General features: G+C 66.7%; 34 protein-coding genes and 3 pseudogenes (2 of these 37 only partly in view). 7 read left to right on the top strand and 30 right to left on the bottom strand.

The features are described 5' to 3' along the window. The 3 genes from AWC07_RS04700 to AWC07_RS04690 all read right to left on the bottom strand — a co-directional run. Positions 1-584, bottom strand: the beginning of a protein-coding gene (locus AWC07_RS04700; RefSeq protein WP_244187488.1) for an acyl-CoA synthetase. Its footprint begins 2,380 nt before the window's first position; 584 of the gene's 2,964 nt are visible here — the first part of the coding sequence; the start codon lies at positions 582-584; its stop codon lies beyond the left edge, outside the window. Positions 585-779: 195 nt separating this feature from the next. Further along, positions 780-1,091: an ESX-1 secretion-associated protein gene (locus AWC07_RS04695; RefSeq protein ID WP_036410247.1), complete on the bottom strand. Its 312-nt coding sequence runs from the start codon at positions 1,089-1,091 to the stop codon at positions 780-782. A 71-nt stretch (positions 1,092-1,162) separates the two neighbouring features. Then, the gene (locus tag AWC07_RS04690; RefSeq protein WP_036410244.1) at positions 1,163-2,293 is read right to left on the bottom strand and encodes an EspA/EspE family type VII secretion system effector; all 1,131 of its coding nucleotides are present in this window, start codon (positions 2,291-2,293) and stop codon (positions 1,163-1,165) included. 730 nt (positions 2,294-3,023) lie between these two features. Here AWC07_RS04690 and AWC07_RS27415 point away from each other — a divergent pair. Further along, positions 3,024-3,794, top strand: coding sequence for a hypothetical protein (locus tag AWC07_RS27415; RefSeq protein ID WP_167380008.1), 771 nt, complete (start codon positions 3,024-3,026; stop codon positions 3,792-3,794). A 292-nt stretch (positions 3,795-4,086) separates the two neighbouring features. Here AWC07_RS27415 and AWC07_RS04680 read toward each other — a convergent pair whose 3' ends face one another. Beyond that, the gene (locus AWC07_RS04680; RefSeq protein WP_084293641.1) at positions 4,087-5,640 is read right to left on the bottom strand and encodes an MFS transporter; all 1,554 of its coding nucleotides are present in this window, start codon (positions 5,638-5,640) and stop codon (positions 4,087-4,089) included. Positions 5,641-5,996: 356 nt separating this feature from the next. Between AWC07_RS04680 and AWC07_RS04675 the strand changes: the two genes are divergently transcribed. Together AWC07_RS04675 and AWC07_RS04670 are read left to right on the top strand one after the other, a co-directional pair. Next, positions 5,997-7,766: an ABC-F family ATP-binding cassette domain-containing protein gene (locus tag AWC07_RS04675; RefSeq protein ID WP_036416408.1), complete on the top strand. Its 1,770-nt coding sequence runs from the start codon at positions 5,997-5,999 to the stop codon at positions 7,764-7,766. Between the two features lie 14 nt (positions 7,767-7,780). Beyond that, the gene (locus tag AWC07_RS04670; protein ID WP_139829539.1) at positions 7,781-9,043 is read left to right on the top strand and encodes a cytochrome P450; all 1,263 of its coding nucleotides are present in this window, start codon (positions 7,781-7,783) and stop codon (positions 9,041-9,043) included. Here AWC07_RS04670 and AWC07_RS04665 read toward each other — a convergent pair. The 16 genes and pseudogenes from AWC07_RS04665 to AWC07_RS27960 form a co-directional block, all read right to left on the bottom strand. Continuing rightward, positions 9,026-10,087: a type III polyketide synthase gene (locus AWC07_RS04665; RefSeq protein ID WP_036416391.1), complete on the bottom strand. Its 1,062-nt coding sequence runs from the start codon at positions 10,085-10,087 to the stop codon at positions 9,026-9,028. The genes AWC07_RS04670 and AWC07_RS04665 overlap by 18 nt on opposite strands. A gap of 160 nt (positions 10,088-10,247) precedes the next feature. Next, positions 10,248-13,292, bottom strand: coding sequence for a type I polyketide synthase (locus AWC07_RS04660; protein ID WP_036416392.1), 3,045 nt, complete (start codon positions 13,290-13,292; stop codon positions 10,248-10,250). Then, positions 13,289-19,597, bottom strand: a complete 6,309-nt coding sequence (locus tag AWC07_RS04655) for a type I polyketide synthase (RefSeq protein ID WP_085104973.1) — start codon at positions 19,595-19,597, stop codon at positions 13,289-13,291. Before AWC07_RS04655 ends, AWC07_RS04660 begins: the two co-directional genes overlap by 4 nt. Positions 19,598-19,618: 21 nt before the next feature. Continuing rightward, positions 19,619-25,992 (bottom strand): annotated as a pseudogene (locus AWC07_RS04650) (SDR family NAD(P)-dependent oxidoreductase). 89 nt (positions 25,993-26,081) lie between these two features. Next, a complete protein-coding gene (locus AWC07_RS04645; protein ID WP_036416395.1) occupies positions 26,082-27,143 on the bottom strand; it encodes a type III polyketide synthase in 1,062 nt (353 codons plus the stop codon). A 67-nt stretch (positions 27,144-27,210) separates the two neighbouring features. After that, positions 27,211-28,659 (bottom strand): argininosuccinate lyase, encoded by a 1,449-nt coding sequence (gene argH / locus AWC07_RS04640; RefSeq protein WP_051508133.1) that lies wholly within the window; start codon positions 28,657-28,659, stop codon positions 27,211-27,213. A gap of 82 nt (positions 28,660-28,741) precedes the next feature. Continuing rightward, positions 28,742-29,938 carry an argininosuccinate synthase gene (locus AWC07_RS04635; RefSeq protein ID WP_036416397.1) on the bottom strand — a complete coding sequence of 399 codons (1,197 nt, stop codon included), beginning with the start codon at positions 29,936-29,938 and terminating at the stop codon, positions 28,742-28,744. Positions 29,939-29,964: 26 nt separating this feature from the next. Beyond that, the gene (locus AWC07_RS04630; protein ID WP_036416411.1) at positions 29,965-30,465 is read right to left on the bottom strand and encodes an arginine repressor; all 501 of its coding nucleotides are present in this window, start codon (positions 30,463-30,465) and stop codon (positions 29,965-29,967) included. Then, complete coding sequence (argF, locus tag AWC07_RS04625; protein WP_036416399.1) at positions 30,462-31,388, bottom strand: ornithine carbamoyltransferase; 927 nt, start codon at positions 31,386-31,388, stop codon at positions 30,462-30,464. Before argF ends, AWC07_RS04630 begins: the two co-directional genes overlap by 4 nt. Then, positions 31,385-32,575, bottom strand: a complete 1,191-nt coding sequence (locus AWC07_RS04620) for an acetylornithine transaminase (protein ID WP_036416400.1) — start codon at positions 32,573-32,575, stop codon at positions 31,385-31,387. The genes argF and AWC07_RS04620 overlap by 4 nt, the downstream gene beginning before the upstream one ends. After that, the gene (gene argB, locus AWC07_RS04615) at positions 32,572-33,453 is read right to left on the bottom strand and encodes an acetylglutamate kinase (RefSeq protein WP_036416402.1); all 882 of its coding nucleotides are present in this window, start codon (positions 33,451-33,453) and stop codon (positions 32,572-32,574) included. The genes AWC07_RS04620 and argB overlap by 4 nt, the downstream gene beginning before the upstream one ends. Further along, positions 33,450-34,661 carry a bifunctional glutamate N-acetyltransferase/amino-acid acetyltransferase ArgJ gene (argJ, locus tag AWC07_RS04610; protein WP_036416403.1) on the bottom strand — a complete coding sequence of 404 codons (1,212 nt, stop codon included), beginning with the start codon at positions 34,659-34,661 and terminating at the stop codon, positions 33,450-33,452. Before argJ ends, argB begins: the two co-directional genes overlap by 4 nt. Continuing rightward, positions 34,658-35,717 (bottom strand): annotated as a pseudogene (argC, locus tag AWC07_RS04605) (N-acetyl-gamma-glutamyl-phosphate reductase). The gene argJ and the pseudogene argC overlap by 4 nt, the downstream one beginning before the upstream one ends. Before the next feature lie 93 nt (positions 35,718-35,810). Continuing rightward, positions 35,811-39,113, bottom strand: coding sequence for a PE family protein (locus AWC07_RS29275; RefSeq protein ID WP_279628854.1), 3,303 nt, complete (start codon positions 39,111-39,113; stop codon positions 35,811-35,813). Between the two features lie 1,721 nt (positions 39,114-40,834). Continuing rightward, on the bottom strand, positions 40,835-41,119 hold the full coding sequence (locus AWC07_RS27965) for a hypothetical protein (protein WP_208622357.1): 285 nt from the start codon (positions 41,117-41,119) through the stop codon (positions 40,835-40,837). Continuing rightward, on the bottom strand, positions 41,116-41,937 hold the full coding sequence (locus tag AWC07_RS27960; protein WP_208622356.1) for a hypothetical protein: 822 nt from the start codon (positions 41,935-41,937) through the stop codon (positions 41,116-41,118). The genes AWC07_RS27965 and AWC07_RS27960 overlap by 4 nt, the downstream gene beginning before the upstream one ends. On the opposite strand from AWC07_RS27960, the gene AWC07_RS27955 reads away from it, so the two are divergent. Continuing rightward, the gene (locus AWC07_RS27955) at positions 41,936-42,202 is read left to right on the top strand and encodes a hypothetical protein (RefSeq protein WP_208622355.1); all 267 of its coding nucleotides are present in this window, start codon (positions 41,936-41,938) and stop codon (positions 42,200-42,202) included. The genes AWC07_RS27960 and AWC07_RS27955 overlap by 2 nt on opposite strands. Here the strand turns inward: AWC07_RS27955 and AWC07_RS29485 are convergent. From AWC07_RS29485 to AWC07_RS29260, 6 genes and pseudogenes are all read right to left on the bottom strand, one after another. Continuing rightward, positions 42,174-42,478: pseudogene (locus tag AWC07_RS29485) on the bottom strand (PE family protein). The gene AWC07_RS27955 and the pseudogene AWC07_RS29485 sit on opposite strands and share 29 nt — an antisense overlap. Positions 42,479-42,704: 226 nt before the next feature. After that, positions 42,705-45,191 carry a phenylalanine--tRNA ligase subunit beta gene (gene pheT / locus AWC07_RS04580; RefSeq protein ID WP_036412572.1) on the bottom strand — a complete coding sequence of 829 codons (2,487 nt, stop codon included), beginning with the start codon at positions 45,189-45,191 and terminating at the stop codon, positions 42,705-42,707. Next, on the bottom strand, positions 45,191-46,234 hold the full coding sequence (pheS, locus tag AWC07_RS04575; protein WP_036412574.1) for a phenylalanine--tRNA ligase subunit alpha: 1,044 nt from the start codon (positions 46,232-46,234) through the stop codon (positions 45,191-45,193). Before pheS ends, pheT begins: the two co-directional genes overlap by 1 nt. Before the next feature lie 241 nt (positions 46,235-46,475). Next, the gene (locus tag AWC07_RS04570) at positions 46,476-47,255 is read right to left on the bottom strand and encodes a rhomboid-like protein (protein WP_036412575.1); all 780 of its coding nucleotides are present in this window, start codon (positions 47,253-47,255) and stop codon (positions 46,476-46,478) included. 9 nt (positions 47,256-47,264) lie between these two features. Then, entirely contained in the window at positions 47,265-48,176 is a 912-nt protein-coding gene (locus AWC07_RS04565) for an adenylate/guanylate cyclase domain-containing protein (RefSeq protein WP_208622354.1), read from the bottom strand. A 73-nt stretch (positions 48,177-48,249) separates the two neighbouring features. After that, a complete protein-coding gene (locus AWC07_RS29260) occupies positions 48,250-49,365 on the bottom strand; it encodes a PE family protein (RefSeq protein WP_036412578.1) in 1,116 nt (371 codons plus the stop codon). 355 nt (positions 49,366-49,720) lie between these two features. Here AWC07_RS29260 and AWC07_RS04555 point away from each other — a divergent pair, with 355 nt between their 5' ends. Further along, positions 49,721-50,779: an oxygenase MpaB family protein gene (locus AWC07_RS04555; protein WP_036412585.1), complete on the top strand. Its 1,059-nt coding sequence runs from the start codon at positions 49,721-49,723 to the stop codon at positions 50,777-50,779. 13 nt (positions 50,780-50,792) lie between these two features. Here the strand turns inward: AWC07_RS04555 and AWC07_RS04550 are convergent, their stop codons facing one another. The 4 genes from AWC07_RS04550 to infC form a co-directional block, all read right to left on the bottom strand. Next, positions 50,793-51,578 carry a TrmH family RNA methyltransferase gene (locus AWC07_RS04550; RefSeq protein WP_036412580.1) on the bottom strand — a complete coding sequence of 262 codons (786 nt, stop codon included), beginning with the start codon at positions 51,576-51,578 and terminating at the stop codon, positions 50,793-50,795. A 15-nt stretch (positions 51,579-51,593) separates the two neighbouring features. After that, positions 51,594-51,983 (bottom strand): 50S ribosomal protein L20, encoded by a 390-nt coding sequence (gene rplT, locus AWC07_RS04545; protein ID WP_036412581.1) that lies wholly within the window; start codon positions 51,981-51,983, stop codon positions 51,594-51,596. 77 nt (positions 51,984-52,060) lie between these two features. Next, the gene (rpmI, locus tag AWC07_RS04540) at positions 52,061-52,255 is read right to left on the bottom strand and encodes a 50S ribosomal protein L35 (RefSeq protein WP_023373729.1); all 195 of its coding nucleotides are present in this window, start codon (positions 52,253-52,255) and stop codon (positions 52,061-52,063) included. A gap of 39 nt (positions 52,256-52,294) precedes the next feature. After that, entirely contained in the window at positions 52,295-52,876 is a 582-nt protein-coding gene (gene infC, locus AWC07_RS04535; protein ID WP_080674289.1) for a translation initiation factor IF-3, read from the bottom strand. Between the two features lie 447 nt (positions 52,877-53,323). On the opposite strand from infC, the gene lysX reads away from it, so the two are divergent. Together lysX and AWC07_RS04525 are read left to right on the top strand one after the other, a co-directional pair. Then, the gene (gene lysX, locus AWC07_RS04530) at positions 53,324-56,611 is read left to right on the top strand and encodes a bifunctional lysylphosphatidylglycerol synthetase/lysine--tRNA ligase LysX (protein WP_208622359.1); all 3,288 of its coding nucleotides are present in this window, start codon (positions 53,324-53,326) and stop codon (positions 56,609-56,611) included. A 144-nt stretch (positions 56,612-56,755) separates the two neighbouring features. Beyond that, positions 56,756-57,671, top strand: the 5' portion of a protein-coding gene (locus AWC07_RS04525) for an alpha/beta hydrolase (protein WP_084293597.1). Its footprint extends 461 nt past the window's final position; the window shows 916 of its 1,377 coding nt (coding positions 1-916); its start codon is at positions 56,756-56,758; the stop codon falls past the right edge of the window.

Below are 57,671 nucleotides of genomic sequence, written 5' to 3'. Positions count from 1 at the left end.
TCTGCCATGAAACCGGCGGCGGCCGCACCGAAGTTGGCCGGAATACCCATCGGCAAGGCGGCCAGGGTGTCCACCGGTGAGCCGAACGCCACGATGCTGGCGATGTTCTTGGAACGCCGGTATGCCGCGGCCTGATAACAGAACATGCCGCCTTGCGAATAGCCGACGATGTGCACGTCCTGGCCGGTGGTGTCATGCACCGTGTCGATGGCCTGACTGAGTGCGACGATGTGGTCGGCCAGGTTGCGGCGCATACCGCCCTCGACCTTGTCGGGCGAGCCGAAGTCGATGACCCACGGATCCAGGCCGCCGGCGTGCAGGATACCCACCGCGCCGTCCTCGCGGGTGACGTCCCACATGTCGGCCGACATCATCATCGGGTGCACCATCAACACCGGCGGGCCTACCGGCGCGTGTCCGGGCCGGGTGTCCGGCGGGAAGTACCGTCGCAGCTTGTACATTGGCACGCTCTCGACGATCTGGGACGGCGACGGCACGCTACCGGTCTCCAGGCCGCCCAGCCGCAGGACTTCCAGCCCGTTCTGGGCGGTGGCCACCAGACGCTCGACCGGGCGTGTGACCATCGACAAATTGAGATCCACGACTGCTCCTGGGTGCTCCTGAGTGCTCCTGAGTTGGCCTTGACCAGCGTGGACATCATTCCACATCGGAGCGGGGCAAAGGTCACGCCGTCGCGAACGGCGCCGCCGGCGGTGGTGGGGGGCTGCGGCCCGGATGACGCTACCCGGGCCGCAGCCGGCCCCTATTCCGGGCGGCGATCAGCGAAAGAACTTGCTCAGCACGCTGGCCGCCCCTTCGTCGGTGTCGAGATAAGCACCGGCGGCCTTATGAAGACTGTCTGCCAGCTGTCCGTCGACTTGTTGCACGCACGCGCCCGTGGCACTGCGGATGGTCTCGAACCCTGCCAGGGTCTGATTGAACAGCGAGCAGAACGAACCGTGGGTGGTCGAGACCGACTGACTGATTCCGCTAACCATGTCGACCGCGGATTTCACATCGGCCGACACGTTGCCTTGAATCCGCTCCAGCACGCTCAGGAACTCTGGCACGACATACAGAAAATGACCCATGACTACTCCTCTCTGGTCCTCTCTGGTCCTCTCTGGTGGACGGTTTGGCTATCACCTTGGCTCTTGGCTCGCTACGGTTGTGCCACCCGGGCATTGACGAATATCGGCACTTTCCCGGGCTTCTCGGCGCTCGCTGGCGGGCCGTCGACGGGAGCCCGCTCGGCATCCGATCCGCCCGAGGCCCCGCCGCTTCCGCCGTCGCCCTGCGGTCGGCGCGTCGGAGCATGTGGCACGGATCCCGGCAAGCCCGGGGCACCCGACGAGGATTGCGCGCCGGCCGTCGGCGCCGGGCTACCGGCCTGGCCAATGCTGCCGGCAGGGCCCACTTCCATTGGGAATGACCGCATCTGAGTCATCGCTCCGCCGAGCTGGCCCATCGCCGGTAAGCCGGCACCGCCGAGCCCGCGCACCGGATCGGACACCTGAGCCAGGTTCGACAAGTGGGTGAGGTCGGGCATGGCGGCCGCGCCCCCGGTTGAGGCTGACTTTCCCGACATCCCAGCGATGCCCGACAACGACGACAAGCTGGACAACATGGTTCCCAAGCCCATGTCGGAAAATATGCTGGCGATCTCCGACCACGCCGCGTACAGGGCGGACTCCAATTTCGAGATGAATTGCCGTATATCGAACTCGATGTCCGACACGACGGCGATCACTTCCTCCTCGATCAGGGCTTCCAGCAGCTCGACCAATTTCCACAGCGCGGCAATCAATTTGGCGGTGTCTTCGGCCGTCTTGTACGCCAAATATGCGAGCGCACCGGCAACCATGCTCATCATCAGCGAAGTGATCGGAAGCTGAAACCCATCCGAAAGCCATTGTCCAACAAGGGGTATGTAGGAAATGACGATGGCGACCGGGCGTGCGATCTCGAGAACACGTCTTGCGAATGCCAGGACATCACGGGTCTTCTTTACCGCGTCCGCTTGATCCGTTACCAGCGTCCCGGTGATGTAATCCAGGTCCGCCAAGATTTCTTCCCGGGTTTTTTGCAGCTGGTTCTTGGCGGAGTAGGCCTCTGCGGCGGCGCCCATCCAGCGGTCGCCCGGAGCGGCCGACGCCTGATCCTGAGCGCTCCGGGTGAACCATGACGAACTGGTGTTGAAGACCTCTCCGGAAACGGGCAGTCCGATTCCAAGCAACGCCTCGAATCCGTCGATCGTGTCGATGGCCGAATCGATGATCCATGCTCTGTCCATTGTGATATGTCCTCTCGCAGGATAATTCGTTAGAAGAGTTGTCTTCCGGCGCACCTCAGGCACTAGCCAGTCATGCATTATCACTGGCTGATTGCCGGGGTTTGAATACGGCGCAAGCCCTCGTCGCGCCGCTTGGAAATCAGTCCGCCACCAAGCGCGCTGGGCGCCATTCATAATGCAGCGCAAGCCAAGTGAAAAGATGAAGCCGGTCAGTGTCTTCGTCTGGCTGCCATGGACTGCTCCTCGGGTAAGGAACCAACAACGACGAACTGCCGCAACATGTCGCACGAGGCAACAGCGCTTTCGGTGGCGGACGTCAACCGACAAACTGTGACCCAGTCCGATGGCCGGGTTTACTCACCGTCAACCTTTGCGGCATTGCCACACAAGAGAGTTGCTGCGTACAACAGTTGTATTACGCAAGTCACAGTAGGGCGCGACGGCCGTAAGCGCAAGGGCCAATTGAGATTTGCCTGTGACCAGTCTGTGATCAATCGCGTGCGAAGACCGCCCACGCGTCGTCGGTGGGGCTTCGGCGCGCCGGACACTACCGCAACAACTGCGCATGCGGTCCCGCGCTGAACTGAATCCTCTTGGCGCTAAGGCTTTTAGCCCGCCGTGAGCATCAGATGGCTCTCAGCTCCGAGAACACGCCCCTCATGGACTGAAGCATGTTGGTTTCGGCGCATCGGGCCGACTCCAGGATCGCGGGGACGTCCTCGAGTTTGCCGTGTATTCGCGCCAGCTGCTCGAGCACACCGAGCCTTCGTTGATTGACGTCGTCCAACATACGCCGCGCCTCGGCCATGCGCTGCTCGACCTGCTCGTCGGCAAGGCGGACACGCCGTTCGGCTTCGGTCTTGGCATCATTGAGCCGTTTGTCGCACTCCTGCTGCGTAGTTCGCAACTGATCATCGATCTGGAATTGGGCGTCGGAGCGAAGCCTGATCAGTTCGGCATCGAGTTGCTGTTCCGCCTTCTCGCGGCGCCTGGTATCGGCAATGCGCATCTGATCGATCTCTCGGACAGCTTGTGCCCTAAGCTCGTCGGCTTCTTCTCGAGCGCGGCGCACCACCTCGGCATGCTCGAGATCGAGCGCTCTTTGCCGCGCCTCCATCTGGGCCAGCATGTCCCTCTTGGTCACGCGAGCCGCTTCGGCGTCATTCTTGGCCGCGGCGATCAGCGCCGACGCCTCGGCTCGCGCCTCGGACTGCATCTGAAATACCTCGTCGACAGCGAACCGGAGCATTTTCGCCAACCGGTCGGTGACCGCCGGCGCCGACGGCGAGGTATCCCGCAGCACCGCGTTCTCGTCCCGCAGTGCGGCAATTTCCACCCTGAGTCTCTCGGTCTCGTAGTGTTGCGCCTGCCGCTGAACCATCAGTTCGGCGACGTACTGGTTGACGGCAGCCGGATCGTATCCATTGCGCGTCCGTTCGAATTTCGGAGCGGAATCGTTGACAAAGGTTGTCACGTGGTACCCCTCAGACACGCCTCGTGATGGGCTGACAATGGTTGGCCATGGCCCGCTTTCCGGTCGCTGACGGACTTGCGGATCGCCCCCGGGATGACCGGACGACGATGACAAGGCAGCCGCCGATGCAAGGACAGACGCGACCGCGTGACTCACCGAAACTCCTTTACATCAGCGTGCGACTCGCCAGTTTGGTAAGCGAGGCAGACTATAGTGCACATTGGCAATAATTGTTATCGGCGGTTTTTTTAGGGCTGGAAGCCGATCGTCACCGACCCGCGCCCCACGCTGCGCAGCCATCGGGCCATCGCGATGACTGTCAGCCAGCCCGCTCAAGAGGTAGCCGGCGAGGCAGCAGTAGCCACACGGCCACCGCGGCGGTTAACGGCACCAATGCCATCAACAGGCTGGTGGTACGCAACGCGGAAACCACGACCTCTTGAGTGGTCGCCATGAGACTACGGGCTGACTCCGGATCAAGGACGGCGACGCCGCCCAAGTTGCCCCCGCCGTACGAACGAGTGGCCTCCAATGCTTTGGCGGCCTGAGTGGGAGAGACGCCGGTGCCAGCGAACCGTTCCTGGGCTCGTGCCGTGTAGAAAGTCATGGCCACCAGGGTGACCATGGTGGGCCCGAGTGAGTAAGCGGACTGGCCGACGCCGGGTTTGACCGCGGCCACCGAGCCCTCCAAACCCGGTGGGGCAAAACTCATCATGACACTGGCCTGCGGGGGCTCGATGAGACCCAGGCCTGCAGTCAGGACCACTATTCCCACTCCGATCACGACGACAGATGTGCCCATGCCGAAGGTGGCGAATACGCCGGCGGCCACGGTGAGCAGTCCCAGACCAAACAGGATGGTGGCCCGCTCCGAGGTCCGGGCCATCATCCGGCCGGCCGCAACGGCCGCGGGCGCCTGCACGGCGGCGCCCAGCACCAACAACACGCCCAGCACGGTGAGCGAATATCCGCGGACCACGGTGGCGTAGTAGCTCAGGATGAGGATGAGCCCGGCGGACAGGAAATTGAACGCCAGCCCGGCGATGACGGCGGCGTTGAACGGGCCGGCCCGGAAGATCCGCAGATCCAGGGCCGGATGGTCGGTCCGCAACTCCCACCACACGAAAAAGGCTCCGGCAGCCAGCCCGATCAGCAATGGCGGTGCGGCAGCGACCGGGCCGTGAGCCAGCCGGGACAGGCCGTAGACAACACTGACCAGCATGACGCCGGCGGCGGCAATACCGGGATAGTCGATTCGGCGGTCGCTGATCCGGAACGTCTCGGGGACGAACCGAACGGTGATAGGGATAGTGAGCAACGCTACGGCGGGGGCCACGACCAACGCCCAGCGCCACCCGAGCGACTCGACCAGGATGTTGCCGATCAGCGGTAATGGGGCGCCCACCAAGAATGCGGTCCCGAGGAAGAGGCTGATCGCCTTGGACCGTTGCTCAGCCGGGAACACGGCGTTGATGATCGCCAGCGAGAGACCCAGCAGGAAGGCGAAGAAGACACCGGTCAGAGCGCGGGCGACCATCAGCATCACCGCGTTGGGCGATGCTGCGGCCAGCAAGCCGAAGATGATGGCGCCGATCAGGCCCAGCAGATACATCCGGCGTTTGCCGTAGACGTCGCCGAGGGTGCCTGCGCCGAGTATGGCCGCGGCCAGGGTGAGAGTAGCCAGACTGGCGGCGAACCCAGCGGCAGCGGTGGACATATGCAGCCCCTCCCGCACCAGCACGAGATTGCTGGAGAAGATGGTTGGGTCGGCACCGGTGACAGCAAACCCCAGCCCCATGGCGAGCACGGTCATCCACTGGGCGAGCGTCAGCTTGTTCTCGCCGGGTTGCGTTTCCATGCTTGACGCGTCCATGCCGGTGTGCCTCTCGTCGTGATGTGCGGTCGAGTCTAGGGATGACCCGGGTCGATGTTGCCCTGGAATGGCGCGAACGGCCGGAAGTTTGCGGAAACGATGCTCATCTGCCCGCGGCCGCCGAGTCGCACTACCGGGCGGCTGGCGGCTGATCGGGGTCCGGCCCCGCCCGAACCTCTAACAATTCCCTTGAGTGACACGGTTTCCCGGGCTTTCGACAGCGCCCACAGTGCGGGGTACCAACGGCCCTGGTCCACCCCGGGCAGCACCGGCGGCGCCGTCGACGACGAGACCACGGTCCGCCATTGATCTGTCCGCCAACGGAGTCGAGGATGTGTGCCGGTAGCGTCGGCCCGGTGGCGCACCTGCTCGGAGCCGAGGACGTGCACCTGGCGTACCCGGCCCAGGTGGTATTCGAATCGGTCACGCTCGGCGTTAACGACGGCGCACGCATCGGCATCGTCGGGCGAAACGGGGACGGCAAATCCAGCCTGCTGGGCCTGCTCACCGGCCAGATACCGCCGGACTCCGGACGGGTCACCCGGCGCAGCGGTTTGCGCGTCGGCGCGCTGAGCCAGGCCGACACCCTGGACCCCGCTCATACCGTCGGCTGGACGCTGGTCGGCGACCAACCCGAACACCACTGGGCCGGCGACCCGCGTGTGCGCGACGTGGTCGCCGGACTGGTATCCGACATCGACTGGCGGGCAAAGGTTTCCACCCTCAGCGGCGGACAGCGGCGCCGCGTGCAGCTGGCCCGGCTGCTGATCGGCGACTGGGAGGTGATCGCCCTCGACGAGCCCACCAACCACCTCGACATCGAAGGCATCACCTGGCTGGCCGGCCACCTCCAACAACGCTGGGCCCGCAACAGCGGCGGGCTGCTGCTGGTCACCCACGACCGGTGGTTTCTCGACGAGGTCGCCACCACCACCTGGGAAGTCCACGACGGCGTCGTCGAACCTTTCGACGGCGGATACGCGGCCTACGTGCTGCAACGCGTCGAACGTGACCGGATCGCCGCCACGGCCGAGGCCAAGCGACAGAACCTGATGCGCAAGGAGCTGGCCTGGCTGCGGCGCGGTCCCCCGGCGCGAACCTCCAAACCCAAGTTCCGCATCGAGGCCGCCAATCAGCTGATCGCCGACGTGCCGCCGCTGCGCAACACCGTCGAGCTGGCCAAGCTGGCCACCGCCCGGCTGGGCAAGGACGTTATCGACCTACTCGACGTGTCGGTCTGCTTTGACGGCCGCCCGGTGCTGCGCGACATCGAATGGCGGATCGGCCCGGGCGAACGCACCGGAATCGTCGGAGCCAACGGCGCCGGGAAATCCACTCTGCTGGGATTGATCGCCGGCACCGTCGAGCCCGACTCCGGCCGGGTCAAGCGCGGCAAGACCGTTCGGCTGGCGGTGCTCGACCAGCAAGGTGATGCGCTGACCCCGTTCGCCGCGGACCGGATTGCCGATGTGCTGACCGGGCTGCGCGGCGGCTACGAGGTCGACGGGCGCGAGGTGACCCCGGCCCAGCTGCTGGAACGTCTCGGCTTCGGCCGGGGCCAGCTGTCGGCGCGGGTCGGCGAGCTTTCCGGCGGTCAGCGGCGCCGGTTGCAGCTCATGCTGACGCTGTTATCCGAACCCAATGTGCTGCTGCTCGACGAGCCCACCAACGACGTGGATACCGACATGCTGACGGCCACCGAGGATCTGCTGGACTCGTGGGCGGGCACCTTGATCGTCGTCTCCCACGATCGCTATCTGCTGGAACGGGTCACCGACCAGCAGTACGCGATTCTAGACGGCCGGCTGCGTCATCTGCCCGGCGGCATCGAGGAATACCTGCGGCTGGCTACCAAACCGTCGTCACCCATGCCGGCCGCCAAACCGTCTGAGCTCCAGGAGATCTCGGGTGCACAGCGCCGTGCCGCGGAGAAGGAGCTGGCCGCCGCCGAGCGCCAGCTTGCCCGCCTGGCCGACCGGATTGCGGCCAAGCACACCGAACTCGCCGAACACGACCAGGCCGACCACGTCGGCCTGGTCCGGTTGACCCGGGAATTGCGCAATCTCGAAGACGAGGTTGGTGTGACGGAGGAGCGCTGGCTAGAGATCTCCGAGGTGCTGGAGTGAACGCCTACCGGACGGTGCCGTACCTGCCCGGGGAAGCACTGCTGGCGCTCTATCGGCACCGCGGCGCGGTGGTCGACGCCGGCGTCGGGCGCCATGGCTTCGTGTATCTGTTGGGCGCCGAGGCCAACAAGTTCGTGTTCGCCAACGCCGACGCGTTCAGCTGGCGTGAGACGTTCGAGAGCCTGATTCCCGTCGACGGGCCTACCGCGCTGATCGTCAGCGACGGCGAAGATCACCGGCGCCGCCGCAGCGTGGTGGCGCCCGGGCTGCGCCACCGGCAGGTTCAGGACTATGTGCACACCATGGTCTCGACCATCGACGCCGTCATCGACACCTGGCGCCCGGGACAGCGGCTCGACCTCTACCAGGAGTTCCGTTCGGCAGTAAGGCGCAGCACCGCGGAAAGTCTGTTCGGCCCGCGGCTGGCCGCCCATTCCGACTTCCTCGGCGAGCAGTTGCAGCCGCTGCTCGACCTGACTCACCGGCCGCCGCAGCTGATGCGGTTGCAGCGAGGGCTGAACTCGGCGGGTTGGCGACGCGCCATGGCGGCCCGGCACCGTATCGACGATTTGGTCGACACGGTGATCGCCGACGCGCGCGCCCAGCCCGGGCCCGACGACCACATGTTGACCATGCTGATCGACACGTTGAGCGACAACGAGATTCGCGATGAGATCGTCTCACTCATCACGGCCGGCTACGAGACCACCAGCGGGGCGCTGGCCTGGGCGGCCCATGCGTTGCTCACGTTGCCGGGTGCCTGGGAGACCGCGGCCCGCGAGGTTGATCGCGTGCTCGGCGGCAATCCGCCCACCGCCTCGGACATCGGGTCGCTGACTTATCTCAATGGCATTGTGCAGGAAACACTTCGGCTGTACTCCCCGGGAGTGATCTCGGCCCGCCGAGTGATGCGTGACCTGGTGTTCGACGGTCACCGGATCCGGTCGGGTCGGTTGCTGATCTTCAGTGCCTACGTCACCCATCGGCTGCCCGAAATATGGCTCGCACCAAAGGAGTTCCGCCCGCGGCGGTGGGACCCCGCCGCGCCGGACTACCGCAAGCCCGCGCCACACGAGTTCATCCCGTTCAGCGGCGGGCTACACCGATGCGTCGGGGCGGTCATGGCTACCACCGAGATGACAGTGATGCTGGCTCGACTGGTCGCCCGGACGACGCTGCGCCTGCCTGCCCAACGGATCCGCGCGGCCAACTTCGCCGCGCTGTCCCCGAAACCGGGACTGACCGTCGAAATCGCGGGCTCAGTGCCAGCGCAGTAGTACCAGCTCCGCGCAGAATCCCGGTCCCATGGCCAGCATCAATCCCGGACTTCCGCTCGGCGGCCGTTTGGCGATGGTGTCGCGCAGGATGTGCAGCACCGAGGCCGACGAGAGGTTGCCGATTTCGCCGAGTGAACGCCAGGTCAGCTCGAGTGCGTCGGGAGCCAGTTCGAGGCTGTTGGTGATTGCGTCGATCACCTTGGGACCGCCCGGATGGCTCACCCACGCGCCGACGTCGTCCTTGGACAGTCCATGTGTGGCCAGGAATCCGGTGACGTCGCCCGGTAGGCAGTGCTCGATCAGGTTGGGGAGTTCGGGAGAAAGGCGCAGCTGCAGACCTTGAGAACCGACGTCCCAGCCCATGATGTGCAGCGATTCGGGGTACAGCCGGCTGCGGGAGTCGACGATGGTGGGCCCGCTGGTGCGCAGCTGCTCGGCGCGGCGGTCGCCGACGGCGACCACGGCGGCGGCGCCGTCCCCGAACAGCGCGGTCCCGATAAGTCCCGACACGGTCGGTTTGACCGCGGGGTAGGTGAGCGAACAGAGCTCGACCGCGATCAGCACGGCGACGTCGTCGGGTGCGCCGCGCAGGTAGTCGTGTAGCCGGGCCACTCCAGCCGCGCCGGCCACGCACCCCAGACCGAACAGCGGCACCCTGCGTACGTCGGGGCGCAGGCCGAGCCGGCCGGCGACCCGGGCGTCCAGCGCCGGCACCGCGACACCGGTCACCGTCGTGGTGACGATCATGTCGATGTCCTGCGGTTCCAGCCCGGCCTCATGCAGCGCACCCATGAGCGCCTCGACCGCCAAGTCGACGGCTTTGTCGATAAAGATCTCGTTCGCATCGCCGAAGTCGGTCAGCCCCGGGTACTGCTCCAGCGGAAGCACGAATTGGCGGCTGTTCACCCGGGCGGCGGTGTGCAAGCGCCGGACGATATCTTCGTGTTCCTTCAGACCGGGAAATTCGACGAACGAATCGGTGATCTGACTCTGGCTATAGCGGTGCGGCGGCAATGCACCGCACACGCCTGCAACAACGCTCATGGCCCCCTGCCCTTACTTGCTCACCTGCCGGCCAGCCCACCCGAAGGGAATTCAAATTTTAGGCCGCTTCGGGCGGTCTCGCAAAGGCACGCGTATTCAACACATGTCGTATTCGAGCCCACCGGCGTTGCCGTAATCTGGCGCGCCCGGCCGGATTTCATCATTGGGCGTTGTTGTCCTCGGATGGCTCGAGTGCCATCGCGACCAGGGCCTCGGGGCTCAGCGAGTCGATGACGTCCTCGGTGACGACCGATTCAGGCAGTGCATTTTCGCTCTGGCCGGCCAACACCAAGAGTTTGCCCAGTAATCCGGTTCGCCGAAGCTCGCGCAGTGAAATATTTCTCAACAGCGGCCAGACCTGCTCGTCGCCGGGTTCGTCCGGATGGCCCGACGACAGGTGTTGACCCAGGTGACGGGCAACCGCTGTGGGAGTGGGATAGTCGAATATCAGCGTGCGCGCCAACGTCAAACCGGTGGCTCCTGCCAAGCGGTTACGCAGCTCGATCCCCGTCATCGACTCGAACCCGAGGTCCTCAAAAGCGCGCTCGGCGTCGATGTCGCGGCTGTTCGGGTGACCCAACACCGCGGCCGCGTGTCGGCACACCAAATCGAGCAGCTGACGGTGCTGTTCCGCCGGATCGAGTTCGTTCCAGCGGTGCCACAGCGCGGACGTGCCGGCGTGTTCGCTGTCGTGACGCGCTGCCTCGCTGAGCCAAAATCGTTGCCGCGCGAAGCCGTAGCTGGGCAGTTCGACCGGCCGCGCATCCAGGCCGGCAAATGCCCTGGGCCAGTCTATGCTCATGCCTTCGGTGAACAGCTGACCCATTGCGGTGAGCAAGGATTCGGCTTCGGGGTGATCCTTGGCCAACAACGCCGAAGAGGTTGTCAACCCGGCGCTGGGACCTATCTCGAGAAATGTTGTGGCGCCTAAAGACTCGGCCAACGAGATACCTTCGGCCAACCGGACCGGTTTGCGCACATGCTCAACCCAGTACGCTGCCGATCCATAGTCCGCGCCGGCCAACCGGCCAGTGACATTGGACACCAACGCGATCCGTGGCCGACTCACGGCCAGCCCCGCCAAGGGCGCAGCGAATTCCGACAGCATCGGCTCCATCAGCGCCGAATGAAACGCGTGCGACACCGCCAACCGGCGCACCCGCCGGCCCGTGCCCGCCAGCCGGTCCGCCACCGCATCAACTGCGGCCTCGGGACCGGAAATCACCACCGAATCCGGCGCATTGACCGCCGCCATCTCAACTCCCGACGCCAGCAGCGGCGCCACCTCGTCTTCGGAAGCGGCCACCGCCACCATCGCGCCGCCGGACGGCAGTCCCGCCATCAGCCGAGCGCGGACCGCAACCACCCGCGCGGCGTCGGATAGCGACAACACCCCGGCCACGTGGGCCGCCGCAATCTCGCCCACCGAATGCCCCAGCACGATGTCGGGCACCGCACCCATGTCCGCCAGCAGCGCCGCCAACGCCACCTCCACGGCGAACAACGCCGGTTGCGCGAACTCGGTATTTTGCAGCGCCGCCGCATCCGTGCCCCACAGCACCCGTCGCAGCGGCAGCCGCAGGTGTTCATCCAGCGCCTCGGTGGCCGCATCGAAAGCCTTGCCGAACACCGGGAACCGCTCGCACAGTCCGCGGCCCATGTTCAGGTATTGCACCCCTTGACCGGGGAACACGAACGCGGTCTTGCCGACCGGCTGTGCCCGCCCGACCGCCACGCCGGCGCCCGGTTCGCCGGCGGCAAGTCCGGCAAGCCCGCTCACCAGCTGCGCCCGGCCGGTGCCCACCACCACTGCCCGGTGCTCGAACACCGACCGCGTCGACGCCAGCGACCAGCCCACATCCACCGCATCCAGATCGGGCCGCTCGTCCATCCGGGTCAGCAATCGCTGCATCTGGTTGGCCAACGCTGGCGCCGACCGGGCCGACAGCACCCACGGTATGCCTGCCGACAGGTCAGCACGTCGTACGGCAACACTTTCGGTGGCCGGGGCCTGCTGGAGCAGCAGGTGGGCGTTGGTGCCGCCCATTCCGAACGACGACACCCCGGCGCGCCGTGGCCGCCCCCGGTCCGGCCACCGTGTCGGCGTGGTGTTGACCTGCAGCCCAAGGCTTTCCACATCGATACCTGGGCTTGCGCTGACATAGTTGAGGCTCGGCGGAATCGACTCGTTTTCGATGGCCAACACCGTCTTGATCAGGCCCGCTATCCCCGCGGCCGCCCCGGCGTGGCCGATGTTCGTCTTCACCGAGCCCACCCTGACCGGATCATGGCGGCGCTGCGCGAATATCTGGCCCAGCGCCGCCGCCTCGGCCGGGTCGCCGACTCTGGTGCCGGTACCGTGCGCCTCGACGTAGTCAACCCCGGTGCAGTCCACGCCGGCCTGGGCCAGCGCACGCCGGATCACGTCGGCTTCCGCCGAAGTCGAGGGCGCGGTCAGGCCGGCGGAGCTGTGCCCGGCGTTGCCCACGGCGCTACCCACAATGACTGCGCGGATGCGGTTTCCGTCAGCCAGGGCCGCGCGCAGCGGCTTCAGCAGAACCAGGCCACCGCCTTCCCCGCGAACGTAGCCGTCGGCGCGGGCGTCGAACGCATAGGTATGGCCGGAGCTCGACACGGCACCGAACTCGCGCTCCAGCAGGGCGGTTTCGCTTGCCACATTGAGATGTACGCCGCCGGCAATCGCGTGCTCGGAGGTTCCGGAACGCAGGCTCTCACACGCGAGGTGAACCGCCACCAGCGACGATGATTGACCGCAATCGACGGTCAGGCTGGGACCGTGCAGGGCGAAGGCATACGAGACCCTGTTGGCGATCATCGCCCTACTGACGCCGGCAAACGAGTAGTGATCGACGTTTTCGGCGGCGTCGCGCAGCGTCAAGAACGAATAGTCGTCGTTCATGGCTCCGAGGTACACCGAGACCTGCTGTGCCCGAACCGTTTCCGGCACGATGAAGGCATCTTCGAGCAACTCCCAGGTCAGTTCCAGCACCAGTCGTTGCCGAGGGTCCATCGCGGCGGCCTCGCGAGGCGAGATGCCGAAGAACTTCGCGTCGAAATCGGCGCTACCGGCCATGGGTACGGTGGCTTCGCGGCCGTCGCGCAGCAGTTGCCAGAATTCGCCGGGGCCGGCACCGGCGGGAAACCGGCATGCCAGTCCGATAATCGCGATGTCGCCCGGGTTCACGGGCCCAGTTCCTCGTCGAGAATGGCGAACAGTTCGCTTTCGCTGGCGGTGGTGATGTCGGCTTCGTGGCCGACGATCGCGGCGCTGGGCGTGGCGAGGCCGGCCAGCATGGCGCGCAGCCGGTCGGACACCTGGTCCTTCTCTTCGGAGGTCCAGTCGGGCCGGTCGACCAGGGTATCGAGTTCGCGCGCAACGTCCTCGAAGCGGGCCAGCCGGTCAGGTTGCTCGTCGGCGAGCTCGGGGACAGCGGAATCGAATTGGTGGGCAAGGTGTTCGGCCAGGGCGGCCGGGGTCGGGTAATCGAAGATCAGCGTGGGCGAAAGGGTCATCCCGGTTGCGGCTTTGATGCGGTTGCGCAGTTCCACGGCGCTCAGCGAGTCGAATCCGAGATCCTGGAAGGGCTTATGGGCATCGATGTCGGCGGCGCTGGAATGTCCGAGAACGGTCGCGGCGTTGGTGATGACCGCGTCGACGAGTTCGCGGTGACGTTGCTCGGGGCTCAGCGATTGCAGACGCGAAATCAGGCCCGGTATCGCCGCGGCGGTGCTGGTGCCGATGACACGTCGCGACGGGCGGGTGACCAATTCGCGCCACAGCGGGAGCATCTCGGCATTGGCGGTCATCACCGCGGTATTGAGCTGGGCGGCGACGACGACCGGGCAGTCGCTGAGCAGCGCGGCGTCCAGCAGTTGCAGCGCGTGCTCGGTGGTCAGCCGATCCAGCCCGGCCTGTTTCATCCGGGCGAAATCTCGTTCCCCCAGGTGCCGTGTCATGGTGCTGGGCTGTTCCCACAATCCCCAGGCAACCGATAGTCCGGCCAACCCATGCTCGCGCCGATAGGCGGCCAACCCGTCCAGGAACGCGTTGGCCGCCGCGTAACTGCCCTGCCCCGGGGCTCCCGCGATCCCGGCCATCGACGAAAACATCACGAACGCCGCCAGATCCACATCCTGAGTCAGCTGGTGCAGGTTCCAGGCCCCGTCGACCTTGGCCCGCAACACCGTCTCGACCCGGCTCGGCGTCAGCGACGTTATCACCGCGTCGTCGAGCACACCGGCAGCGTGGAATATCCCCTTGAGCGGAAATCGCTTTGGCAACCCCGCCAGCACTGCTTTGACCGCATCTCGATCGGCCACATCGCAGGCGGTCACCGAAACCTGAGCTCCACCCTGTTGCAGTTGAGCCACCAAGTCCGCAACGCCAGGGGCGTGCTCGCCGGTGCGGCTGACCAACACCACGTGCCCGACTCCGTAGCGGTCCACCAGATGCCGCGCCACCGCCGCCCCGGCCATTCCGGTGCCGCCGGTGATCACCACGCTGCCGCCATGGAGAACCGACCGCGCCGCGGGCCCTTGGGGGATGGTCAGCACCACCTTGCCGACATGACGGGCCTGGCTGACATACCGATACGCCTGCTGAGCGCAGCGGACGTCAAAGGCCCTGACCGGCAATGGCTTCAAGGTGTTGCTCGACAGCAGCCCGAGCACCTCGGAAAGCATCTGCGCGATGAGATCAGGGCCGGCCTCCATCAAGTCGAATGCCCGATAGCGCACTCCCCGATACTGTTCGGTCACGGCCCGGGGGTCACGCAGGTCGGTCTTGCCCATCTCGATGAAACACCCGCCTGGCGCCAGCAGCCGCAACGACGCATCGATGAACTCCCCCGCCAGCGAGTTGAGCACCACGTCGACCCCGCCGCCGCCGGTGGCCTTGCGGAACTTCTCCTCGAAGTCGAGCGTCCGGGAATCGGCGATATGGTCATCGTCAAAGCCCATGGCCCGCAACGTATCCCATTTGCCGACACTGGCGGTGGCGAAGACTTCGGCACCCCAATACCGCGCCAATGCCACGGCGGCCATGCCCACACCGCCGGTCGCGGCGTGCACCAGGACCTTCTGATCGGCTCGCACCCCACCCAGCACCGACAACCCGTACCACGCGGTCAGGAACGCCACCGGCACACCCGCGGCCGCAACCAGCGACCAGCCCGCCGGAACCGCCGTGACCAACCGCTCGTCCACCACCGCTTCGGAGCTCACCACCCCCAGCAAACCCATCACCGGGTCACCGACAGACAGCCCCGTCACCCCCGGGCCGGCCTCGACCACCACCCCGGCGCCCTCGGCGCCCAGCTCGCCACCGCCCGGGTACATCCCCAAGGCCACCAACACATCCCGGAAGTTCACCCCGACCGCGCCCACGGCAACCCGCACCTGGCGGGCCGCCAGCTCTACCCGCGGACACGGCCGCACCGCCACCTCCTCGAACGTTCCACCGCCGCCAACACCCAACCGCCACAACCGATCCGGCAACGTCAATCCCGAACTCACAACCGCCAGCCGGGCGCCGTACACCGCGCCGGAACGCACCGCCAACTGCGGCTCACCGGCACCGACGACCGCGTCGACGGCCACCGATCCGTCTGAATCCACCAGCACCACCCGGCCCGGGTACTCCGCCTGGGCCGACCGCACCAGCCCCCACACCGCCGCACCCGCCACGTCGCGGACGCCCTCAGCACCCAACCCCACCGCGCCGCACGTCAACACCACCAGGACTTCGCGACGATCATCGGCCAACCAGCGCTGCAGCGTCTCGAGCGCCGCAACCACGCGTTCGGCGACACCACCGGCACTCGCATCGGACTCCCACACGACCACTCCGGAGTCGGCGCCGCCGGGCCCCAACGTAATCGGCGACCATGCCAGTTCGAGCAACCGGTCACCGGCCACACCACCGGCAGCCAATGCCGCCGCCGACAACGCGTCACCTGACACCGGACGAATAGCCAACTCGCGCACCGCCAACACCGGCAGACCCGCCGAATCGGCCAGCGCCACCGACACCGAACCGGCGTCTGCCGGTGTGATGCGGACCCGGACCCGTGACGCACCGGCTGCCTGCAACGACACCCCCTGCCAGGAGAACGGCAGCGCCAACTGGTCGGCAGCCGCGGCGAATCCCCACGCATGCAGCGCGGCATCCAGCACCGTCGGGTGGATGCCAAACCCCGCCACCTTGACGTCCTCGGCAGCCGCCACCTCCGCATAGATTTCGCGCCCCCGCCGCCACACTGCCCGCAGGCCGCGAAACGCCGGCCCGTAACCATAACCGCGTTGCGCCAACCGCTCGTAGACATCGGTCATATCCACGGCGGACGCACCCACCGGCGGCCACACCGACAAGTCCACTCCGTGACCGGGACCGCCGGCCCGTAGTACCCCGTCGGCATGCAGCACCCACGAATCGCCCGCTGCCCGAGTCGAATACACCGATACCGTCCGGCTCCCCGCCCCGTCGGCGGCACCGACCACGACCTGTATCCGCGTCGCTTCGCCCGCCGGCAATGCCAGCGGCGCCAGTAAGGTCAGCTCCTGCACCACCGGACAGCCGACCTCGTCACCGGCGCGCAACGCCAACTCCACGAATCCGGCCCCCGGAAACAGGGTCACGCCGCCTACGACGTGATCGCCCAACCACCCCTGCAGTTCGGGCGACAGCATTCCCGTCAACACCACGCCACCGACGTCGGGGCGCTCCACCACCGCCCCCAGCAGCGGATGACCAAGCCCCCTCAGGCCGACACCGCTCAGTTTGGTCTGGTCGACTCCCAGGTCTTTCAACCAAAACCGGCGCCGCATGAAGGCATAGGTGGGCAACTCGACTCGCCGGGCGCCCAGGCCGGTGAACACCGTGCGCCAGTCCACGGACACGCCCTGAACGAACAATTCGCCCAGCCCGGTGAGCAGGAATTGGGCTTCGGGCCGGTCCTTGACCAACAGCGGCGGCGACACCGTCAACCCGGCCCGGGGGCCCACCTCCACGAATGTCACCGCACCCAACGACTCGATCAGCGCCACACTGTCGGCGAACCGCACCGGCTTGCGCACATGCTCGACCCAATACGACGCCGCCCCGTACCCCGAGCCGGCCAATTGCCCGGTCACGTTGGACACCAACCCGATCTGCGGCAGATCCGCCGTCAGATCGGCCAGGACCGTGCCGAACTCCGGCAGCATCGGCTCCATCAATGCCGAATGAAACGCGTGCGACACCGCTAACCGATGCACTCGCCGACCCAGCGACGCCAACCGATCGACGACGACATCCACAGCGGCCGCAGGACCCGAAACCACCACTGAATCAGCTGCATTGACCGCCGCGATCTCGACGCCGGGCGCCAGCAGCGGCGCCACCTCGTCTTCGGAAGCGGTCACCGCCACCATCGCCCCGCCGGCCGGCAACCCGGCCATCAACCGACCGCGCGCCACCACCACGCGGGCGGCATCGGACAGCGACAACACCCCGGCCACATGGGCCGCCGCGATCTCGCCCACCGAATGACCCAGCACCACGTCCGGCACCACATTCAGGTCCGCCAGCAGCGCCGCCAACGCCACCTCCACGGCGAACAACGCCGGTTGGGCGAACTCGGTACTTTCCAGCAGCGCCTCATCGATGCCCCACAGCACCTGCCGCAACGGCAATCTCAGGTGCTGATCCAGCGCGTCGGCGACGGCGTCAAATGCTTTGGCGTACACCGGAAACCGCTCATACAACCCGCGGCCCATACCCAGATACTGCGACCCTTGTCCGGGGAAGACGAACACGGTTTTGCCGATCGGCCGGGCACGGCCGGCCACCACCGCAGCACCCGGCTCGCCGGCGGCCAGACCGGCCAAACCCGACAGCAACTGCGCCCGGTCGGCGCCCACCACCACCGCCCGATGCTCAAACACCGACCGGGTGGACACCAACGACCACCCCACATCCACCGGATCGAGGTCGGGACGATCCTGCACCCACGCCCACAACCGCCGCGCCTGGTTGGCCAACGCCGGCCCCGAACGCGCCGACACCACCCACGGCACCACCCCGGTAACCGGCTCAACCGCAACACTATCCGCGGCACCATCCAAGAAGGGCGCCTGCTCGAGAATCACATGCGCATTCGTGCCACTGATCCCAAACGACGACACCCCCGCCCGCCGCACCCGCCCTGCCACCGGCTCACCCGGCCAAGGCCGCGACTCGGTCAACAACGACACCGCCCCCGCCGACCAATCCACATGCGGCGTCGGCACATCCACATGCAACGTCTTGGGCAACACCCCATGCTGCATCGCCAACACCATCTTCATCACCCCGGCCACCCCCGCCGCCGCCGACGTATGCCCCATGTTGGATTTGATCGACCCCAACCACAGCGGCTCTTTCCCGGGCTCACGCTGCCCATAGGTGGCCACAATCGCCTGCGCCTCAATCGGATCCCCCAGCATGGTCCCGGTCCCATGCCCCTCCACCACATCCACATCGGCCACCCCCAGCCGCGCACTGGCCAACGCCGCCCGAATCACCCGCTGCTGCGCCGGCCCATTCGGCGCCGTCAGCCCGTTGGAGGCGCCATCCTGATTGACCGCCGAACCCCGCACCAGCGCCAACACCGGATGCCCCCACCGCCGCGCATCAGCGAGCCGCTCCACCACCAACACCCCGGCACCCTCCGACCACGCGGTGCCATCGGCAGCGCCCGCATACGCCTTGCACCGGCCGTCGGGCGCCAGCGCCCGCTGCCTACTGAACTCCACAAACGCCGCCGGGGTGGCCATCACCGTCACCCCACCCACCAGCGCCAGATCACACTCGCGCGACCGCAACGACTGCACCGCCAGATGCAACGCCACCAACGACGACGAACACGCCGTATCCACCGACACCGCCGGGCCCGCCAAACCCAGCACATACGCCACCCGACCCGAGGCCACACTCAACGTCGAACCCGTCAGGCCGTACCCCTCCAGCTCACCCTTGACCTCGCCGCCGTAGCCGGCATGAATGACGCCGACGAAGACGCCGGTGGGCGAGCCGCGCAGCGTGGTCGGGTCAATCCCGGTGCGTTCCAAGGCTTCCCACGCCACCTCCAGCATCAACCGCTGCTGCGGATCCATCGCCAACGCCTCGTTCGGCCCGATTCCGAAGAACCCGGCGTCGAAGTCACCCGCGTCGGTGAGGAATCCACCCCGTCGCGTGTATGTTTTCCCGGGCGCGTCCGGATCCGGGTCGAACATTCCCTCGATGTCCCAGCCACGGTCGGAAGGGAATTCCGAGATGGCGTCGCGTCCGTCAATCAGCATCTGCCACAACGACTCCGGCGAGTCGGCGCCGCCCGGATACCGGCAGCCCATCCCCACGATCGCCACCGGCTCCGACAGCCGGTCCTCCAATTCGGCAAGCCGGCGCCGGGTGCGCCGCAGATCGGCGGTGAGCCGTTTGAGGTAATCAACATGCTTGTCAGTGCCCGTCAAAGTCGCTCCTTGGTGGCTGGCTCAGGAGCCGAGTTCTTCGTCGAGGATGGCGAAGAGCTGGCTTTCGCTGGCGGTGGTGATGTCGTCGTCGGCGGTGAGATGGGCCAGGATGGCGTGCAGCCGGTCGGCTAGCCGTGCCTTGTCCTGCGGTGCCCAGTCGCCACGGTCGATGAGCCTGTCGAGCTCGCCGGCCATGTCGTTGCAGCGGGCCAGGAGGTCGGGTTGGTCTCCGGTGGCGGCGGCCAGACGGCTGTCGAGGTGTTCGGCGAGGGCGGCGGGGGTGGGATAATCGAAGATCAGGGTGGGCGAAAGTGCCAGGCCGGTCGCCGTTTTCAATCGATTGCGCAGTTCGACGGCCGTCAGCGAGTCGAAGCCCAGGTCTTGGAACGCGTTGCGGGCGTTGATGTCGGCGGTGCTGGAACGTCCCAGCACGGTGGCGGCGTTGCTACAGACCACGTCGACGAGTTCTCGGTGTCGCTGCTCGGGACCGAGCGAACGCAGTCGGGGGACCAATCCCGTTGCCGAGACGGCGATGTCGGTGTCGTCGACGACGCGTCGGGCCGGACGGGCGGCCAGCTCGCTGAACAACGGCGATGGCGCGGTGCTGTCGGAGCCGAGCGCGCGGGCGTCGAGCCGGGTGGCCACCGCGACGCCGCGGTCCGCGACCATTGCGGCATCGAGCAGCTCGAGCGCCTGCCCGGTTGACAGGGTTGCCAGCCCCGCCCGACTCATCCGGGCCTTGTCGCGGTCCCCCAGGTTCCGGGTCATCGCACTGGGCTGTTCCCACAGCCCCCACGCCACCGACAATCCCGGCAACCCATGCGAGCGTCGATACGCCGCCAGCCCGTCGAGGAAGCTGTTGGCCGCCGCGTAATTGCCTTGGCCCGGGGTGCCCAGGATGCCGGCCATCGACGAGAAGAGGACGAACGCCGAGACATCCAGATATCGGGTCAATTCGTGCAAGTTCCAGGCCCCGTCGACCTTGGCGCGCAGCACGCCATCCAGCCGGTCGGGTGTCAGCGAGGCGATCAGCCCGTCATCGAGGACCCCGGCGGCATGAAACACCCCCCGCAGCGGATACCGCGGCGGCACCTGCGCGAGCAGCGCGGCTACCGCGTCACGGTCGGCCACGTCACAAGCCACTACCGACACCTGGGCCCCGGCATCCCGCAACTCGTCGGCCAGCTCCGAAATCCCTTGGGCCCGGGCCCCGGATCGACTGACCAGCATCACATGGGCCACCCGGTGGCGGGATACGACGTGGTGGGCCAGCGCCGCACCGGCCATCCCGGTCCCGCCGGTGATCACGACCGTGCCCCCGGCAAGCCCGCCGGCGCTCTCGGAAACCGTCAACACCACCTTGCCGATATGGCGGGCCTGGCTGACGAAGCGATACGCCCGCCGGGCCAGCCGCACATCGAAAGCCTTGGTGGGCAATGGCTTCAACTCTCCGGCAGCGAACATCTTCATCAGTTCGGCCAACATCTGCGCGATCCGGTCCGGTCCGGCTTCGATCAGATCGAATGCGCGGTAACCGGCGCCCCGGTACCGCTCGGCAATAGTCCGCGGGTCGCGAATATCGGTTTTGCCCATTTCGACAAATTGCCCGCCCGGGCTCAGCAGCCGCAGCGACGCGTCGACAAACTCGCCGGCCAGCGAGTTGAGCACCACGTCGACTCCGGCACCGCCGGTGGCTTGGCGGAACTTCTCTTCGAATTCCAGGGTGCGGGAGTCGCCGATATGGTCGTCGTCAAAACCCAAGGCCCGCAGGGTATCCCACTTGCCGCGACTGGCCGTGACGAAAACCTCCAGGCCCCAGCGCCGAGCCAGCTGCACCGCGGCCATACCCACCCCGCCGGTGGCGGCGTGCACCAACACCTTCTGCCCGGCCCGCACCCCCGCCAGGTCCGACAGGCCGTAGAACGCCGTCAGGAACACCACCGGGACACCAGCAGCCGTATCCAGCGGCCAGCCCGGCGGAACCGCGGTCACCAGCCGCTGATCCACCACGGCCTCGGGGCCCGCCACGCCCAGCATCCCCATCACCGCGTCGCCGACGGCCACACCGGACACACCGGAAACGCCCGGCCCTACCTCGACAACGACCCCGGCGCCCTCGATACCGAGGTCGCCCCCGCCTGGATACATGCCCAGCGCCACCAGCACGTCGCGGAAGTTCACCCCGACCGCGGCCACCGCTACCCGCACCTGACCGGTGGCGAGCTCGCTTCGTTCACACGCACCCACCCGCACGTCGTCGAGTGTCCCCGCGCCTCCGGGGATCAATCGCCACCCGGACGGGACCTCGGGCAGCCGAAGTATCGGGTCCAGCGACCGCAACCGAGCCTGATAGGCCGCGCCGTCGCGCACCACCAGTTGCGGCTCACCAGCACGGATTACCGCGCCGACATCCACCGATCCGTCCGAATCCAGCAGCACCACCCGGCCCGGATGCTCCGCCTGCGCCGAACGCACCAGCCCCCACGCCGCCGCAGCGGCCAAGTCCGAGACGTCCTCGTCCGCCAGACCCACCGCCCCATGGGTCAGCACCACCAAGACGCCGCCCTCGTCGCCCGACAACCACGACTGCAGCATTGCCAGCACCGCATGGGTGGCCGCACGCACCGATTTCACCACGTCCGCCTGCCGCGGCACCTGGGCAGCCAACTCCCACACCATCGCGGGTGCCTCACCAATTCCGTCGTGCGCCAGCGTTATCGGCGACCACACGACCTGGAACAAGCCGCCGTCACCACGCGCGACCGCGGACAGCGCCCGGTCAGGCAACGGACGAAACGCCACGTTCCGCACGGTCAATACAGGTAAGCCCGCCGCATCAGCCAATTCCAGCGACACCGAGTCGGCACCCGTCGGCGCCAGGCGGACCCGTGCCCGGGATGCCCCCGCGGCATGCAGCGACAGGCCCTGCCACGAGAACGGCAACACCGTTTCGTCCTGCCCGCCGGCGACGCCCAGCGCATGCAGTGCCGCGTCGAGCAGTACCGGATGGATGCCGAATCCGCCGACGTCCAGGGCGGCGTGCTCGGGCAGGGTCACCTCGGCGAAGATCTCCTCTCCCAGCTGCCAGATCGCCCGCAGACCGCGAAACGCCGGACCATACGTGTAGCCCCGTGCGGCCAGCCGCTCGTAGGCTCCGGTCACATCCAACGGCGTTGCGCCCGCCGGTGGCCATGTCGACCAGTCTGTTTCCGGAGCTAGCACCCCGGGCGCCAACACCGCCTCAGCGTGTGACGTCCAGGTCGAATCCGGTTGGGCGGCGCGCGAATACACCGATGCGCTGCGCCGGCCCGACGCATCTTCGGCGCTCACCACGATTTGCACCTGCGCCGCGCCGGTCGTCGGCAACAGCAACGGCTCCGTCACCGTGAGCTCCGCCACGGTGGCGCAGCCGACCTCGTCGCCGGCCCGGACGGCCAGCTCCGCGAACCCCGCACCCGGGAACAGCACCACCCCGGCCACCGCGTGGTCGGCCAACCATGGCTGGGCACTCACCGATAGCTGGCCGGTCAGCACGACGCCGCCGGAGTCGGGCCGCTCGACCACCGCACCCAGCAAGCCGTGCGCGGCGCCGGTCAACCCCAGACGCCCCGCAGCTGCGCTGCCGGCATCGGGTTGGCCGAGCCAGAACCGGCGATGGACGAAGCCGTACGTCGGCAGATCCACCCGGCGAGCGTGCAGACCGGCGAACGCCGCGGCCCAATCCAGCCCGGCACCCGCCACGTGGGCCTGTGCTGCCGAGAGCCAGAATCTCGGTCCGCCGTCGTCGCGGCCCAGGGACGGGATGACGATCGGTTGGTCGGCGTCGGCAGCGTTGGCGTCGGTCAGGGTCTCTTCAATGGCGGCGGTCAGGACGGGGTGCGGGCTGGATTCGATGAAGACTTGGTACCCGGCGCCGGAGGCGGCGCGGACGGCCCGGTCGAATTGCACCGTCTGGCGGATGTTTTGGTACCAGTACTCGGCGTCGAGGCCGGCGGTATCGACGAGTTGGCCGGTGACGGTGGAGAAGAAGGCGATCGGCGCCGATCGCGGGTCGATGCCAGCGAGGGCGTCGACGAGTTCGGTACGGATGGCGTCGACATGGGCGGAGTGCGAGGCGTAGTCGACGTCGACCCTGCGGGCCCGGATGTCGGCCGCCTCGCATCGCCGCATCAGTTCCTCGACAACGTCCACTTCGCCGGAAACGACGATCGCCGAAACACCGTTGACCGCAGCGATATTCAGCCGCTTGCCCCAGGGCGACAGCAGTTCCCGGACCCGGGACAGTTGGCCAGCGATCGACACCATACCGCCCGCGCCCGCCAACCGCACCAACAGCCGGCTGCGCAGCGCCACCACCCGAGCCCCGTCGTCGAGGGACAATGCTCCCGCAACGCAAGCCGCCGCGATCTCGCCCTGCGAATGGCCGATCACCGCGTCGGGCACCACCCCGACCGATCGCCACAATTCGGCCAGCGACACCATGACCGCCCACAGCGCCGGCTGCACGACGTCCACCCGATCCAGACCGGGCGCGCCCGGCGCGCCGCGCACGACGTCGAGCAACGACCAGCGCACATACTCGCCCAGTGCCTTGTCGCAGCGGCGCATCTGCTCGGCGAACACCGGTGACGCGTCGAGCAATCGGGCTCCCATGCCGGCCCACTGCGACCCTTGTCCGGGGAAGACGAACACGGTTTTGCCGATCGGCCGGGCACGGCCGGCCACCACCGCAGCACCCGGCTCGCCGGCGGCCAGACCGGCCAAACCCGACAGCAACTGCGCCCGGTCGGCGCCCACCACCACCGCCCGATGCTCAAACACCGACCGGGTGGACACCAACGACCACCCCACATCCACCGGATCGAGATCGGGACGATCCTGCACCCACGCCCACAACCGCCGCGCCTGGTTGGCCAACGCCGGCCCCGAACGCGCCGACACCACCCACGGCACCACCCCGGTAACCGGCTCAGCCGCAACACTATCCGCGGCACCATCCAAGAAGGGCGCCTGCTCGAGAATCACATGCGCATTCGTGCCACTGATCCCAAACGACGACACCGCCCCCGCCGCACCCGCCCCGCCACCGGCTCACCCGGCCAAGGCCGCGACTCGGTCAACAACGACACCGCCCCCGCCGACCAATCCACATGCGGCGTCGGCACATCCACATGCAACGTCTGAGGCAACACCCCTTGCTGCATCGCCAACACCATCTTCATCACCCCGGCCACCCCCGCCGCCGCCGACGTATGCCCCATGTTGGATTTGATCGACCCCAACCACAGCGGCTCTTTCCCGGGCTCACGCTGCCCATAGGTGGCCACAATCGCCTGCGCCTCAATCGGATCCCCCAGCATGGTCCCGGTCCCATGCCCCTCCACCACATCCACATCGGCCACCCCCAGCCGCGCACTGGCCAACGCCGCCCGAATCACCCGCTGCTGCGCCGGCCCATTCGGTGTCGCCAGTCCGTTGGAGGCGCCATCCTGATTCACCGCCGAACCCCGCACCAGCGCCAACACCGGATGCCCCCACCGCCGCGCATCAGCGAGCCGCTCCACCACCAACACCCCGGCACCCTCGGAAAAGCCAGTGCCATCGGCAGCGCCCGCATACGCCTTGCACCGGCCGTCGGGCGCCAGCGCCCGCTGCCTACTGAACTCCACGAACATCGCCGGGGTGGCCATCACCGTCACCCCACCCACCAGCGCCAGATCACACTCGCGCGACCGCAACGACTGCACCGCCAGATGCAACGCCACCAACGACGACGAACACGCCGTATCCACCGACACCGCCGGGCCCGCCAAACCCAGCACATACGCCACCCGACCCGACGCCACGCTCAACGTCGAACCGCGCAGCCCGTACCTTTCGAGGTCGCCGGGTACCCGGCCCTGCCCGCCGTAGGAGCCGTGGAACACTCCGACGAAGACGCCGGTGGGCGAGCCGCGCAGCGTGGTCGGGTCAATCCCGGTGCGTTCCAAGGCTTCCCAGGCCACCTCGAGCAGCAGCCGCTGCTGCGGATCCATCGCCAGCGCCTCACTGGGCGCTATCCCGAAGAACTCGGCGTCGAAGCCGGCGACGTCGGTGAGGAATCCGCCGCTGCGGGTGTACGAGGTGCCCACCGCGTCGGGGTCCGGGTCGAACAGATTCGCCAGATCCCAGCCGCGATCGTCCGGAAAATCCGACACCACGTCCCGGCCGGCCGCCACCATCTCCCACAGGCCTTCGGGGCTGTCGATGCCGCCCGGATAGCGGCAGCCCATCCCCACCACGGCCACCGGCTCCGTCGCCTGGGTCAGAACGTCACGGTTTTCCCGCTTCAGCCGCTCGTTTTCCTTGAGTGTTTTGCGCAGGGCCGTGATGAGCTGTTCTCGGGTGCTGTCCATACCACGCGGTCTTTCGTACTACTCCAGGAACCGGCGCGACCGGCACGCCGCCTCCGCAACCCCCCGACCGAGTAGACAGTCCACGTCGATTAATGCCAGCGCAGCAGCACTAGTTCGGAGCAGAATCCGGGGCCCATCGCCATCATCAGACCCGGGCTTCCACTGGGCGGTGGTTTGGCGATGGTGTCGCGCAGCACGTGCAGCACCGACGCCGAGGAGAGGTTCCCGATCTCGCCGAGCGAGCGCCAGGTCAGCTCCAGGGCCTCCGGGGGCAAGTCGAGACTCTCGGTGATCGCGTTGATGATCTTGGGGCCACCGGGGTGGGTCACCCAGGCGCCGATGTCGGTAGTGCTCAAGTCGTGCGCGGCCAGGAAAGTGCTGACGTCTTCGGCCACGTACTCCTCAACAACGGCCGCCAGATCCTTGGACAGGACGAGCTCGAACCCGGCGGAGCCGACGTCGTATCCCATGGTGCGCAGTGAGTCGGGGTAGAGATGGCTGCGCGAGTCGAGGATGTCCGGTCCGTCGGCGCCGACGTGGTCAGCGCGCCGGTCCCCGGCCGCCACTACCGCGGCGGCGCCGTCAGCAAACAAAGCACTGCCCACCAGGCCGGCCAGCGAAGGCTTGTACCCGGGATAGGTGAGCGAGCACAGCTCGACCGAAACCAAGGCCGCGATGCCGTCGGGGGCACCGCGCAGGTAATCGTGCAGCCGAGCCACGCCGGCCGCTCCGGCCACGCAGCCCAGGCCGAATAGCGGTAGCCGTCGCACATCCGGGCGCAGCCCGACCCGGCCGGCGATGCGTGCGTCCAGCGACGGCACCGCCACACCGGTGACCGTGGTGGTGATGATGAGATCGAGGTCCTCGGGCTGCAGCCCAGCCACGTCGAGCGCCCCCATCAGGGCTTCGACGCCCAGGTCCACAGCTTTGTCGAGAAAGATCTCGTTGGCCTCGCCGAAGTCGTTCAGCGTGGGGTAGGTCTCCAACGGCAGGACCAGGTGCCGGCTGTCAACCTTCGAATTGGCATGCAACTGCCGGACGATGTCTTCGTAACCCCGGAAATCCGGAATGTTGACAAAGGTGTCGGTGAGTTCCCGCTGGCTATAGCGATAGGGCGGCAAAGCGCCGAATACACCGGCGATGACGCTCATTGGTCCCACCCCTTCAACACGAAAGTCAACGCCGAAACGTTCGATTAGCTTACCTAGAGGTAGAAGTCTAGTCCGCTGGCAGCGGACCGGAGCGCGGTTTCGCCAGGGGCATCAAACCCTGGCGCAGCCGGTTGATGGCTTTGTTCACGAGGTTGAGCTGATCGGCAACCCGGCTCGGCGCGGTACCGCCCCGCGCGTCGCGCGAGGCCACCGAACCCGCCACGGTCAAGACGTCACGAACCTGCGGCGTCAGATCGGCGCTGATGGCGGCCAGTTCGTCGTCGGTGAGCTCGGGCAGCCCGACGCCACGCGCTTCGGCGGCGCGCACCGCCGCGCCGGCGGTCTCATGCGCGGTGCGAAACGGAATGCCTTGGCGCACAAGCCATTCAGCGATATCGGTGGCCAACGTGTAGCCGGCGGGCGCCAGCGCCGCCATCCGCTCGACGTGAAAGGTCAGGGTGCCCACCAGGCCGGCCATCGCCGGCAGCAGCAGCTCCAGCTGAGCGACCGAGTCGAACACCGGCTCCTTGTCTTCCTGCAGGTCGCGGTTGTAGGCCAACGGCTGGGCCTTCAGCGTCGCCAGCAGTCCGGTGAGGTTGCCGATCAACCGCCCGGACTTGCCGCGGGCCAGCTCGGCGATGTCCGGGTTCTTCTTCTGCGGCATGATCGAGCTACCGGTGGACCAGGAGTCGTGCAGCGTCACATAACCGAATTCGGTCGTGCTCCAGATGATGATGTCTTCGGCCAGCCGCGACAGGTCGACGGCGATCATGGCCAGCACGAACGCCGCCTCGGCGGCGAAATCCCGGGCTGCGGTCGCGTCGACGGAATTGTCGGCGGCACTCGAGAAGCCCAGCTCAGCGGCGATCGCGTCCGGGTCCAGGCCCAGCGACGAGCCGGCCAAGGCGCCCGAGCCATACGGGGAGATGGCCGCGCGCTTGTCGAAGTCGACGATCCTTTCCACGTCGCGCAGCAACGGATGAGCGTGTGCGAGCAGGTGGTGGGCCAGCAGGATCGGCTGGGCCGACTGCAGGTGTGTCTTACCCGGCATGATCGCGCTCGGATGCGCGGCGGCCTGATTGGCCAGGGCTTGCACGACGTCGAGCACACCGGCGGCCACCCGGCGCACCGCGTCGCGCAGCCACATCCGGAACAGGGTGGCGATTTGGTCGTTGCGCGAGCGGCCGGCCCTTAGCCGGCCGCCCAGCTCCGGCCCGACCCGCTCGATCAGCCCGCGTTCCAGAGCGGCATGCACGTCCTCGTCGGTGACCAGTGGGCCGAAGCTGCCGTCGGCGACGTCTTGGGCCAGGGTGTCGAGACCGACCAGCAAACCGTCACGCTGCTCTTCGGTGAGCAGCCCCGCTTGGAAGAGCACCTTGGTGTGCGCCCGGGATGCGGTGATGTCGTAGGGGGCCAGCACCCAGTCGAAGTGGGTGGACTTGCTCAGCGCGGCCAGCGCGTCGGAGGGGCCGCCGGCGAACCGCCCGCCCCATAACGACCCTTCGTTGGTGCTCACTTTTTCTCCGCCGCGAGTGTGCATCTGGCGACGCCTCGGCGGCGTGTCGCGTCGCACAATTCACACTCGCGCCGACGGCCCGTCACCGCAGATCCCGGCGGGCGGACAGCTTGGACGACAGCCCGTGCACGTAGACGAATCCGCGGGCGGCCGACTGGTCGAAGCTGTCGCCCTCGTCGTAGGTGGCCAGGTTGAAGTCGTAGAGGGATTCGGCGCTGCGCCGCCCGTTGACCGCGATGTGGCCGCCGTGCAACACCATGCGGACCTCGCCGGACACGTGCTCCTGGGTCTTGGCGACGAAGCTTTCCAGCGCGATCTTCAGCGGCGAATACCATAGCCCGTCGTACACCAGCTCGGCCCAGCGCTGATCGGTCTGACGCTTGAACCGGCCCAGCTCGCGTTCCAATGTCACGTGCTCCAGCTCGGTGTGCGCGGTGATGAGCACCATCGCACCCGGGGCCTCGTAGATCTCGCGGCTCTTGATGCCGACCAACCGGTCTTCGACCACATCGAGCCGGCCGACACCTTGTGCACCGGCGCGGCGGTTGAGTTCTTCGATGGCCTGCAACACCGACACCGATCGGCCGTCGATCGACACCGGTACGCCTTTTTCGAATCCGACGATCACCTCGTCGGGAGTGTTCCAGTTGACCGTGGGGTCTTCGGTGTAGGCGTAGACGTCCTTGGTGGGGGCATTCCACAAGTGCTCCAGAAAGCCGGTCTCCACCGCGCGGCCCCAGACATTCTGGTCGATGGAAAACGGTGAACGTTTGGTGACATTGATCGGGATGGCGTTTTCTTCAGCGAACGCGATCGCCTTCTCCCGGGTCCAGGCATAGTCACGGACCGGCGCCAGCACCTCCAAATCCGGTGCCAGTGAAGCGAATCCGACTTCGAAGCGAACCTGGTCGTTGCCTTTGCCGGTGCAGCCGTGCGCGACGATGCCGCCGCCGTGCTCGCGTGCGGCCGCAACCAGATGCTTGACGATCAACGGCCGGCTGATCGCCGACACCAAGGGGTAGCGGTCCATGTAGAGCGCGTTGTTCAGGATCGTCGGCAGGCAGTAGCCCTCGGCGAACTCGTCGCGGGCATCGACGACGACGGCCTCGACGGCGCCGCAGTCCAGCGCCCGCTGCCGCACCACCTCCATGTCCTCGCCACCCTGGCCAAGGTCGATCGCCACCGCCACGACCTCACGGCCGGTCTCCTTGCCGATCCAGCTGATGGCCACCGAGGTGTCCAGACCGCCGGAATATGCCAGGATGACTCGCTCTGACATGAACCAACTCCTCTATTTCAGGTTTTTCAAAGCCTTTCCAAAGCCGATGCCAGCTCCGCGCCGGTCATCGGCTCGCGGGCGGCCACGAACACGGTGTCATCACCGGCGATGGTGCCGACGACGTAGGGTAGCGCCGCGCGATCGATCGCGCTGGCCAGGTAGTGGGCGCCGCCCGGCGGAGTGCGCAGCACCGCCAGGTTGGCGCTGGCGTCGGTGGACACCAGCAGCTCGCCCAGCAGCCTAGACAGGCGTCCGGTGCCCCCGGTGACCCCGCGCACCGGGCTGCCGTCTTCGGGAACCACGTAGACTCCGACGCCGCCGTCGGCGCCGCGCAGCTTGACCGCGCCCAGCTCTTCGAGGTCGCGCGACAAGGTGGCCTGGGTGACCTCGACGCCTTCGGCGGCCAACAACCCGGCCAGTTCGCTCTGGCTGCTGACCGACTGCGTCGACAAGATGGCCACGATGCGCGCCTGCCGACCGGCGCGGGTGACTTCCGGTGTGGCCTTGGATCCGCCGTCGCGGGTCATCGCGACCGCTCCAGCAGCCACACCAACAGCGCTTTCTGGGCATGCAACCGATTCTCGGCCTCGTCCCAGACCGCGCTGGCCGGGCCGTCCATCACCTGATCGGTGATCTCGTCGCCACGATGTGCCGGAAGGCAATGCAGCACAACGGCTTCCGAGTCGGCCAGACCCAGTAGTCGCTCGTTGACCTGGAACCGGCGGAACGGTTTGACGCGATCCACCCCGTCGTTCTCCTGTCCCATCGACGTCCAGGTATCGGTCACCAGGACGTCGGCGCCGACGGCGGCGGCCTCAGCGTCGGCGGTCACCGTCACCGAGGCGCCGGTCGACCCGGCGCGCATTTCGGCGGCGCTCAGCACGTTGCGATCCGGCGCAAAGCCTTCGGGTGCGGCGACAGTGACGTGGATGCCCGCGGTGACCCCGCCGAGCAGCAACGAGTGGGCCATGTTGTTGGCGCCGTCACCGAAGTAGGACAGGCGCAGGCCGCGCAGTGACCCTTTGCGCTCGGCGATGGTCTGCAGATCGGCGAGCACCTGGCAGGGGTGGAACTCATCCGAAAGCCCATTGATGACGGGCACCGTCGCAGCTGCGGCCATGGCGTCGAGGCGGTCTTGACCGAACGTCCGCCAGACAATGGCATCGACGAAGCGGGACAACACTTTTGCGGTGTCCTGCAGGGTTTCGTCGCGGCCCAGCTGGGTGCTCTTGGCATCGACGACGACGGCGTGCCCGCCAAGTTGCGCGATGCCCACTTCGAAGGAGAAGCGGGTGCGGGTGGAGTTCTTGTCGAAGATGACCGCTACTCCGCGCGGCCCCTGAAGCGGCCGGCGGCTGAATGGATCCTTCTTCAGTTCCGCGGCAAGCTCGAGGACCTCGGCCTGCTCGGCGGGCGACAGGTCGTCGTCGCGCAGGAAATGTCTGGTCATGTCGGTGCTCCGGCGGTGTCGAGGATGCCCGGCAGCGCGGCGACGAAGCCGTCGAGCTGGGCTTCGCTGATGATCAGCGGCGGCGCCAGCCGGATGACGTCGGGCGCGGCGGCGTTGACCAGGTAACCGGCGTCGCGGGCGGCCGCTTCGGCGGTTTTGGCCTGCTGGGCCGTCAACACGATGCCCAGCAGGAGTCCGCGGCCCCGGACCTGGTCGACCAGCGGGTGGCCCAGCGATTCGATGCCCTGCCTCAGCGTTTTGCCGAGTACGTCGGCGCGGCGCACCAGGTCCCCGGTCGCCAGTGTTCGCAGCACGGCCAGGGCCGCCGCGGTGCATACCGGGTTGCCGCCGAAGGTGCTGCCGTGCAGGCCGGGGGTCATCAGCTCCGCGGCCGGCCCGACGGCCAGGCACGCCCCGATCGGCAGCCCGCCCCCGAGCCCCTTGGCCAGGGTCACCACGTCCGGGGTGATGCCGTCGTGCTGGTGGGCGTAAAAGGCGCCGGTGCGGCCGATTCCGGTTTGCACCTCGTCCAGCACCAGCAAGGCGCCGTGCCGTGAAGTGATGTCGCGGGCGGCCGCCAGGTAGCCCGCGGGCGGGACGACCACACCGCTCTCCCCCATGATCGGCTCGAGAAATACTGCGGCGGTGCCGTCGTCGACCGCGGCGGCCAATGCGTCGGCATCGCCGTACGGCACGTGAGTGACGTAGCCCGGCAACGGCTCAAAAGGCGCCTGCTTGGCCGGCTGCCCGGTGAGGGCCAGCGAACCCATCGTCCTGCCGTGGAACGCTTCTTGGGCGGCAACCAGTTTCGTGCGGCCGGTGAGCCGGGACAGCTTGAATGCCAACTCGTTGGCCTCGGTCCCGGAGTTGCAGAAGAATACTCGTGCTCGGGTTTCGGCGCCCAGCAGTGCCACCAGCTCCTCGGCCAGTGCGACCCCTGGTTCGGTGGCATACAGGTTTGAGGTGTGGCCCAGCGTCGAAAGCTGGTGCGTGACAGCTTCGATAACCGCCGGGTGGCGATGGCCCAAAACGTTGACCGCGATGCCGCCGAGCAGGTCGACGTAGGTTTTGCCGTCCACGTCGGTCACCACAGCGCCGTCGCCGCTGGCCAGCGCTATCGGCGGCGTGCCGTAGTTGTTCATCATCACGGCCTGCCACCGTTGTTGCATGCTTTCGGTTTGCGTCACCCGCCCACCACCTTGGTGCCGGTGCCCTCGTTGGTGAACAGCTCGACCAACACACAGTGTTTGACCCGGCCGTCGATGACGTGTGCGCTGGGCACGCCGCCGTCGACGGCTCGCAGACAAGCCTCGATCTTGGGGATCATGCCCGCTTCCAGGGTGGGCAGCAGTTGCGCCAGTGTGGCCGTGTCGATTTCGCTGACCAAGGAATTGCGGTCCGGCCAGCTGGTGTACAGGCCCTCGACATCGGTAAGCATGAGCAGCTTTTCGGCTCCCAGGGCTTCGGCCAATGCCGCCGCAGCCGTGTCGGCGTTGATGTTGTGTACCACACCGTCGGCGTCGGGCGCCAGTGTCGAGACCACCGGAATCCGGCGTGCACCAATGAGATCCACCACCGCATCGGTGTTCACCTTGTCAACGTCGCCGACCAGGCCGATGTCGGTGGCCACGCCGTCGACGGTGACGCTGCGCCGCACCGCGGTGAACAGTTGCGCATCCTCACCGGTGATTCCCACGGCATAGGGGCCGTGCGCGTTGATCAGGTTCACCAGCTCGCGGCCCACCTGGCCGAACAGCACCATGCGCGCCACGTCGAGCACTTCCGGTGTGGTGACCCGGAATCCGCCCTTGAAGTCACCTTCGATGCCCAGCCGCCGCAGCATCGCGCTGATCTGCGGTCCCCCGCCGTGCACCACGACCGGGTGGATCCCGCAATTGCGCAGAAATGCCATGTCCGCGGCGAATGCCTGCCGTAGCGTGTCGTCGATCATCGCGTTGCCGCCGTACTTGATCACAATGATCTTGCCGTGCAACTGCTTCAGCCAGGGCAGGGCTTCGGCCAGCACCTGCGCCTTGACCTGAGTGGTCAGTGCCTCGATGGTCATGAGCTGTAGGCCGAGTTCTCTTCGACGTAGGCGTACGACAGGTCGGTGGTCCGGACGGCGGCCTGCGCGTCGCCGATATTTAAGTCGACGGTGATGTCGATGTCGGGTGCCGACAGGTCCACCTCGCGTGCTCCAGGAACACCGACTCCGTCGATACAGACGGCTGCGCCGTTGAACGACACGCTGATTCGATTGGGGTCGAGGGTGATTGGTGCCATTCCGACGGCGGCCAACACTCGGCCCCAGTTCGGGTCCGATCCGAACACCGCGGTCTTGACCAGGCTGTCGCGGGCGATGACCCGGGCGGCCGTCAGCGCGTCGTCTTCGCTGGTCGCTCCTTCTACCGTCACGGTGACGCGCTTGGTGACGCCTTCGGCGTCGGCTTGCAGTTGAGCGCACAGGTCGTCGCAGACCCGCAGCACCGCGTCGTCGAGGTCGGCTTGCGACGGCGTGAATTCGCTGGCTCCCGAAGCCAGCAGCAGTACCGTGTCGTTGGTGGAACAGCTGCCGTCGATGTCGAGTCGGTCGAAGGTGCGAGCGGCGGCTCGGCGCAGCGCGTGATCGAGCGCCGCGGGTTCGGCGACCGCGTCGGTGGTGAGCACGCACAGCATGGTGGCCAGCGACGGCGCCAGCATGCCCGCACCCTTGGCCATCCCGCCGACCGTCCACTTCTGGTGGTGCAGCGCAACCTGTTTGGGCACGGAGTCGGTGGTCATGATGGCGTGTGCGGCGTCGTCGCCGCCGGTCAGCCCGCCGTGCATCTCATGCACGATGTCGCGAACGCCGTTGAGCACCTTGTCCATCGGCAGCCGGTCGCCGATCAGGCCGGTGGAGCAGACGGCGACTTCAATGGCCCCGGTTTCGGTTCCCCAGTCCGACAGCGCGGCGGCTACCGCTTCGGCGGTGGCATGGGTGTCCTGAAAGCCGCCCGGCCCGGTACAGGCGTTGGCGCCGCCGGAGTTGAGGATCACCGCGCGCAACTGGCCGGTGGTCAATACCTGCTGGGTCCACAACACCGGCGCGGCCTTGACCTTGTTTCGGGTGAAGACGCCGGCCGCGGCATAGTCGGGGCCTTCGTTGAAGACCAGCGCGAGGTCGGGGGCGCCGGATGCTTTGATTCCGGCGGCGATGCCGGCGGCCCGGAAGCCGGCCGGCGCGGTCACGCCTTGAGCACGCAGCAGCCTTGTGGCGGTGGGTGTTTCGGTCACGGCGCCACGCCTACCACCGAAAGGCCGTCGGTTTCCGGCCAGCCCAGCGCCAGGTTCATCGACTGGACCGCGGCGCCGGCTGTCCCTTTGACCAGGTTGTCGATCGCGGCCAGCGCCACCAACGTCTGGGCGTCCTCGTCCACAGCTACGGCAATATGCGCGGCGTTGCTGCCGATCACCGCCCCCGTTCGGGGCAACTGGCCCTCGGGCAGCAGATGGATGAATGGCTCAGCATCGTAAGCCTTTTCGTAGGCCGCTCGCACTTGGGCGATCGGCGAGCGGGTGCGCGCGGTGCAGGTGGCCAAAATGCCGCGCGAGGTGGGAATCAGGACGGGGGTGAACGACACCGTGATGTCGCGGCCGGTGACCGCGCGCAGCCCCTGCGCGATTTCCGGGGTGTGCCGATGGGCACCGGCAATGTTGTAGGCCCGAGCCGACCCGATGACTTCCGATCCGAGTAAGTCCGTCTTGGCCGCGCGGCCCGCCCCTGATGTTCCACTGACGGCGACGACGGTCACCGCCGGCTCGATCAGATCCTCGGCCACGGCGGGAAGCAGGGCCAGCAACGCAGCGGTGGGGTAACACCCGGGAACGGCGACGCGGCGTGCACCTTTGAGCTGCTCGCGCGCACCCGGCAACTCCGGTAGACCGTAGGGCCAGCTCCCGGCGTGCGGGGATCCGTAGAACCGCTCCCAGGCCGCCGCGTCCGTAAGCCGGAAGTCCGCCCCGCAGTCGACGATCAGGGTCTCTGGCTTGAGTTGCGCGGCCAGCGCCGCCGAATATCCGTGTGGCAGAGCGAGGAACACCACGTCGTGGTTGTCGAGCACGTTGCGCTCGGTGGGTTCGAGAATTCGTTCGGCCAACGGCACCAGGTGTGGGTGGTGTTCACCCAGCGCGCTGCCCGCGCTGCCCGCGGCGGTCAACGCGCCGATCGTCAACCGCCCGGCGATGTGGGCCGGATGCCCGAGCAACAGGCGCAGGATCTCACCGCCTGCGTAGCCGCTGGCACCGGCAACCGCCACCTTTGTCACATCGGCCATTAGGCCGATTCTGCATGGTTATGCAGATGTTTGCAAATCCATTCTGAGGTGTCTCGGCTGGGTGCTGCTGCGGCCAGGGTTGGAGGCGTACCACATCGCCGTTGGGCTACTAGGAACCGACCTGAACACCGAGGCTCGCGTTCAACGCCGCCTGGATGGCGAGTTGAAGGTTGGCCAGGGCAGCGCCGATATTGGCAGCGAGCCCAAGAGATGCGTTGTCCAAAGCCGTCAGGATGACCCCGCCGGTTTGGGCGAGTCCGGCGGTTGAGTTGGCGATACCTGTGGCAAGCGTCAGAGCGACTTGGGACAGCCCCGGAAACCCGACGCCGAGGCTTGCCTCTATGGCGCCGTCGAGCGCACCGCCGATCTGCGCCGCGGCATTCTCCCAAATAGCCAGGAGGGCTTCGCCCGTCCGCAGTAGTCCGGAAGCGCTTGAACCGAAACTGCCGGCGAGCACTTGGCCCGTGCCGATGAGACCCGACAGCCCAGCACCGAGACCGCCCGCCAGAGTTCCACCGGTCTGTACCAGCCCAGACCCCAATGCGGACAATGCGCCGTTGATGCTCGTAGCCAGAGCCGCACTGAGTTCCACCGACAGGCTGCCGCTTAAGCCCGCCGACAGGGCCGCGGACAGCCTCGCCGCTAGCTCCGGCAAGCTTCCACCGAAGGCCACTCCCAGGCTGCCAACCAGGTTCTGTCCGGTTTGAATCAACCCGTTGAGCCCGCCGTTGAGCGCGGCCACCAGCTGCGGCAACGACCCGCCCAGGCTGGCCTGCAACACCGCCGACAGTTGCGCGGCCAACGCGGGAGCGTTGAAGCTGCCCGCCAAGCTGGCCGCGAACGTCTGGCCGGTCTGGATCAGGGCATTCAACCCGCCACCGAAATTGCCGACCAAGCTGGCCGCCAACGACTGGCCGGTCTGGATTAGCCCGCTGAGACCACCATTGAGGGCGGCCACCAGCTGCGGGAACGACCCGCCCAGGCTGGCCTGCAACACCGCGCTCAGTTGCGCGGCCAACGCCGGAGCGTTGAAGCCAGCGGCCAAACTCGCGGCGAAGGTCTGGCCCAGCTCGACGAGGCCGCGCAGCCCACCATTGAGGGCGGCCACCACCGCCGGAGCATTGAGCACCGCGCTCAGCGCGACCGTGAAGTTCTGCCCCACCTCCACCAACCCGTGCAGGCCCCCGTTGAGCGCGGCCACCAGCTGCGGCAACGACCCGCCCAGGCTGGCCTGCAACACTGCGCTCAGTTGCGCGGCCAACGCCGGCATGCTCAACCCGCCGGTCAAGGTCGCGGCAAAACTTTGACCCAACTCGACGAGGCCGCGCAGCCCACCATTGAGGGCGGCCACCACCGCCGGAGCATTGAGCACCGCGCTCAGCGCGATCGTGAAGTTCTGCCCCACCTCCACCAACCCGTGCAGGCCCCCGTTGAGCGCGGCCACCAGCTGCGGGAACGACCCGCCCAGGCTGGCCTGCAACACTGCGCTCAATTGCGCGGCCAACGCCGGCATGCTCAACCCGCCGGTCAAGGTCGCGGCAAAACTTTGACCCAACTCGACAAGTCCGCGCAGCCCACCATTGAGGGCGGCCACCACCGCCGGAGCATTGAGCACCGCGCTCAACGCGACCGCAAAGTTCTGCCCCAACTCCACCAACCCACGCAGGCCCCCGTTGAGCGCGGCCACCAGCTGCGGCAACGACCCGCCCAGGCTGGCCTGCAACATCGCCGACAATTGCGCGGCCAACGCCGGCATGCTCAACCCGCCGGTCAAGGTCGCGACGAAACTTTGGCCCAACTCGACAAGTCCGCGCAACCCACCATTGAGGGCGGCCACCACCGCCGGAGCATTGAGCACCGCGCTCAACGCGACCGCAAAGTTCTGCCCCAACTCCACCAACCCACGCAGGCCCCCGTTGAGCGCGGCCACCAGCTGCGGCAACGACCCGCCCAGACTGGCCTGCAACATCGCCGACAATTGCGCGGCCAACGCCGGCATGCTCAACCCGCCGGTCAAGGTCGCGACGAAACTTTGGCCCAACTCGACAAGTCCGCGCAACCCACCATTGAGGGCGGCCACCACCGCCGGAGCATTGAGCACCGCGCTCAGCGCGACCGTGAAGTTCTGCCCCACCTCCACCAACCCGTGCAGGCCCCCGTTGAGCGCGGCCACCAGCTGCGGCAACGACCCGCCCAGGCTGGCCTGCAACATCGCCGACAGTTGCGCGGCCAACGCCGGAGCGTTGAAGCCAGCGGCCAAACTCGCAGCGAACGTCTGGCCCAGCTCGACGACCCCGCGCAGCCCACCATTGAGCGCGGCCACCAGCTGCGGGAACGATCCGCCCAGGCTGGCCTGCAACACCGCCGACAACTGCGCGGCCATAGCCGGCACACTCAACCCACCGGCCAAGCCGGCAACAAGACTCTCACCCGTTTGAATCAGCCCGCTCAGGCCACCACCGAAGCTGCCCGCCAAGCTCGTCGCCAGCGACTGACCAGTCTGAAGCAACCCCGTCACACCACCGTTGACTGCCGCCAGCAACGTCGGCAACGAACCACCCAAAGTCGCCGAGAACGCAGCATTGAGGTTGGCGGCAAGCTCCGGCAAGCTGCCGCCGAAGTTTGCCAATACGGTTCCCCCCGTTTGGATCAGCCCACTAAGCCCGCTGCTGAAGCCTATGAGCACGTTCCCAGTCAGGGTTTGTCCTGTTTGGATCAGTCCGGTCAAGCCGCCGTTGAATGCCGCGATCAGCTCCGGAAAGCCAAGGTCGAGGCTTCCTGACAGCGACGCGCCGAGTTGAGCGCTCAATGACCCGCCCAACGTCAGTGCCTGGTTCAGGGCGGCACTTGCCTGGGCGCTCAACCCAGCGCCGACGCCCGACATGAGAACGCCGAAATTCTGCAGGGAATGGCCGGCCGCCATGATGACTTCGCCCGTCTGAACCAACCCCGTGCCGATACCAGACACGATGGCTCCTCCGGTCTGCAGGGCGAGACCGGAAGCTCCGGCACCAAATGCGGTCGCGAGCGAGTTGGCAGCCTGCAGAGCCAGTTCACCATTGAAGGCGGCGGTCAGACCGCCGTTGAGCCCGCCGCCCACTGCAGCAGCGGCATTTTGGCCGGTGAGGACTGAAACAGCATTCGCCACCTCGGCTTCGACGTACGAAGACGCGGCACCGCTCAACAGCTTGACGAAGTCGGCATGAAACGCCGACGCCTGGGCGCTGATGGCTTGGTACTCCTGGCCGAAGGTGCCGAATAGTGCTGCGATTGCAGCTGATACCTCATCTTCGCCCGCTGCTGCCAACGCAGTAGTGGGAGCCGCCGCTGCTGCGGTGGCTTCTTCTAGCACCAAGCGAATACCTGCGAGATCCTGGGCTGCCGCTTGGACAACCTCGGGCACAGCGTTCACAAATGACATGCTCATCGCCCCCACAACATGAACGGTTTAACTCGATGAGACCCGACCTCATCGGCAAAAAGAAACGTAATCCACTGGGGCACACCAACAACGGAAAATGATCGTTTTCAGTTGACTGGGTCGAACTTATCTACGTGATTAGCGGCGAGATAACATTTGACCGAAGGGAGTTCAACTCCTCTCGGGGCAGCGGCCCGGCTGGTCCGGCGCAGGATGCTCGTACCCGACGTTATTTCAAACAGCGAACTTGTTGCGCCATCGCACATTTCGATTGGCTCGCGACTCGTCTTGCCGCCGCGACGAGCAATCACCCGCACCCTCGATGCACATCCACCAGCAGCTTGCTCACCGCCCGATGGCACGTTATTGTCCTGTTGTACAACAACGCATTTGAGCGCTATGACAGCGCTCACCATGCATTCAAAAGCCGGTCGTCGTCGGATCGCTCATTATCGTCGCAACCCCCGACCGTCGAAAGGCGTTCGGCGGGCAGCGCTTCCAGCGAGTAAGCAACCGAAGGGTGGTAAAGCCACCACGTTAGCTGAGGCGAGAACCGCCACCGAATGTTGAGATTGAAAGGCCACTGGCCTTACCCGGCATTCTGCCGCCGCGAGGACCGGGCAATCACGTCGCTGCAGGCACGCCAAGCGGCAAATGTGGTTTGCCAAATCTGGCCAACATGCCGTCAGTAGCTACAAATTAGTCAAAGGAAAATCACCTCCGCGGCGACACGACGTGAGGCGCAGGCCGGCGTGTCACTGGTCGAAAGTCGCGTGAACCCGCGGGAAGCCACATATATCCGCGTCCAGGGATTTGGCGATGATGAATTCATATTTGATGATCGGACGCTCCCATCGACATGCGTCTAATACGGACACAAAGCGAGGCCTCCACACGAATTCGCGCCGATACGGCCAGTCGCCGAACGCCGCAACTTCGCGCTCGAGCCATTGACTCGTCGTCGTTGCGACAATCACCGAACGATTCCGGTAGGCGATTTCGGCCCTGACGTGGGGTTTTGTCGGCGGTGAAGTGGTTACCCAGTTGGTATTTCCGACGATAGCTGCGGTCCGCCGACACCGCGGATTGGGACAGGGTGCCCTGCATAGCTCTGTCCGCGACGTTGGTCAGCTCGGTTTCGGTGGCGGCCAGCAGTTCGGTACGCGTTCGGGGGCGGGGCCGGAGTTCTGCGCGGTGATAGTGCACCGATCCACCCAAACGTTGTTGAGTTCAGCGCCGAAGTTCACGCCGAAGTGGCGGTCCGCGTTGACAGACCCACAGCGCCACCGAGCGCACGGCGGGGCCGGTGAGGGACGCCGTCGTCGATCTGCGGCAGTCAGTTTCCTGCGATCGCAGGAACAGCCGCAGGCGGCCAGCTCACGACCACGGCCGGTCATCCACGACCAGTTCAGGTGAAGCGACGCCATCTGCGGCGGATCGGCTCGTCTCAAAGGTGGCTGATCACAAGCTTTTTCCGGATCGCCTCGTGCCTCCCACCAGCCGCGTCCACCTCGTCGGCCGAAGCGCCATCGCCCACCTCCACGCCCAGCAGCGAGCGGATAATGCCGAAGGGCGGGCCCACGGGCCGCGTTGTCCCTTCAGGGCCGGCCAGCGGAACCTATCGGGACCAGCGGGCGACATAACCTCTACATCTCTTTGCGCGACGCGCAGTTCGGCAACTACGCCCCGATCGCGTTCGCAAGCTGTTGGGGTCAATAGTTCAGCAGAGCGGGAACGATGCCGCCGATCTGTGTGCCGTTGGTGGTGACGTTGAGCAAGCCGCCGCTGAGCGGGTTCGGTGCAATAGCCGTGATGCGCTCGAGGGGGTGCAGGATCCCGTTGAAGGGGACGTTGTTCTGCAGCGTGACCGTTTGTGGCACGACGCCGATCAGCGGGACCACAAACGGAACCGTCAACGTCAGCGGCGTGGGCAGCACGTACTGGCCATTGAGGAAGCCATCTGCGATGACGGCGGGTGCGTCTACCAATGCGGTCAAGACCAGCGGTATGTTCCCGGCTTGCACGGCTTGGGAAAATGCCGTGGCACTTTTCCGGCCGCGGCGGCTGTGGAGAACGCCGGGCCTACCAGCTCAAGCCCTAATGCCACCGGGAACCTGAGGGTCTGGGTGGGAGCCAAGAAGTTCGTGACATCCACCGATATGGTCGGGTCGGTAAGGAGCTTGACTACGTTGGCGAAGTTCTGCGCCGAGTCGCCGGGGATGGTCAGGATCGGCAGCAGGTCTCCAAGGGTGCCGTTCACGACCGCGGTGAGTTGCGGGAAGTTGCCGGTCACGGTGAACAGGCTGGAGGTATCGACAAAGAGGCCGAACACGCCGGTCGCCACCTGCTGCACCGCACCGCCGACGTTGCCCGCCAGTAGGTCGGAGAAAGCCGCCATCAGGTGTTGGGGCAAGTTATACAGATTGCCAGTGAAGTCGGTGACCGCGGCGCTGAGTGACTGGCCGGTCAGCTGGATGTAGCCGTCCACGTTATCGGCGATCTGGCTCAGGAAAGGCGCTGGACTGCCGGCAGAGGCGGCGCTCGTGCTGGCCAGGTTCACGGCCGTAGTCGCCACGAGGGCTTCATACGGTTTGGTGGTGCTAGGCGGCGGGGCCACCCCCCCGGCTAGGCCGGGACTGCCCAGCTGCCCGGGCGTGCCGCCGGTGCCGTTCGTGCCGCCGTTGATGCCGCTGCCGCCATTGCCGCCGTTGCCGATCACCGTGGTCGTGGCGCTGCCACCGTTGCCGCCGCTGGCAGCCGTAATCAGGTTAAGAGGGGAATTGCCGCCGTTGCCGCCGGCACCGACAAGGCCCATGGCGTCGCCACCGTTCCCGCCGCTGCCGGCACCCGCGAGCGCGGCAAAGGTTGACCCGCCAAGGCCGCCGTTGCCGCCGCTGCCGATGGATGTGGCGTTGCCACCGTTACCGCCGGCCCCGCCGGCGCCGGTGCCGTTGACGCTGCCGCCGTCGCCGCCGGTCCCACCGTTGCCGAACCACCCGGCGGTGCCGCCGTGGCCGCCGGCCCCGCCGCTGCCGATCAGTGGACGCCCGGTCAGCGCCAGGAAGGGCTGGTTACTGTAAGCAGGTCGAGCAGGTTCTGCTGGACACAGGCGGCCTCGGTGCCCGCATAGGCGGCCGCACCCGAATTGAGGGTCTGCACGAACTGGGAGTGGAAAGCCCCAACCTGGGCGCTCAGCGCCTGATACTCCGCGGCATGCTGGGAGAACAGCGACGCAATATCGCCGAGACCTCGTCGGCACCGGCCGCCAACAGCCCCGTGGTAGGCACTGCCGCCGCCGCGTTGGCCGAGCTGATCGTCGAGCCGATGCTCGCCAAATCTGTTGCCGCCGAAGCCATCATCTCCGGCATCGCGATCACCAACGACATCCCGACAACCTCCACTTCCCGTCCCGGATCATGCTGTCGTCGCGCCGCGACGGCCGGTGAAAGCAGATGGTAGCGTTTCGAGGCGCGAATTCCGTGTTTTCCCTGACAATTTCACCGATATAGTTCGGTGGACCCCAACACGCGTCTCGAAGGCAGGACCCAACCACTCGGCTAACTTGATGCTCGGCCAACAGTTTCAGCGACGCAGCAGGGCGCCGACGCGTTCCGCAGCCAGCTGTACGGCCGCGTCGCGCGCCGCGCTTGCGTCGTCTTCGGTCAGCGTGCGATCGGGCGCGCGAAACCGCAGCGCGAAGGTCAGCGACTTGCGCGCTTCGCCGATCTGCGGACCGGTGAAGACGTCGAATAACTGAATGTCCTCGAGGAACTCGCCGGCCCCTTCGCGAACCGCATCCAACACGACCTGGGCGGGGACATCCGCGGACACCACAAGGCTGACGTCCTGAAACAGGGCGGGGAACGGCGACACCCGGGGAGCCGGCAGCGATTCCACGACGGGGATCGCATCGAGGTTCAGCTCGATCGCGCAGGTGCCCTTCGGCAGGCCCGTCCGCTCGATCACGGCCGGATGCAGCTGCCCCGCGTGTCCAACGCAGGTATCGCCGACGAGCACTTCGGCGCAGCGGCCCGGATGCCAGGGCAGGTACCGGGCCGCGCGAAGCGTCACGTCAATTCCGCTGGCCCGGGCAATGATTCGCACCGCCTCGAAAGCGTCGGCGGCTTCGGCCGCGCGGCCCGGACCCCACGGACCGCGAGGCTCGCGCAACCCGGCCAGCACCGCAGCGACGTGTTGCGGTTGCCGGGGCAGCGATGCGTCCAGCCTGGCGATCTCGCCTTCGGTGGGCCGGCGGTGCACGGGGATCAGCTCGATGCCGCGGGTCTGCTCGGTCGGCCGGACCACCTGCGCGATGGCGAACAACGCGACATCGGTCAGACCGCGGGACACGTTGCGCCCCAACGCTTCCAGCAGGGCCGGCAACAACGTGGTGGCCAGCTGCGGACGGTCGGCTTCCAACGGATTGACCACACTGGTCGTGGTCCGGCGAGGGTCATCGGCCGCTAGTCCCCAGAGGTCGAAAACGCCGGCGGGCAAAAACGGTGTCGGCAGCACCTCGACGTAGCCGGACAGCGCCAGCGACTTACCGATCGCCCGACGGCGCCGCTGGGTGGCCGTGAGTCCGCGGCCCGCGGGCGCGGCGGGCAGCACCGACGGGATAACCTCTAGCCCCTCCAGTCGCATCACCTCCTCGACGAGGTCGGCGGGCTGCAGCAGATCGGGTCGCCAACTGGGCGGCGTCACAATCAGCACGCCGTCGTCTTGCACCACCCCGGCGCCGATTTGAGCCAGCCGCCGAGCCGTCGTGCCCGGGGCGTAGGACACGCCCGCGAAGCGGTCCGGCAGGTCGGCGGCGATCCGGATCGGCGGCATCGACCAATCCTCGACCGGCGGTTCACCTCGCCAATCGGTCAGGGCCGGGACGACTTCTCCCCCGGCGATATCAGCGAGCAGCGCAGCGCACCGATCCAAGGCGGCCACCGAAATGGCCGGATCGACCGCGCGCTCATAGCGCCGGGCGGCCTCGCTGGGCAAGTGCAACCGCCGCTGGGTGCGCGACACCGCGGCCGGATCCCAAATCGCCGCCTCCAACAGGACCTCGGTCGAATCGGCGCGCACCTCGGTGCTGGCCGCCCCCATCACACCGCCGATCGCTGCGGTGGTGACGTCGTCAACGATCAAGACGTCGGCGGGTTCGAGTCGCCGCTCGATGTTGTCCAGGGTGACGACGGTCTCGCCGGAGCGGGCGAACCGCACGCCCAGGCTCCCGGTGATCCGGTCGCGGTCGTGCGCGTGCATCGGGTGACCGAGCTCGAGCATCACGTAGTTGGTGACGTCCACCGCCGGTGAGGTCGCGCGGATGCCGCACAGCAGCAGCCGGCGCTGCAGCCACCAGGGCGACACTGCGGCCGGATCGATGCCGGTGACCGGCCGCAGAGCAAACCGGCGCACACCGGTGTCGGGCTGCACCGTCAACGGCCACGCCTCACCCTCGACCGGCAGCGCCGGGACCTCGGCGGGGTCGACGAAATCCAGGTCGTAGGCGCACGCGATCTCGCGGGCCAAGCCGCGCACCGACATGCAGTAACCGCGGTCCGGGGTAATCGCCAGATGGAACACCACGTCGTCCAATCCGAGCACACCCGCACCGTCGGCTCCCGGTTCGGCCGTTGCCTGCGGGAGCACCAGGATCCCGGAATGGTCTGCGGCCAAACCGAGTTCGGCCGCCGAGCAGATCATTCCCGCCGAAGTGCGGCCGTAGGTCTTGCGGGCGGTGATGGTAAAGCCGCCCGGCAGGATAGTTCCGGGTAGCGCCACGACCACCAAATCGCCGATCACGAAATTCGTTGCACCGCAGACTATCTCGTGCTGCAGGCCATCACCGAGATCGACCAGGCAGGCCCGGATCGGCTTCTTGAAACCGGCGAGTTCCTCGATACCGGCCACCCGGCCCACGGTCAGCGGGCCGTCGACCGGGCCGAGTGCGGTCACCTCTTCGACTTCGTGGCCGATCCGCACCAACGTCTGCTCGAGTTCGCCGGCTGGGACGTCCCAGCCCGGCGCTCCGGCCGAAACCACTTCGCGCAGCCAGCTATACGGAACGCGCATCAGGCGCCCACCCCGAAGGGCAACGAGAATCGGATGTCCCCCTCGACCATGTCGCGCATATCGGGAATCCCGTTGCGGAACTGCAGGGTCCGCTCAAGACCCATCCCGAACGCGAAGCCTGAGTAAGTCTCCGGGTCAATTCCGGCGGCCCGCAACACGTTTGGATGCACCATTCCGCAGCCACCCCATTCCACCCAGTCGGCGCCACCCTTCTTGTTGGCGAACCACACATCGACCTCGGCAGACGGTTCGGTGAAGGGGAAGAAGTGCGGCCGGATCCGGGTGCGCGCCAACGGCCCGAACTCGGCCCGGGCGAAGGCGTCCAGCGTCCCGCGCAGGTGCGCCATGGTCAGCCCGCGATCCACCGCCAATCCCTCGACCTGATGGAACACCGGAGTGTGAGTGGCGTCGAGTTCGTCGGTGCGGAAGGTTCGGCCGATCGAGATGATGTAGACCGGCAATTCGCGCTCCAGCAGGGTGCGCACCTGTACCGGTGACGTATGGGTGCGCAGCAGCTGCCGCGAATTCTCCGGTGCGATGTAGAAGGTGTCTTGCTCACTGCGCGCGGGGTGGTCTGGCGGGAAGTTGAGGGCATCGAAGTTGAACTGCTCGCTTTCGACCTCTGGTCCTTCGGCCAACTCCCATCCCATAGCGATGAAGGTGTCCGCGATGTGCTCGGCCAAGATCGTGATCGGATGCCGGGCACCGGTCGGCTGCCGGGTCGACGGCAGCGTGACGTCAATACCCTCAGCGGCCAGCACAGCCGCGTCACGTTCGGCCCGCAGCGCCGCCAGACGTTCGTCGTAGCTGCGCTGAGCATCGCCGCGGGCGACGTTCACTCGCTGGCCGGTATCGGCACGCTCATCCTTGGGCAACCTGCCCAGCGCTTGCCGGGCCAGCGCCAGCGGCGAACGGTCCCCAAGGTGCTGGGTCTTGGTGCGCGCCAGGGCCTCCAGACTGTCGGCTAGCGCAAAAGCCTGCTGCGCGGCGTTGACCGCCTTGGCCAATGCCTCCGGCGACAGATCGACGGGTTGCTCACCCACGCGGCGACACTCTCCTTGCTGACGAGGCTAGGTATAACTGCCTGGCTCTCCCCCGAGGGAGACACCCACCTCGGTCCGTCACCCGGTCAGCGGGTGGGCCCTGACAGGGCTCACATCGTCGCAGGGTGGGTTCACGGCACGGGTATGACGCAACTGCCGATCATAAGTCATCGATCGGCTAGTTCTGGTGATGCCCACTGGGCAACGCACCGGGTGGCCGGGCCGCCGGCCCAGCCGCGCGTCATGCTTGAGCCGGTGCGACCCGCATGGTCTTCCAGCGGGCAAACCCGTAGCCCATGCCCGCGCCAAACGCGCCCACGGCAAAACCGCTCACCGATGTCCAGCTGGTGTGAGCCAGCAGCAGAAAGCCGAACCCGGACGAGACCATGAGCAACGCATACCGTGCCGGCGTCCAGCGAATCGGCCGATCGAACCGCATGGTCACCAGCATGCCCAACAACAGCGAAATAGCGTGGCCGGAGTCGGTGAAATCACCGCCGGCGATCGCGGCCGCCACAGCCAGCGACGCCCACCAGCCGATCCATGCCGGCCGCCAGCGACGGGAGATCGTCGCGGTGAGCGCGCCGACCACCGCAAGCGCGCCGTAGCTCATCCCGACGTCGCTGACACGGGTGATCGACCACGGCAGCCAACCGAACTCGACCGCGCCTGCCAACGCGGCCGCCACCAGCAAGGTGGCCCCGAGATGGCCGACGACGAACGCGAGGGTCAACCGCCCGGTGTGCAGGTGCAGTTCGGCGAGCGCGAGCAGACACGCCAGGCAAGGCAGCCAGAAGTAGAGCGGCCCGTCGTCGATGACGAAGGCGCTGTTCCACAGGGTCCCCAGGCGCCCGTGTGCCAGGTTGTGCAGGTTTGTACTGGCATGCCGAATGACCCGCTCGTGGGCATGCGGGCCGAGCATCAAGACCGCGACACTGACCGAGGCAAGAGCTGCCAGGTAGCCGACCGTGAACCGGACCCGGCCCAGCCGGTACAAGAGTCCCCAAATGCGGTGAGTCATCGATATCTACTATGCCTGCTGTTCCGTTTCGGCAGTGTCACCAAAAGCTGGCAACTCCTTATGAGGTTTGAGGCGATAAATCGCCAAGTCCGGTGGAATGCCGGTGAGCTTGCTGGAAAACATCGGCCGACGTGCCCGCTTGGCGACGACACCCAATGCGTCCAACTCGCTTTGCGGGATCAAGTCCAGGGTGGGACTCGATATCATGATGCCACCTTTGGTGGCGCGTTCCATAACGCGAGCGGCGATGTTGACGTCGACTCCGAGCCAGTCAGCGGCCAGTCGCTGCGGCCGGCCGGTATGGATGCCGACCCGCATCCGCGGCGTGTAGCCCGCCACCTCGACTGCGCTCAACGCCTCCCGAGCGGCGAGCACCGCACGGACGGCTACAGCCGGATTGCGAAACACCGCCATGATGCCGTCGCCCATCCGTTTGACGATGTGGCCCCCGGCGTCCAGCAGCGGGGGCTCGACAGCCCGGGCCACCTGGCGCAACAGCGCCAAGGTGGCATCATCACCGGCTTCCAGCGACCAGGTCGAGAAACCCACCAGGTCGGTGAAGACCAGCGTCACCTCGGGATTCACCGGGCGGCGGGAAACCGCCTCAGTCAATGCCTGCCACAGTTGCAGCACACCCAGGCTGACTTCACGCGAGGCCGCATCACGATCCCCCAGCAGCCGGCCGGCAGCCCGTGCCGCGGCACGTGGACCGCCATCACCCGCGGTGGACAGCGGATCGCCGAATTCGGGATCGCCGGGCAGCAGCCGTCGCGCCCGCCGGATGAACGCCACTACGCCCGGGCTGCGGTTGGTGGAGCGCAGCCATTGCCCCGGAGAACGCCGACGCGAAGCAGACGACGCGAGCGCAGTCGCAATCTCGTCGGGCACGCCGGGCTCCCCATCGCCAGCCCCGACCTCCACCCCGCAAGGGTAGGTGGTTTCGGCTGAGCCAGGCAATCACAGTCGTGCTGCCGGCGTCCTAACAATCGACGACCTAGTAGGAGCCGGAGAACAACCCGAACAAGCCGGGAACAAGGCCGCCGACACGTGTTCCGCCCAAGACAATCGACGTGGGTGTTCCGCTGGTCGGCGTGAGCGTAAGCGTGAAGGGCTGAAGCGGAGACAGCAGCCCGCCAACCGGAACGCTGAACGCCACATCGGAGTAACCGAGCCCCGCTGGCGCCGCCATCGACTGCGTTATCGTGTCGTGGCCGAAAAGGAAGCTGTTTACGGCGTTGACGGGAGCAAAAAATAGTGCGCCGGCGGCCCCCAAGGGGTTCCCGGTTGATAGCGCGTTGCCGAATGCTGTGGCGCTATTTTGTAGCGCGGTCGTCGCGAGGTAATACGGGCCCAACGCATCAATGCCGAGCGCAAGCGGCGCGGGTAATGCGATGGAGCCGGAGTCGAAGGCGACTTGAAAGGTAGTCAGGTCCAGGCTCCCGTTGAGGGTGAGCGCCACCGGACCGAACGGGGTGGTCGTATTCAGCAGCGGAACACTCACGGGAGTGCTCGCGGCCGGCGGCGCCATTGCGCCGCCGCCCGTCGCAACGGTGGCCGTCGTACCGGTGGCCGTCGCACCGATGGCAGTCGCACCGGCGGCCGTGACACCGGTGGCCGTCGCACCAGTGGCCGTCGCACCGATGGCCGTCGTTCCGGCGACCTCAGCACCGGTGGCCGAGCTGAGCGCCGAACCGACACTCCAGCCGGCGCTCTGTGCACTGGCGGCAGTCGCGGCGCGTGCATCAGTACCTGCGCCGGTCCCCAGCAACGGACGGCCCAGCAACGACAGGGCGGGGCCATTCACCGCGTTCAGCAGATTCTGCTCGGCATTGGCGATCTCGGCGCCGAGGTACGCACCCGCGCCATTGCTCAGGGTACGGACGAACTGGTCGTGAAACGCCGCCATTTTCGCGCTGAGGGCTTGATAGTCCTGGGCATGTGCCGCGAATTCCGCCGTGACAGCCGCCGACACCTGATCTGCCGCCATGGCCACCAGTCCGGTCGTGGGCGGGGCCGCTGCCGCATTGGCCGCGCTCATCGCGGAACCAATTTCCGCCAAATTTCCCGCCGCCGCGTTCACAAAGTCCGGTACCACATTGAGAATCGACAAAGCCGGGCCTCCTTGCCTGACTCAAGAAGAAAATCACCGAGCAGTCTCCAGGGAAGAAACTCTACTCCCGGTAATCGCCTTTTGGTTAGCCTCTTTTCGGCTCTTCCAGCAACGCCCGCCGCATCGCCGCTGCAACTGGAAATACCGTGCCGAGAGGCGAACAGGGCCAGTTCAGGGAGCAACGCCTCGCGCCGGTCGGCCCGGTGTCCCGCCCATGCGACGAACAAGCTGATCACGCGGGCGCCACGCCGCTATGGACATGGGATAACAGCACGCCGCGGCAGTCGCCGAAACCGTAGACAACGTATGTTGTCACCGATTATCGTGAGCGCACATCGAGCGCGTGGAGGCCGCGATGACTGCCACATCGACGACACCAGTCGAGCCACTCGGACCCGATTCGCTGACCTGGAAATACTTCGGTGACCTGCGGACCGGAATGATGGGCGTGTGGATCGGCGCGATCCAGAACATGTATCCGGAACTGGGCGCCGGCGTCACGGAGCACTCGATCCTGCTGCGCGAACCACTGCAGCGGGTGGCCCGGTCGGTGTATCCCATCATGGGCGTCGTCTACGACGGCGACCGGGCGCCCCGGACCGGCGAGCAGATCAAGGGCTATCACCACACGATCAAGGGAGTCGACGCCGAGGGTCGTCGCTATCACGCCTTGAATCCGGAGACCTTCTACTGGGCACATGCCACGTTCTTCATGCTCGTCGTCAAAGTCGCCGAATACTTCTGCGGAGGCTTGACCGAGGCCGAAAAGCGCCAGCTGTTCGACGAGCACGTGCGGTGGTACCGGATGTACGGCATGAGCATGCGGCCGGTGCCCAAGTCGTGGGAAGACTTTCAGGAGTACTGGGACCGGGTCTGCCGTGAGGAACTCGAGATCAACCAGGCGACGCGGGACATCTTCCACATGCGCATTCCCAAGCCGAAGTTCGTACTCATGCCCACGCCCGTCTGGGACCAGATGTTCAAGCCCCTGGTTGCCGGTCAGCGCTGGATCGCCGCCGGCTTGTTCGACCCGACCGTCCGGGAGAAGGCGGGAATGCATTGGACCCCGGGCGACGAGGTGTTGCTGCGCCTGTTCGGCAAGCTGGTCGAGCTGGTGTTCCTGGCAGTGCCCGACGAGATCAGACTGCATCCCCGCGCGCTGGCCGCCTACCGCCGGCAAGAGGGCCGGACCCGAAGTGACGCCCCGCTAGTCGAAGCGCCCGCCTTCATGGCTCCGCCACGGGACCGCCGCGGGTTGCCAATGCATTACTTCCCACCGCGCGCACGGGGTTTCGTCCCGTTCCCGCTCGAGCCCGCCCGACTGATCATGGAGCGGGCGGGATCGTTGGTGCACACCACACTCTCGCTGGCCGGCCTGCGCCCTGCCCGGGGCCGGGCGGCTCGGGCCGCATAAGGCTTAGTCAGGCTTAGTCAGTGGAGCCGAGCGCCCGGGCGCTCTGGTACAGGCAAATAGCCGCGGCGGCGGCGACGTTCAGGCTCTCCGCTCCGCCGGACATCGGGATGCGCACCCGGTGGTCCGCCTCGCCGGCGATGTCGGCGGATAGCCCGCGTGATTCGGGGCCGAACAGCCATGCCGTCGGCATGCCCAGCAGTTGATCGGCATCGCCGAGAGACATCTCGCCGTCCACCGCGCTGGCCAGCACCTGCAACCCGGCACCCCGCAACGACGCGACGGCGGCGTGCGGATCGGCTGCGGCGACGACGGGAATGTTGAAGATGCTGCCCGCGGACGCGCGCAAACATTTGCCGTTGTAGGGGTCGACGCTGTGTCCGGCAAGAATCACGGCCGCGGCCCCCATCGCGTCGGCAATGCGGATCAGTGTGCCCGCGTTACCCGGCTCGCTGATCTCGACGGCCGTCGCGATCAGCCGCGGTGAGCGGGTCAGCACCTCATCCAGGCGGGTCGTCGGCATGTCACACACCGCGACGAGTCCCGCTGGGGTAACCGTGTCGGACAAGGCTTTTGCGGCACGTTCGGTCACCAGGTGAACTGGCGCGTCATGTGCGGTCAACCAGGTCTCATGCCGTTGCGCCGCGACCTCGGTGACAAACACCTCCCGCACCAGTCCGCGCGCCGACGCGGCCTCGACCAGGTTGGGGCCTTCGGCGAGAAAGCGATTCGCACGACGGCGGCCGACGTGGCGATGCAATTTGACCGCGGCGGCAACCCTGGCCGAGCGTTCGGTGAGCACCGGAACGCGGTGCGCCTAAGCGGCCTCTCCGGAGGGCGCGTTGACGTCTTCGGGCAGGGCCGCCCGGGCCACCTCCACGAGCGCGGTGAATGCCGTCGGATCGGTGACCGCGATATCGGCGAGGTTTTTGCGGTCTACCTCGACACCAGCGGCCTTCAGGCCTTGGATCAGCCGGTTGTAGGTGATGTCGTTGGCACGCGCCGCCGCGTTGATCCGCGAGATCCACAATTTCCGGAACTCGCCCTTGCGCGCGCGACGGTCGCGGTAGGCGTAGTTCAGCGAATGCAGCTGCTGTTCTTTGGCTTTGCGGTAGAGCCGCGACCGCTGGCCCCGATAACCTTTCGAGGCCTTCAGGACGGAGCGCCGCTTCTTGTGGGCGTTGACTGCCCGCTTTACGCGTGCCATGGATTGTTCCTACTCTCGTTCGGACTCGGACGTGCTTGGTCAGGTACCGGCGCCAGCCGGGTCGTACGGGGCGCCGGCTAACCGTTCAACAGCGAATTGACCCGCTTGGTGTCGTTGGCCGCCACCGCCGTACGGCCTTCCAGGCGCCTGGTTCGGGTCGACGGTTTGTGCTCGAGCAGATGCCGGCGGTTGGCTTTCTGCCGGACGATCTTTCCGGTACCGGTGCGCCGGAACCGCTTCGAGGCGCCGCTGTGAGTTTTGGCCTTGGGCATTTTTCCTCAGTCCTGGTGGGTTCTGGTTGGGCTAGCGAGTTAGTTCGATGAAGGTTTGATGTCGCCGCCCGCTGGTCCCTCCCCATGCCGCGCCCTGGCGCGAGTTTTCGCGCCGCGGTGGGGTGCCAGCACCATCGTCATGTTGCGCCCGTCCTGCTTGGGCGCTGTTTCGACGAATCCGTATTCGGCGACGTCGGCGCCCAGTCGCTGCAGCAACCGATAGCCCAATTCGGGCCGCGACTGCTCACGTCCGCGAAACATGATGGTGACCTTGACCTTCGATCCGGCCTCCAAAAAACGCACCACGTGGCCTTTCTTGGTTTCGTAATCGTGATCGTCGATCTTGGGCCGCAGCTTTTGTTCTTTGACGACGGTCTGCTGTTGGTTCCGGCGGGATTCGCGCGCCTTCTGCGCCGCCTCGTACTTGTACTTGCCGTAGTCCATGATCTTGCAGACCGGCGGTCTGGCATTCGGGGCAACTTCGACAAGGTCGAGATCGGCGTCCGCGGCAACGCGGAGTGCGTCTTCGATACGCACGATGCCTACCTGTTCTCCCCCTGGGCCGATCAAACGAACTTCAGGTACGCGAATGCGCTCGTTGACACGGGTCTCAGTGCTGATGTGGCCTCCCTTGTTGGCTTTCTTCCGCTGCGGCCAGGGCCCGGAGGGCCGGAAACAGCAGTGGGATACACCAGCCATCAGCAAAAAAGCCCTGCCTAAGCAGGGCCCAATGCCGACCGATCGCGGCTTGAGACAACTCCAGCCGCCTGCGCCATGCGCAGAACAGGCATTGCAAATAACGCCTGTGACCGGACCGCACAGCCTTGAAAAGGCGTTGCACCGTTTCGTGGCTAGCGGTGGGAGTGGGACTCCACTTAACTGTTCCTGGCCTTCGCCGGGATGGTCGCGGCAGCCAGTCTACAGCCAAGACCCGTCCCCTGGGCAGCGAGCCGGCCGGCGCGCCAGCCCAAGCGCGCTGAGCTGGCGCAATCCAGCACCGGGTCGCCAAGATTTTCCCGGTTTGAGGGAATATCCTCGCGATTTGTGACCATCGCAAAGCCTCGCTCGATGGAGAGCAGGCCCGTCTCCCGGTATCACTGGGTTCCCGCGGCAGCAGGCTGGACCGTCGGAGTCATCGCGACGCTGTCGCTGCTGGCGAGCATGTCGCCGCTGATTCGCTGGATCATCAAGGTTCCACGGGAGTTCATCAACAGCTACCTGTTCAACTTCCCCGACACCAGCTTCGCATGGTCGTTCGTGCTGGCCTTGCTGGCCGCAGCGCTGACGGCACGCAAACGAATTGCCTGGTTGCTGTTGCTGGGAAACATGGTGCTTGCCGCCTTCTTGAACGCCGCCGACATCGCCGCCGGCGGCAACACCGCAGCCGAGAACTTCGGTGAGAACCTCGGTTTCGCGGTCCACGTGGTCGCGATTGTGGTGCTGGTACTGGGTTATCGCGAGTTCTGGGCCAAGGTGCGCAGGGGCGCATTGTTCAAGGCGGCCGCCGTGCTGTCAGCCGGTGGAGCCATCGGAATCCTGATTTCCTGGGGCTTAGTGGAACTGTTCCCCGGATCGCTTGCGCCGCAAGACCGGCTACCCTATGTGGCCAACCGGGTGATCGGGTTCGCACTCGCCGATCCCGACCTGTTCACCGGGCGGCCGCACGTCTTCCTCAACGCCATCTTCGGCTTGTTCGGGGCTTTCGCCCTGATCGCGACCACCATCGTGCTGTTCCAGTCGCAACGCGCCGACAACGCACTGACCGGAGAAGACGAGTCGGCCATCCGCGGACTACTCGAGTTGTACGGCAACAGCGACTCACTGGGCTACTTCGCCACTCGCCGCGACAAGTCGGTGGTATTCGCACCCAGTGGCCGCGCCGCCGTCACTTACCGCGTCGAGATCGGAGTCTGTCTGGCCAGCGGCGACCCGGTGGGCGACCCCCGGGCTTGGCCGCAAGCCGTGGACGCATGGCTACGGCTGTGCCAGACCTACGGCTGGTCCCCCGGTGTCATGGGCGCCAGTTCCCAAGGGGCTCAGACATATCGCGAAGCGGGCCTGAATGCGCTGGAGCTGGGTGACGAGGCGATTCTGCGACCGGCCGACTTCAAGTTGTCCGGCCCGGAGATGCGCGGCGTGCGCCAGGCCGTCACCCGGGCGCGCAGAGCCGGGCTGACGGTGCGAATCCGCCGACACCGCGACATTTCCGCGGCGGAAATGGAGCAGACCATCGCGCGTGCTGATGCCTGGCGCGACACCGAAACCGAACGTGGCTTCTCGATGGCGCTGGGCCGCCTCGGCGACCCGGCGGACTCCGACTGTCTGCTGGTCGAGGCGCTGGACCCGGACAACCGGGTGGTGGCCATGCTGTCGCTGGTGCCGTGGGGCACCACCGGCGTCTCCCTGGACTTGATGCGTCGCTCTCCGGAATCGCCTAACGGCACCATCGAACTCATGGTCAGCGAGCTTGCGCTGCACGCTGAAAGCCTTGGCCTCAGCCGTATCTCGCTGAACTTCGCGATGTTTCGGTCCGCCTTCGAGCAGGGCGCGCAGCTGGGAGCCGGCCCCGTTGCCCGGCTGTGGCGGTGGCTGCTGATCTTCTTCTCCCGGTGGTGGCAGATCGAAACGCTCTACCGGTCCAACCAGAAGTACCAGCCCGAATGGGTGCCCCGCTACGCCTGTTACGAGGACGCACGATTGATACCCAAGGTGGGTGTCGCCTCGGTCATCGCCGAGGGCTTCCTGGTATTGCCGTTCACCCGGCGCAACAAGGCGCACACCGGCCACCACCCTGCGGTGCCGGAACGGCTGGCAGCCAGCGGGCTGTTGCATCACGACGGCTCGGCGCCGGATATCACCGAGCTACAACAGGTGGACCTCACCGACGACGAAGTTGGCCGTCGCCTGCCCGAGCAGGTCCGCGTTCGACTGAACAAATTAAAAACCTTGCGGCGCAACGGCATTGATGCCTATCCGGTAGGATGTCCGCCCAGTCACACAGTCGCACAGGCGATGAACGCGGACGACAAGGCCACGTTGTCGGTGTCCGGACGCATACTGCGGGTGCGCCATTACGGCGGTGTGTTGTTCGCGCACCTACGCGACTGGACCGGTGAAATGCAAGTGCTGCTCGATAATTCCTGCCTGCAGCTAGGCCGCGCCGCGGATTTCAACGCCACCATCGACCTCGGCGACCTGGTGGAGATGACGGGGCATATGGGCTCGAGCAAACGGGGAACCAGGTCGCTGATCGTGTCCAGCTGGCGCCTTATCGGTAAATGCCTGCGGCCCTTGCCGAACAAGTGGAAGGGGTTGACCGATCCCGAGGCCCGGGTGCGCACCCGCTATGTCGACCTGGCGGTCAATGCCGAATCCCGTGCCCTGCTCACCGCACGCAGCTTGGTACTGCGCTCCGTCCGGGACACACTCTTCGCCAAGGGCTTCATCGAAGTCGAGACTCCCGTCCTGCAGCAGGTGCACGGCGGAGCAGCCGCCAGACCGTTCGTCACGCACATCAACAGCTATTCGATGGACCTGTTCCTGCGCATAGCGCCGGAGCTATACCTCAAGCGGCTGTGCGTCGGCGGCGTGGAACGCGTATTCGAACTGGGCCGGGCCTTTCGGAACGAGGGCGTCGACTTCAGTCACAATCCTGAGTTCACTTTGCTCGAGGCGTATCAAGCACATGCCGACTACCTGGTGTGGCTGGACAGCTGTCGCGAGCTCATCCAAAACGCCGCCCAGGCCGCCAACGGTGCGCCCATCGCGATGCGGCCCACCAGCGACGGCTTGCAGCCGGTCGACATCTCCGGAGTCTGGCCGGTCAAGACGGTGCACGACGCGGTTTCCGAAGCCCTCGGTGAACTCGTCGACACCGACACGAACTTGGCGACGCTGCGCAAGCTGTCCGACGCGGCCCACGTCCCCTATCGGGCCAAGTGGGATGCCGGGGCGGTGGTGCTCGAGCTGTACGAGCATCTGGTGGAAAGCCGCACCGAGCGGCCGACGTTTTACATCGACTTCCCGACCTCGGTGTCGCCGTTGACCCGGCCGCATCGCAGCAAGCTCGGCGTCGCCGAACGGTGGGACCTGGTTGCCTGGGGCATCGAACTCGCTACCGCCTACAGCGAACTCACCGACCCGGTGGAGCAGCGGCGCCGTCTGCAGGAGCAATCCCTGTTGGCGGCCGGCGGGGATCCCGAGGCAATGGAGCTCGACGAAGACTTTCTGCAAGCCTTGGAGTACGCTATGCCGCCCACCGGAGGCCTCGGCATGGGCGTTGACCGGGTGGTCATGCTGATCACCGGACGCAGTATTCGCGAGACGCTCCCGTTTCCGTTGGCGAAGCCGCATTAAACCCGTCCCGACAGCTTCCAGCGAATACCCAGCAAATATTCAATGAACACATTCCAGCAGCGTTAACAAGCGATCACAATAGTTCTTGTGACAGCGTCGACGGCGTATGTTGCGCAACCGCTGGCCAGCGCTCATACCTCGCTGATGTACGGCTGGCTGCCGATCACGGTCCAGCTAGTGACCGCGACCGTACTGCTGCTGGCAATGGGGTCGCGCTTTCGCCAGTGGCGTCGGCTGCCGGCAGCGGTGGCCGTCGGCGGTGCGACGGCTTGCGGGACCGGCTGGTATCTCGGCCGGCTCGCCAACGATCCGGCCCCGGCAGCGCTCTGGGTCTGGGCCGGTTTGACGGGCGTGGCCGCGACGGTACTGGTCCTGGGCTGGCGCAGCGCGCGCTGGTGGGGTCGCGGCGCATCGCTGATGGCGGTGCCGCTATGTGTGCTCAGCGCGGCGTTGGCGCTCAACCTGTGGGTCGGCTATTTCCCGACCGTCCAGGCCGCGTGGAACCAGCTCACCTCGGGTCCGCTGCCCGATCAGGCGGATCCGGCCAGCGTTGCCGCGATGGCCGGCAAGGGGACACGGCCGTCGCACGGCAGCGTGGTGCCGGTCACCATTCCGTCCGCGGCATCGCACTTCAAACATCGCGGGGAGCTGGTGTACCTGCCGCCCGCCTGGTTCGCGAGTGATCCGCCCCCGCGATTGCCCGTCGTGATGATGATCGGCGGCCAGTTCAACACCCCTGCCGACTGGGCGCGAGCCGGCAACGCCGTGCAGACGGTCGACGAATTTGCCACCGCCCATGATGGCAACGCGCCGGTGCTAGTCTTCGTCGACTCCGGCGGAGCCTTCAACAACGACACCGAATGCGTCAATGGACGACGCGGCAACGCAGCCGATCATCTGACCAAAGACGTTGTGCCATATATGGTCTCGAAGTTCGGCGTCAGCTCGCAGCAGCGCAACTGGGGCATTGCGGGCTGGTCGATGGGCGGGACTTGCGCCGTGGATTTGACGGTCATGCACCCCGATCTGTTCAGCGCATTTGTCGATGTCGCCGGCGATT

It is taken from the genome of Mycobacterium gastri, from assembly GCF_002102175.1.
Taxonomy (GTDB): domain Bacteria; phylum Actinomycetota; class Actinomycetes; order Mycobacteriales; family Mycobacteriaceae; genus Mycobacterium; species Mycobacterium gastri.
Note: the sequence above shows the minus strand (reverse complement) of the source record. Positions and strands in the feature narration are given on the sequence as shown.

What these genes read in the sequence shown, in the direction of transcription:
- AWC07_RS04695 (WP_036410247.1), bottom strand. Translation starts at nt 1,091, where the DNA reads ATGGGTCATTTTCTGTATGTCGTGCCAGAGTTCCTGAGCGTGCTGGAG.
- AWC07_RS04690 (WP_036410244.1), bottom strand. Translation starts at nt 2,293, where the DNA reads ATGGACAGAGCATGGATCATCGATTCGGCCATCGACACGATCGACGGA.
- AWC07_RS04680 (WP_084293641.1), bottom strand. Translation starts at nt 5,640, where the DNA reads ATGGACGCGTCAAGCATGGAAACGCAACCCGGCGAGAACAAGCTGACG.
- AWC07_RS04665 (WP_036416391.1), bottom strand. Translation starts at nt 10,087, where the DNA reads ATGAGCGTTGTTGCAGGCGTGTGCGGTGCATTGCCGCCGCACCGCTAT.
- AWC07_RS04645 (WP_036416395.1), bottom strand. Translation starts at nt 27,143, where the DNA reads ATGAGCGTCATCGCCGGTGTATTCGGCGCTTTGCCGCCCTATCGCTAT.
- AWC07_RS04635 (WP_036416397.1), bottom strand. Translation starts at nt 29,938, where the DNA reads ATGTCAGAGCGAGTCATCCTGGCATATTCCGGCGGTCTGGACACCTCG.
- AWC07_RS04630 (WP_036416411.1), bottom strand. Translation starts at nt 30,465, where the DNA reads ATGACCCGCGACGGCGGATCCAAGGCCACACCGGAAGTCACCCGCGCC.
- argF (WP_036416399.1), bottom strand. Translation starts at nt 31,388, where the DNA reads ATGACCAGACATTTCCTGCGCGACGACGACCTGTCGCCCGCCGAGCAG.
- argB (WP_036416402.1), bottom strand. Translation starts at nt 33,453, where the DNA reads ATGACCATCGAGGCACTGACCACTCAGGTCAAGGCGCAGGTGCTGGCC.
- AWC07_RS27955 (WP_208622355.1), top strand. Translation starts at nt 41,936, where the DNA reads ATGGCGTCGCCACCGTTCCCGCCGCTGCCGGCACCCGCGAGCGCGGCA.
- AWC07_RS27960 (WP_208622356.1), bottom strand. Translation starts at nt 41,937, where the DNA reads ATGGGCCTTGTCGGTGCCGGCGGCAACGGCGGCAATTCCCCTCTTAAC.
- pheT (WP_036412572.1), bottom strand. Translation starts at nt 45,191, where the DNA reads ATGCGCGTTCCGTATAGCTGGCTGCGCGAAGTGGTTTCGGCCGGAGCG.
- AWC07_RS04570 (WP_036412575.1), bottom strand. Translation starts at nt 47,255, where the DNA reads ATGACTCACCGCATTTGGGGACTCTTGTACCGGCTGGGCCGGGTCCGG.
- AWC07_RS04555 (WP_036412585.1), top strand. Translation starts at nt 49,721, where the DNA reads ATGACTGCCACATCGACGACACCAGTCGAGCCACTCGGACCCGATTCG.
- rplT (WP_036412581.1), bottom strand. Translation starts at nt 51,983, where the DNA reads ATGGCACGCGTAAAGCGGGCAGTCAACGCCCACAAGAAGCGGCGCTCC.
- rpmI (WP_023373729.1), bottom strand. Translation starts at nt 52,255, where the DNA reads ATGCCCAAGGCCAAAACTCACAGCGGCGCCTCGAAGCGGTTCCGGCGC.
- lysX (WP_208622359.1), top strand. Translation starts at nt 53,324, where the DNA reads ATGGAGAGCAGGCCCGTCTCCCGGTATCACTGGGTTCCCGCGGCAGCA.